Origin of the sequence: Bradyrhizobium sp. ORS 375 (assembly GCF_000239775.1) — a bacterium.
Classification (GTDB): Bacteria; Pseudomonadota; Alphaproteobacteria; order Rhizobiales; family Xanthobacteraceae; genus Bradyrhizobium.
In genome coordinates this window covers 56,088-101,970 of record NZ_CAFI01000439.1, presented here as the reverse complement: position 1 = coordinate 101,970, position 45,883 = coordinate 56,088, and the positions used below count along the sequence as shown (strand labels likewise).

Here is a 45,883-nt window from a genome sequence, read left to right as displayed (position 1 = left end):
GCCGGTTCGCTCGCGCGTTCAACTCGCCATAGCTGATCATCTCATCGCCATCGACAACAGCGATTGCATCCGGATCTGTGGCAGCCTGTGTTTCGAACTGGCGATGCAAGCAGGGCAGCTCCAAGGCAACCGCGGTCGCATTCCAGGCACCGATCAGCCGTGCACGATCCTCCGCCGGGATCACGTCCACCCGATCAAGCGGCATGCGCGGATCGGTTTCCAGCGCCGACACGAGCTGATCGAGACAGCGCTGCATCATCGCGCAGATTGGCTCCGGCGCGACCGCCGCCACGGTTTGGGCGGTGAGGCGCAACGCGTCACCGTCATCATCCACCGCGAGCATCACGGGATAGTTGGTGCGCTCCTCAGCACCGAGCCATTCGATCTGTCGTAGCGGGCTGTCCGACACTGTATCGGCCAGATGCTCGCGGCTTCGGCTATGGCGATAGTTGAGGATCGCCGAGAACAGCGGTGCCGGCGGCACCACGCCGCTGCAGCGCTGCGCCATGGCCAATGATGCATGCTCATGCAGGGTCAGCTCCGCCAACCGCGCATGGGCCACGCGCACGCTATCCTCGACCGAGGTCTCGTCGACATCGAGCCGTATCGGCAGCGTGTTGATGAAGAGGCCCAGACTGCGATCGAGCCCGGCGCCGGCCTGCATGCGGCCGAACATCACGGTACCGAACACGATCTGCTCACGTCCGCTGCTGCGTGCGAGCACCTGGGCCCAGGCGAGGTGACACAGGCTGGCAAGGCTCACGCCGAGGCGCCGGGCCTGAACACGGGCTCGCGTATCAAGCGACTCGGGGATCGCCAGCTTCGCCTCGCGAACGCCATCGCCATCGCTGTGCACATCCAACAAGCCGAACGGCGCGGTCGGCGCGTCGATATCGGCCAGCATGCTGCGGAAGAAGCGCTGCTCGGCGTTCTGCCTCGCGGCATTGCGACTTCTGGCGACGAGATTGCGGAACGGAGTCGGCGCCGGCAGGACATGCGAACGGCCTGACAGAATAACCTCGACCTCGTGATGAATCGCCTCCAAGGTCGAATGGTCTCCGATCATGTGGTGCAGCATGACGAGCAGCAGCATCCGGTCACGATGGGGATCGCGCGCAACGGCAAAGCGCAGCAGCGGTGCCTTGGACAGGTCGATCCGGGACGACCTCGGATCGAACCGTCCGGCGAGTGCCAGCTGGGCCGGCACGTCACCGTCGAGCACGAACTCGCTGACCTCGACACGCGCCTGCCGCCAGACGACCTGGGCGGGAACGGACAGGCCGTCCCAAACGACCGATGTCCGCAGCACGTCATGCCGATCGATCACCTGCTGAACCGCGGCAAGATACCGGTCGAGCATCTCACGGCCGGGAAACGCCATCTGGGCGACCAGCACGTAAGGATCGCCCTCCGTCGCCAGCAAGTGATGAAACAGGATGCCCTCCTGGAGCGGTGACAGTGCGTAGATGTCCTGGATGTTGACGACGCCCCCAGGCACCTGACCGACCAGCCGGTCGATCTCGGACTGGCTGAGCGCGATCAGCGGCAGCATGTCTGGCGTGATCGCAGTCGTTTGATCCGTGATGAGATTGGCAGGAATGGCAACCTCATCGACGCGATGCAGGCTCGCCGCAAGCTCGCGCAGCACCGGCCGCACGAATACAGTCCGCGCATCCGTCGCGAAGCCACGACGCTGCAGGCGGTCCAGCAGACGGACGATCAGCAGCGACTGACCACCGAGCTCGAAGAAATGATCGTTCCGCCCGACGCGATCGATGTCCAGAAGCTCGCTCCAGATCGCGGCGAGCTCAATCTCGGATTCTCCCTGCGGCGCTTCATAGACGCGGCGCGAGAAGGCGCCATCATCCGGCGCGGGCAATGCCTTGCGGTCGACCTTGCCGTTCGGCGTCAGCGGAAGCGCAGGCAGACATAGGATGGCCGACGGCACCATGTAGTCTGGGAGGACGGCCTGCAGCTGCGCTCGCAACTGAGCGCTCCATTGCGCGACGGCGCCGACGTCATTGGTCGGCACCACATAGGCGGCGAGCGTGGCGTCGCCGAGCGTGTTGCGCCGCGCCAGCACCGCCGAGTCGCGTACGCCATCCAGCGCTGCCAGGCGCGCTTCGATCTCGCCGAGCTCGATGCGGAAGCCACGGATCTTCACCTGATGATCGTTGCGGCCGAGGAACTCAATGGTGCCATCGGCACGATAGCGCCCAAGATCCCCGGTCCGATACATCCGCGCGACACGGCCTGATGCAAACGGATCCGCGGCAAAACGTTGCGCCGTGAGATCAACCCCGTTGAGATAGCCCCGCGCAACCCCTGCTCCACCGATCCAGATTTCGCCGACGGCACCACGCGGGACCGGCAGGCCCGACTCGTCGAGCAGATAGATGCGCGCATTGGCAATCGGACGTCCGATCGGAACGGTTGCGTCTGCAAATCCGGACGGGCGGCGCCATGCCGTGGCGCAGACGGTGGCTTCCGTCGGGCCGTAGGCGTTGAACACGGCGATGCCCTGCGGCAGCGCCGCAATGAGTTCTGGCTTCGGCAGCTCGCCGGCCAGCACCAACGTCTGCAGAACGGCGAGACGATTCAGATCATCGCGGCCCTGCAGCATGGCAGGCGGCAGCGTCGCATGCGTGATGCGATGATCAGTAATATAGTTGAAAAGCGCCGAGGCATCGCGATGCACGTCGTCGCCGATCAGGTGCAGCTCGGCCCCCGAGCACAGCGCCATGACGATGTCCCACACGCTTGCATCGAAGCTGAGGGACGCGAATTGCACGACACGGCTGTCTTGTGTGATGTCGAACAGCGCGATCTGCGCGAGGGCAAGATTCACGAGCCCGCGGTGCTCGATCATCACCCCCTTCGGCTTTCCCGTGGAGCCGGACGTGTAGATGACGTAGGCGAGATGGCGCGAGGTCAGGCGATAGTTGGCGGGCGCGACGTCGGGCAGTTCGTGCCAGTCCGAGGCATCTCGAGTCATGTTGATCACGGGATATGCGACGTCGCCGAGCTTCGCGGCGCCGTCGTCGTCGCACAGCAGCAGCACAGGTTCTGCGTCGGCCAGGATCTCCCGCAGTCGCTGTGACGGGTACACCGGATCGAGCGGCAGATAGGCGGCCCCCGCCTTGAGAACTGCGAGCAGGCTGACAATGGCATTGATGCCGCGCTGCTGACAGATCGCCACCAGGCCATCGGGACCGGCGCCATGCCCGAGCAGACACTGAGCCAGGCGGTTGGCTCTCGTATCGAGCTCGCGATAGGTCAATCGTACGCCATCATGCACCAGCGCTACGGCCGCCGGGCGTCGGCGGACCTGATCGACAATCAGGTCTTGAATGCAGCGCTCGCCCGGGGGGAACAACTCCGTCCGGTTCCAATGGTCCAGGAGCATTGACCGCTCCTCGCCGGAGAGCAGATCGATCTCCTGCACCGGCTGACCGACGTCGGTCACCATGGCCCGCAAGGCTGCGATCAGGTAGTTGCGGTGACGCAACACCGTGTCTTCATCGAACAGCGCCGTTGCGTAGTTCAGCCGTCCGGAGATGCGGCCGGCCGTCTCCCGCAGATCGAGCTCGAGATCGAACTTGATCTGCCGCTGTTCCGCAGCGAGGCACACGACGTCGATTCCGGGCAGCGCGAGCTGTCCGATGTCGTTGCTCTGCCATGCGAACACGACCTGGAAGATCGGCGTATAATCCGGATCGCGCGGCGGCTTGAGCGCCTCGACAAGGTGCTCGAACGGCAGATCCTGATTGTCTTGTGCCGCAAGCGCCACGTTCTTCACACGCTCGACCAGCTCGGCCACGCTCGGCGCTTCCGTCAGATCGAGGCGCAGCGCCAACATGTTGGCGAAGAAGCCGACCAGCCCTTCCAGCTGCGCCATCGTGCGGTTCGCGGTGGGCGTCCCCACCACGATGTCGCTCTGGCCGGCAAGCCGAGCCAGCACGATGGCCCAGGCCGACAGCACGATGACGAAGGGTGTAGCGCCGAGCGTGCGGCCGAGCTGCCGAATGGCGCTTGTGAGCTCATCGTCGATCTCTATCGGCACGGCAGCGCCGGCCGTCGATCTCGGCGCCGTTCGTGAGCGGTCCGTGGGCAGCGTCAGCACCGGGGGGGCCCCTGCGAGGGCTGCCGTCCAATGATCGATCTGACGCGTCAGCCGCTGTTGCGTCAGCGGCTGGCGCTGCCACGCGGCGAAATCGGGATATTGCAGCGTGAGCGGCGGCAGGGGATCAGCTTCGCCTGCCACGAACGCGGTGTACATCGCCGACAGCTCACGCACGATCACGCCCATCGACCAGCCATCCGAGACGATGTGGTGCAGACTGAGCAGCGCGACATGCACGTCATCATCGAGCCGGATGAGACGGCAGCGGATCAACGGCCCGCAGGCGAGATCAAACGGCACGCTTCGACATTCGTCGAGCAGCTCGCGCAAGCACAGTTCGCGGTCCGGATGGCCGCGGAGATCATGCAATGAGAGCGGCACTACCGTGTCAGGCGACAACAATCGGGCCTGCGGCTCTCCCTGCTCGGCAACGAAGATCGTGCGCAGCGCCTCATGTCGCCGAAGCAGATGATCGAGACTGCGACGCCACGCAGCCGCGTCGAGCTGCCCCCGCAACTGCAGCACGACATCCAGGTGATAGTTCGTGGCTACGCCATCAAGCTGTGAGACCAGCCACAGCTGCTGTTGCGCAAAGGACAGCGGAAGCTTGCCACCGCGATCGATGATCGGGATCGTACCGGGATTCCGCCCGCCGGCATTGCGGCTTCGCTCCCTTGCGGCAAGCGCCAGACGCTGCAGCGTCTCGGAATCGAGGTCCTTCACGTTGGGCCCGGCTGATTGTCGTCTCATCACAACTCTGCCTCGATCAGCTCTTGGACCTCACGCGCTTCGAACTCCTCCTCGATCAGTCTGATCGAGACGGTACGGGCGAATTCCGCGAGCTCTGGACGAGCGAACAGCTCGGACAGAGGCGGCGCGACGCCGAACTCCTGCGATACCCGGCTGATCAGCCGCACAGCCAGCAGGGAATGTCCGCCAAGCTCGAAGAAGCGGTCGCGGCGGCCCACACGATCGATCCCGAGCAGCTCCGCCCAGATCCGAGCAAGAGCGGCCTCGATCCCGCCGACAGGGTCCTCATGAGCGTTCCCGACGGAATCGCCTTGAAGTGGCGGCGGCAGCCTGCGTCTGTCGATCTTGCCGTTGGGCGTCATCGGCAGATGCGGTAATACGATCAGCCGCCACGGCACCATGTAGTCGGGCAGCATCGCGGCGAGCGCCGAGCGGAGGCTCGCGACGTCAAGCTCATCGTCGCCGCTGACATAGCCGACCAGTTGGGGGCTGCCGCCCGTCTGCTGCGCTACCACGACACTGTCGCGAACCCCGGGCTGCGCGCGCAGTTGGGCCTCGATCTCACCGAGCTCGATGCGGCGGCCGCGAATCTTCACCTGATGGTCGGCGCGGCCGACATAGTCGAGCACGCCGTCGGCGCGCCAGCGCACCAGATCACCCGTCCGGTAGAGCCGCGCGCCAACCGGTCCGAACGGATCGGGCAGGAAGCGCTCCGCGCTCAGCGCTGCGCGCCCCCAGTATCCGCGTGCCAGTCCCTCGCCGCCGATGAAGAGTTCGCCAGCCACGCCGATCGGCGCGAGATTGCCATTCGAGTCGAGCACGTAGAACGTGGTATTAGCGATGGCGCCCCCCAGCGCGGGCGACGGATCGCTCACTGCGAGACGGCGGCGAGCAGACCAGACCGTGGTCTCGGTCGGCCCATACAGGTTCCAGACATCGTGGCTCAGCGATGTCAGCCGCCTGGCGAGGTCCGGAGCAAGCGCCTCGCCGCCGCTCAGTATGCGGCAGCCGTCGGGAAGCCACGCATCGCTTCCTTCATGATCAAGCAGCATCCGCCAGCTCGAAGGCGTCGCCTGGATCATGGTCGCACCATGTCTGATCATCATGAGCTTCAGCGCCGCGGGATCATGCATGGCAGCACGATCGGCCAGCAAGATGCGGGCGCCGCACGTCAATGGCAGCCACAGCTCCAGCACTGCGATGTCGAACGACAGCGATGTCAGGCCCAGGACGCAATCAGCAGGCACGATCCCCGGCTGCTCTGCCATCGTGGCCAGGAAATTGGCGACCGCGCCATGACGTACCATCACGCCCTTGGGAGACCCGGTCGAACCCGAGGTGTAGATCAGATAAGCGAGATTTTCCGGATGAAGGCGGATGCCGAGATTGGTCGTCGGGCCGGGCTCCTGACCGGTCTTGTCGTCGAGCAGCCAGGCCTCGGCTTCGCCATCGGCCAACGCCGGCGCAAGACGATCCCGAAGCGACGCTTGCGTCAGCAGCAGCCTCGCGCCGCTGTCGCGCAACATGTGTACGAGACGGTCAGCTGGATAGTCGGGATCGAGCGGCAGGTACGCGCCTCCCGCCTTGAGCACCGCGAGCAATGCCACCAGCATCGTCGGCGTTCGATCTAGCGCAACGCCGACCACCACGTCAGGCCCGATCCCGTGCGCCCTCAGCCGGCGTGCCAGGCGGTTTGCTCGGGCATTCAGCTCAGCATAGTTCATCCGGCTCGCGCCGCAGACAATGGCCACTGCATCAGGCGTTCGCGCCGCCTGAGCCTCGATCTGCGTCACAAGGTTCGACGGTCCCGGGACAACGGCGACATCACCCCTTCCCCAACGCAGAACGCACGCGACGCCATCCTCACCGATCGCCTGCAGACTGCCGGTGGCGCGCGCCGCATCGGCTGTGATTTGGAGCAGCCAGTCGCGCAGCGCGCCGCTCACCAGCCGCGCCGCGCGCTCATCCAGTTGCGACCGATCATAGTTGAAGTCGAGCCGCAGAGTTTCGCTGCCCTGAAACACGGAGACGGCCATCGCGTACGCCGTCGGTGTCACATGCTCGACACGTCCGATCCGAGGCATGCCGTTCTTCCCGTCGAGCAGCGATTGATCGACCGGATAGTTCTCGAACACCATGATGCTATCGAACAGCTGCCGGCCATCAGTCTCGGCGAGATGCTGGATGTCGTGCAGCGGCATCCATTCATAGTCCCGGGCCGCAACATTGCGCGCCTGCAGCGCGCGCAGCCAATCACCGATCGCCGCTTGCGGGTGCGGGGCATCGACCAGCGGCAAGGTGTTGATGAAGAGGCCGATCATGTGCTCTGCACCGGCGAGTTCTGCCGGGCGCCCGGCGACGGTCACGCCGAAGCAGACAGTCGCCTGCCCGCACTGCTGCCGCAGCAATTGCACCCAGCCCCCCTGCAGCAGCGTATTCATGGTGACCCGCTGCTCCGCCGCGAACCGCCTGAGGCGCGAGGCGAGACCGCCGTCCAGGACCAGCGTCAACCGCCCGTGTCCGATCTCCGGGGTCGTCGTGCCTCTGCTGCGGAGCGCATCGGCGAGCAGCGTCGGCTCCGCGAGATCACCCAGAGCATTTCGCCAGAATTGGGTCGCCCTGCTGCGGTCCTGCATCTGCAGCCAGGCGATGTAGTCGCGATACCGAGCTTGCGATATAGCCGGCGTACGACCAGCCGCGCGCTTCAAGACCTCGGCAAGCAGCCGGGCCGAGCTCCAGCCGTCGACCAGGAGATGATGGTGCGTCCAGATCATCCAGAGCCGATCATCATCGAGCCGGATCAGACGCAGCCGCTGCAGGGGCGGCTGGGTGACGTCGAATGCAAGCGCACGCTCGTGCTGCCCGGCTTCGGTCAGTGCCGCGTCGAGATCGACACTCTCGCGCAGCGAGGCCGTACGGCTGCGCCAATCCTCCTCGACGACCGGAATGTCCAGCCTGCGATGGACAATCTGCTGAGCCGTTTCCGACAGCTGCCAGGCAAACCCCGTCCGCAGCACGGCATGCTGCGCACAGACCGCCTGCCATGCCGCGCGCAGCTGCGCCGGCGTGACGCCACGCAGCTCCACAGCGAGCTGGTTGACATAGGCGTCGTCCTTGCCATCGCGCAGCGCGTGAAACAGCAGCCCCTGCTGCATCGGCGACAGCGGATAGATGTCTTCGACGTTTCGGACATCGCGCGTCGCGCAGAGGCGGTCGAGCGTAACCTGATCGAGCTCCGCGAGCGGAACATCGGAGGGCGTGAGCCAACCCGCGCTTCCGGCGCAATGATCCACGAGACCGCGCAACGCGGCGCCATAGAGCTCCGCGATCCGCTCGATCGTGGCGCGCCGATAGCGGCGTCGACCATAGCGGAAGGCCAAGCGAAGCCTGCCGTCGCGCACCTGCCCATTGATGGTGAGCCAAGCCCGGAGCGGCGTATCCGCCGCCCGCATCGCGCCGGCATCTTCCTCGGCGACGCGGTATGCGGACGCCGCGCCGAGGTCGTGGTCGAACTGACCAAGGTAGTTGAAGATGATGCGCGGGCTTTTCGTTCGGGCGAGCAGCTGACGATGTTCAGGGTGGCCGAGGTGGCGAAGGATCCCGTAGCCGACACCGTGATGGGGAACAGCGCGCAGCGCTTCCTTGACTCGCTTGATGAGCGCGGCATCGGCGTCATCGCCGCCCTCCAGGTGGAACGGGAATGCGCTCGTGAGCCATCCGACCGTTCGCGTAAGGTCGGCATCGGCAAAGATGTCCTCGCGACCATGGCCCTCGAGCTCAACCGCGACGTCGCTACCGCCGCACCAGATCGCGATCGCACGAGCGAGCGCGGCGAGCAGCAGGTCGCTGATCCTGGTGCGATAGGCTGCCGGCGCGACCTCGATGAGCTGCCCGGTCAGCGCCGCATCTAGGTCTAGCACCACATCCTCAGCGTCGGCTTCGAGATCGGCGCCGCCATGGTCGACATCGCAAGGCAGATCGTTCCCTTGCGACGCCGCCAGCCAGAACGGCAACTCGGCCACGAGCCGTTCGGATGTCGCGTACGCACGCAGCCGCTCCGCCCACGATCTCGACGTGTCGCTCTTCGGCAAGCTGACGGCTGCAGCTCCGGTCGCGACCTGCTCGCAGGCCGCAGCAATGTCCTCGAGCAGGATGCGCCAGGACACGCCGTCGACAGCGAGATGATGGATCACGACCAGCAGCCGCTGGCTGCCATCGACGAGATCGACGCCGACAGCCCGCAGCAGGGTACCCGACTGCAGCGAGAGGCTTGCCTGCGCAGACGATGCGATCGCGGCAAGATCGACCGGCTCGACGCCACTTCGGATCCACAACAGATCGGAGGCTGCCGGCCCATCAGCAAGCGAAGCCTCCCAGCCGTCCGCCGCCTGGCGATAGCTCATCCGCAGCGCGTCGTGGTGCATGACGACCGCCGCGAGCGCCGCCTGGAGCACGCTCCAAATGATGCGATCGCGCGGAACAAGCATCACGGCCTGGTTGAAGTGATCGCGGTTGCCGATCGTCTCGGCAAAGAACCGCAACTGGATCGGCAGCAGCTCCACAGCGCCGGCGTTCACGACGCTGCGTGCTGCTGCCGGCGCCGCCGTGGCCGGTGCGGAGGTGGTCGCAACCACGCCGGCCAGGGCCGCGATCGTCTGCTGCGCAAAAACCTGCTTTGGGGTGAGGATCACGCCACGCTTGCGCAGCCTTGCGATGATCTGCAGGCTGAGAATGGAATCGCCGCCAAGCTCGAAGAAGTTGTCGTCGCGACCGATGCGGTCGCGGCCGAGCACCTCACGCCATACGGCGGCAATGATCTGCTCGATCTCTCCGACCGGATCGGCGCAGGCGGTTGCGCTCTCGTCGCCGGGCTGCGGAAGCGCCGCCCGATCCAGCTTGCCGTTCGCCGTCAGCGGCAGACGGTCGAGGAAGATGACTCGCGAAGGCACCATATGGTCCGGCAGCAGCGCGGCCAACTGCATACGCAGGCCGTCCGGTGACAGCTCTGCGGCCGCGTCCACGACGCAATAGGCCACCAGCTCCAGTCGCGCCTGCTCTCCGTCGATCGGGCGGGCCACGACCGCGGCATCGCTCACGCCGCTCAGTGAGCTCATCACCTGTGCAATCTCGGCCGGCTCGACGCGGTAGCCGCGCAGCTTGACTTGGTCATCGCGCCGGCCGAGGAACACCATCCGTCCGAGCTGATCGCAGCGCACGCGATCCCCGGTCCGATAGAGACGCTCACCCGGTGCTCCGAAAGGATCCGGAACGAAGCGCTCGGCGGTCTGCCCCGGCGCCGCGCGATAACCCCGCGCGACGCCCGCGCCGCCGACATAGAGCTCACCTGCGACACCGCATGGCACGGCGCCCAACGCGTCGTCGAGCACATGAGCGCGCAGGTTCGCCAGGGGCAAGCCGATTGGCACGATCGCGCCGTCGGCCGCCCCGACCCACTCGTGAGTCGCGATGCCGACCGTGGTCTCGGTTGGGCCGTAGTGATTGACAATGCGGCATTGCGGACGCAACTGACGAACATCCGCGACGAGGCGCTGATCACAAGGCTCGCCGCCGAGCACCAGCACATCCCGCGGCAGCAAGTCTTCCGAACGGCGCGCCTGAAGCAGACCGCGCAGATGGCTCGGAACGATCTTGAGGATGTCGACCGTCTCCTCGCGCATGGCCTGTGCGAAAGCGTCGGCGTCGAAGACCGCATCGGTGGGCAGCAGAGTCAGGGTGGCGCCACTGGCAAGCGCGCCGAACAGAACGGTGTGGCCGAGATCGGCGGCAACGGTCGAGACCATCGCCATATTGCCGTCCAGCTTCGGCTGCAGCCGCGCCAGCAGCGCCTGTACGTAGTTCCCCAACGCGCCGTGCGACACCGCGACGCCTTTCGGCGCGCCGGTGGAGCCGGAGGTGTAGATGACGTAGGCAGTCTGGGCCGGATGAGCCGCACGCGGCGCGAACCCCTCGGAAGGGTCTCCGTCGCGCCATCGCGCGTCGAGCACGAGACACTCCAGCCCTTGCGCCGCTGCGAGGAGATCGTCGCCTGCGATCAGCAGCCGGATCTCCCCATCTGCGAGGATACGCCGCACGCGGGCGACCGGCCACGCCGGATCGAGCGGAACATAGGCGCCGCCCGCCTTCAGCACCCCGAGCAGCGCCGCGACGAACGCCGGCGATCGCTCCATCCACAGCGCCACGGCAACCTCGCGCCCGACTCCACACGCCGCCAACCTACGCGCAATCTGATCCGACCAGCGCTGGAGCTCGGTGACTGTGACGCTGGCCTGCGCCTGCCGAAGCGCGACCTTGTCGCCGCGCCCGGCGGCGGCCGCCTCGATCAATGCCAGAATGTCCGTGAACGGAAACTTCCGATCCTCTCGCGCCACCGCCTGACGGAGGTGAGGCGCCAGAGCGAATTCGGCCAGCGGACGTTCAACACCGTCTGCGATCTGTTGCAGGAACGCGACGAACTGGGCGCCCATCCGCTCGATGGTGTGCGAATCGAACAGATCGGCTGCATAGTTGAGACTGGCTGCCATGCTGGTGGCGCCGTCGATAATGTCCAGCGCGAGATCGAAATGCGAGCCGATCAAGTCGAGAATGCGGGCCTCGGCGCGCAGCCCGTCAACCGCCGTGAACCCTGCCGGCTCCGTCATATAGTTGAACTTGACCTGAAACAGCGGATTGTGTCCGCCCAAGCGAGGCGGGTTCAGCGTCTCGACAAGCTTGTCGAACGGCAGATCCTGATGGGCGAGCGCCGCAATGACCTGTTCCCGCGCCTGCTTCAGCAGGTCGGCGAAGCTCATGTCGTCCACCACGTCGGCCCGTAGCACGAGCGTGTTGACGAAGCAGCCGATCAGGGAATCGAGCTCGGGCTGCCGGCGCCCGGCAACCGGCACCCCGACCCGAAGAACCGACTGGCCCGAGTAGCGGAACAGCAGCAGCTGATAGGCGGCGAGCAGCAGCATGAACATGCTGACGCTTCGTTCGCCGGCGAGCCTTCGCAGCTGTTGCGTCAGATCCGCGCCGATATCGAGGTGAATGGTATCCCCACGATAACTCTGAACCGGAGGACGCAGCCGATCGAGCGGGAGCGCCAATGGCTCATGCGTCTCGCCAAGCCGATCGCGCCAATAGGCGATCTGCCGATCGGCCTCAGGACTCGCCAGCCAGGTCCGCTGCCAGGCCGCGTAGTCCGCATACTGGACGACGAGCGCTGGCAAGGCCGGAGATTGCCGCACAAGCGAGCCATAGATCGCCGAAAGTTCGTTCAGCAGCACGTCGAGTGACAGGCCGTCGGCCACGATGTGATGGACCGACAGGAGCAGTTCGTGCCGATCATCGGCCAGCTGCACCAGAACGGCGCGCAGCAGTGGACCATTGACGAGATCGAACGGCTTCTCCAGCTCAGCTTGGAGTCGCGTTGCGGACTGCGCGGCACGATCGGCCGCCGAGCATCGCCGCAGATCCTCGATGGCGACGAGCACCTCCTGGACGTCATGAAGCACCTGAACCGCCCGGCCGTCCACGGACGCAAACGTGGTGCGGAGCGATTCGTGCCGCGCAACGATTTCGTTCAGCGCCCGCACCAGACGAGCCTGATCGAGTGCGCCTTCGAACCTGACCGCACAGGCGATCGTGTAAGCTGTGCTGGCCGGGTCCATGCTCCAGAGAAACCAGAGACGCTCCTGCGCAGGCGACAGCAGCGCGCGGGCGTCCGGCGCCGCGGCCGGCAGCCGCGCCAGGGTGCCAGCGACACGAACCGCCGCATCGACATGAGTGGCCAGAGCGCCGATGGTGGGCGCATCGAAGAAGCTGCGAAGATCGAGCTCGACATGCAGACGCTCGCGCATCAATCCGGCAATCTGCGCGGCCGCAATCGAATTGCCGCCGAGCATGAAGAAGTTGTCGTCGCGGCCGACCTTCGCGAGCCGAAGCACGTCCTGCCAGATCAGAGCAAGACTCTGCTCGGTCGCCGTGAGCGGATCTGCCGCCGGTCGCTCGGCGGTCTCACGTCCCCGCGCAAATACCTTGAAACTGTCGAGCGTCCCCTGCATCCAGCCCGCGCGGCAGGCTGAGCGCTGCAGCTTCCCGCTGGTGGTCAGCGGCATGCCTTGCGGATTCAGCAGCACGACGACGGCGGGATACTCCTGAGCCTGCCGCATGACTGCATCGCCGATCGCCTTGATCAGGACATCAGATGGCGTGCGCCGAAGCACTGTCCTGCCGAACTCCGCAGCGATGCCGATGCCTTCCGCGCCATCGATCTCGACCGGGAATGCCGCAACACGTCCCTTCCGGACCTGCGACACCTCGGCCTCGACAGCCTGCTCCAGGTCGAACGGATAAAGGTTCTGGCCGCGCACGATCAGCAGATCCTTCAGCCGCCCGGTCACGACCAGCTCGCCATCGCGCAGGAAGCCGAGGTCGCCCGTGCGCAGCCAGCGCGAGCCGTCTCTGGTCACGAATGTCTGCTGCGTGGCCTCTGCGTTGTTCCAATAGCCGTGCGCCACGCTCGGTCCGGCGACCCAGATCTCGCCGATCTCGTCAGCATCGGCTTCGCGGGATCCATCAGGCCTCATGATCCGCACGACGTGATCTTCCGCGACGGCGCCACACACCATCAGCGCCGTCCCCTCGGCAGCATCGACGACCCGCCCCTTGGCAAGCACATTCGGATCGAGCGTGTGGCACACGGCTTGGCTGCCGCGTTCGCCCGCCGTCACCAGCAGGGTCGCCTCAGCGAGGCCGTAGCACGGCGTCAGCGCGCACGGATCGAAACCCGCAGGACGGAAGCGCGCTGCAAAGCGTTCGAGCGTCGTACGGCGCACGAACTCGGAGCCGGAGAACGCAAACCGCCAACGGCTGAGATCGAGGCGCGCGATCGCCTCGTCGGAAACTCGATCCGCGCAAAGCGCGAAGGCGAAGTCAGGTCCGCCGCTGAGCGTGCCGCCATGCCGATCGATCGCGTCGAGCCACCGGCGCGGCTGCTCGAGAAAATTGCGCGGCGACATCAACACGGCCGAGTAGCCAGTGAACAGCGGATTCAACAACCCGCCCATCAGCCCCATGTCATGGTAAAGCGGCAGCCAGCTGACGAAGACATCGTCCGTCGTCACGGCGGCTGCGGCCCCCATCGCGATTTCGTTGGCGACAAGGTTCCGGTGGGTGACACAGACGCCTTTCGGCTGCGACGTCGATCCTGATGTGTATTGGAGGAATGCGATCGCATCGCCCTTGAGAGGGGATTCGCGCCAAGCTGTCGCCGCCTCGATCGGTATGGTGTCGACCGCAAGAACATGGGCGACGGCCCGGCCGAGCGAGGCTCCGATCTGATCGCGCAGATCCGCTGCAGTGAGAATGAAGCGCGGCGCCGCGTCGCCCAGGATGCCGACGAGACGCGTCGTATGGCGCTCCTTGCCGCTCTCGGGCGGATACGCTGGCACGGCAATGACCCCGGCGTAGAGACACCCATAGAAGGCCACGGCGTAGTCGATGCCGCTTGGCAGCAGGATGACGGCCCGCTCTCCTGCTCCACCCAAATCCTGCAGCTGGGCTGCGAGAGCCCGCACGCGTCGGTCGAGATCAGCGAAGGTCAGATCTCCAACGACGTCCTCACCTTCGATGAAGCGCAGCGCCGGCCGGTGGGCTCGCAGGGCGGCGTGCTCACGCAATCGATCGACGAGAGTTTCCGGGAACATTTGTAGATATCCGATAGCAGCGTGGCGTACGATGAGCAGGCTCGGCGACGTGGATCACTGCAGCCCGTGGGCTTGGGCCATCGCGACGATGACCCGGCGCTGCCCCTTGAAAGGCTCGCGGGCGTGTGCCGTCAGCATATTGTCGAGCATCACGACGTCGCCGGCCTGCCAGGGAAAGACGATCTTGTGCCGGTCGAGCACGCCGCGCACCGCCGCGAGCGTCTCATCCTCGATCGGCGAGCCATCGCCGTAGTAGGCGTTGCGTGGCAGTTCGAGCGGATCACCGACGATGTCGAGCAGACTTTCGCGCACCTCCGGTGCAAGGCCGGAGAGATGAAAGAGGTGCGCCTGGTTGAACCACACATCGTCCCCGGTGACGGGATGCACCGCAGTGCCCTGGCACACCTGGCGGGTGCGCAGCTCATCGCCGTCCTTCCATTCGCACTCGATGGCATGAGCTGCACAATAGGCCTCGACCTCAGCCTTTGATTCCGTGCCGAACACGTCCTGCCAGGCGACATCGAGGCCGCTGCCATAGTTGCGGACATACATGACGCCCTTCTCCGCAAACCGGCTCCGGATGGCGGCGGGCATATCGCGGTAGATGAGCCTGCTGTCGGCGACCGGGGTCTCGCCACCCTGCTGAGCTGGCTGCTCGCAATAGAACCAGATCTTCAGCGGCCAATCGCGGGTATAGGCCTGCTCATTGTGCAGCGGAATGCTTTGATGCGGCGGATACTCCGTCGACGTGTAGACCCCGGAGCTGACCAGCGTGCGCGGCGTCGAGCCGAACTCGTAGCTGAGCAAAGGGTGCCCAAAGCTTGCGGCGAAGCGTCTGAAAGCTTCGGCGCCGTCGAGGTGAAAGTCGCGAAACAGAATCCCGCCGCTCGCGAGGAGTTGCTTCTCGATCATGCCGCCCAGCTCACTGACCGCATCAATCAGTGACTGCTGCTTGCGGCTGGCGCGCAGAAGGAAGGGGAGCGACTCGTTGTCTATTTTAAGTTGCACTTTGATCATGATTCATCCTGCTCCCAACCCAGAGATTGGCATCAGCTTGTCTTCACCGCGACGATGTGGCCGGCCCGTTCCGTCGCCTACGGCCCCGCGCCGACGGCGGAATATTGGCGCGAGCTTTGACCAGCCAACAGCGCGGCGATGCGGTTCACCAGTTCGGACTGCCGCGCGTGAATGAAAAAATGATCCCCTCGAAATATATCGCAGCCGAAGGACGCCGAGGTCTCGTCACGCCATGCATCGAGGGCCTCCGGGCGCGTCTCGTCCGTATCGCCGCCGAAAACCTGGATCGGACAGCACAGCGGCTTCCGTCGCCGGGGGACGTAGTTGCCACACATCAGGAAATCGGCCCGCAGGATCGGAAGGGCATGGCTCATGATCTCCGGGCTGTCCAAGGCTTCCGGCGGCGTCCCCTTCAATCTCGTCAACTCGCCGCGAAGCGCATCATCGCCGAGCGGCTCCCGCCAACGGCTGCCGTCACGCATAGCCGGCGCCTCCGTTCCGGAGACCACCAGCATCGACGGACTCGGCGCGCCGCGCGCCCGCAATCCGTGCCCGACCTCGAAGGCAATCAATCCACCGAGACTGTGCCCGAACAGCGCGTAAGGCGTCCATGCGGTGTCGGTCAGCTCGGCCGCAAGCTGGTCTGCCAATCCGGCCAAGTCGGTGTGCAGCGGCTCAGCCAGACGCGCGCCGCGACCGGGCAACTCCAAAGGCATCACGTCGATCCAGGAGGGCAGGAGACGCCTCCAGCGCGCATAGATCATCGCGCTGCCTCCAGCGTAAGGAAAACAGATCAGCCGCATCTCAGTCAGCCTCCCCGAGGTCAGGATTGAGCTGATGCCTGAGACTCTTCCTGCATGAATTTGCGCAGCGAGAGCGGCCGCATGTCCGTCCAGACCCGCTCGATGTGATCCAGGCATTCCTTCTTGCTGCCGGTGACTCCAACGGCCGTCCACCCATTGGGAATGTCCTTGAAGGTCGGCCAGATCGAATACTGCTCTTCATGATTCACGACGACGGCGAACGTCACATCGTCTCTGTCGAAGACCATCATGTCCAGCTACTCCTACTAACGGTCAACCGCGATGAACTACGAGTAATGCAGCTGAGAATGACAGTCAAAAGGATACCGCCGTTCAAAGTTTTTAATCTCTCCAAGGTGACGCTATACTGCCAGCACAACATCAGGATGTATGGCGATTTTGAAAAGGCGCGAGCTTTGATGGCTGCACCGAAGCCGATCGCAATCGCAACGCGAAGGGGCGAATTGCGCGACAGATCAAGTTTTAACAACTAACAATTATGGCTTGTTCTTGCTTTTCGTGTGGTCACACGCATGCCAAAGCGGCCTTCCGATTAGTTTGACTTCTCGTGAGTCTACCGTCGTCCGCAACAGATTCTCTTGAGGCGCTTCCAGCTTGATGACGCCGCTCGAGCTTGGTGCCCGCCTCGACTCACGCCAATCGAGCGGACAAGACTTCGACATCGTCAGGCCGACGTTTCACCACCTCCGCGCAACGATCCATTTCGATGCCTCGCTATTCGGACTTGGCGCTTCGGGGCTCCTAACACATAGGTATTTGAGGATAGTGTCTTAACGGATAGAACCCGTCTAACGAGCGACAAATCTGCCGGCCAGATCTTCTGAAAGGATTGGCGCTACAGCGACAATTGCGTCGCTGCTAATTCTTCGAAGCGTTCCAGAAAGCGCAAGCGTCGGCCGATTGCGACTTCTTGCACCCTCGAAGCGGGGCCCCCGCAAATTAGCCATCAATTCTCAGAAACAGAAAATTTCTGAGACTGCAGGAGATGCGAGGCGCAGCATCGTCTTCCGTGACTTTCGGCACGGCGGCATCACGACGTCCGACGGGGCGTGCGATTGCTGCCGGCGGCCGCGAACGAGGCAACACACGCACGTGCCGCACAGCCCTTGCGCGACATCGCCGAATGATGAAGGATGCCGATGCTCACCGTGTGGACGGACGCGACAGGCTCGCCGACGAGGTGCCACCGGTTCGAGCCGAACGATCGACGAGAGGACCGCAAAGAGTCCCAGTTGCCATCGGGGGAGCGGCGGGGAGGATTGATGCACGTGCGAGATGGCGCCGGCGCGTTGGCCGAGCGGCTTTCGAGATTGATTGGGCCGCGTGCCAGTGTCGCGCGTGCCGTGCTCGAACAGCATGGTCGCAGTGAATCCTACCACCCGGCACTCGCGCCTGATATCGTCGTTTTCCCGGAGACCACCGCGGAGGTCGCCGAAATTGTCCGGCTGTGCGCAGCCGCCGGCATGCCGATCGTGCCTTACGGGGCCGGCACGTCGCTCGAGGGCAACGCCGCTGCTGCGGCCGGCGGCGCATGTATCGATTTCGCGCGCATGAACAAGGTGCTGGCCGTGCACGGCTCCGACATGGACGTCGTCGTGCAGCCGGGCATCACCCGCAAGCAGCTCAATGCGCAGTTGCGTGACACCGGGCTGTTCTTCCCGATCGATCCAGGCGCCGACGCCTCGATCGGCGGCATGACCTCGACGCGTGCGTCCGGCACTATGGCAGTGCGATATGGCACGATGAAGGACAACGTCCTCGCCCTCGAGGTTGTTTTGGCCGACGGCCGGGTGATCCGAACGGCCAAGCGTGCGCGCAAATCGGCCGCCGGCTACGACCTGACCCGATTGTTCGTCGGCGCGGAAGGCACCCTCGGCGTGATCACCGAGATCACGCTGAAGCTACATCCCGTGCCACCGGCGATCTCGGCTGCGACGTGCAGCTTCCCGGGCCTGCACGCCGCCGTCGACGCTGCAATCGCGCTGATCCAGTCGGCGATACCTGCGGCCCGGATCGAGCTTGTCGACGAGGTGATGATGCGCGGCATCAACGCCTATTCCGGGCTCGGCTACGCCGAGGCACCGACCCTGTTCCTGGAGTTTCACGGCACGGAGGCGGCCGTCGCCGAACAGGCGCAGATCGCGGAGGCGATCACGACCGAGCACGGCGGCCACGGCTTCGCCTGGGCGAAGGCGGCGGAGGATCGCAGCCGGCTCTGGCACGCGCGGGACAACACGCTCTACGCCGGGCTCGGGCTGCGCCCCGGCGCCCGCGCCGTCATCACCGACGTCTGCGTCCCCATCTCCCGTCTGGCCGAATGCCTGACGGAAACACGTCGCGATGCCGACAGCCACGGCTTCGTTGCACCGATCGTTGGTCATGTCGGCGATGGGAATTTTCATATGCTGATCCTGATCGACCCGGACGACGCGTCGGAGCTCGCCGGCGCGAAGGCGTTGCAGGGCCGCATGGTCGCGCGCGCCGTCGCCATGGACGGGACATGCACCGGAGAGCATGGCGTCGGGCTCGGCAAGATCGATTATCTCACCGACGAACTGGGCGAGGCCGTCGCCGTGATGCGCTCGGTCAAGGCAGCGCTCGATCCAAGCGGCCTGCTGAATCCCGGCAAGATCTTCGCCGGAGCCGACCCATGAGCGACTCTGCGGAGATCACGGCAGCACCGCCTGCGCCGCTGCTCGAACTGCGCGGCATCAGCAAGCAATTTCCCGGCGTCAAGGCGCTGGACGACGTGTCGTTTGCCGTTTACCCGGGCGAAGTGCACATGCTGCTGGGCGAGAACGGCGCCGGCAAATCCAGCCTGATGAAGATCCTGTGCGGCGCCTACAGCGCCGATGCGGGCGAGGTCTACTACAAGGGCGAGAAAGTTGACGTCTCCTCGACGGCCGAGGCTCGAAAGCTTGGCATCGCCGTCATCTTCCAGGAATTCTCGCTGGTTCCGTTCCTCGATATCGCACAGAACATCTTTCTCGGTCGCGAGCCGAAAGGCCGCTGGCCCGGCATCATCGACCGGCGCAGGATTCTTCGCGACGCCAAGCGCGTGCTTGACAGTATCGGCTTCGAGATCGATCCGTCGGTGGTCGTGGACACGCTCGGCGTTGCGCAGCAGCAGATGGTCGAGATTGCGAAGGCGATCAGCCAGGACGCGCGCATCCTGGTGATGGACGAGCCGACCGCGGCGCTGTCCGACCGCGAGGCCGACCTGTTGTTCGCGCTGATCGGGCGGTTGAAGGCGGACGGTGTCGCGATCGTCTACATCTCACATCGCATGGCCGAGGTGTTCGCCATCGGCGACCGCATCACTGTGCTGCGCGACGGCCGTCGCATCGACCAGCTTCGGCCCGCCGACGTCACGCCCGATCACCTGGTGCGCATGATGGTCGGCCGCAACGTCGACATGAGCTATCCGCGTCATTTCGCCGAACGACCGGGCGAGGTCGTGCTGCAGGTCAAGGGTCTGAGCGCGGCGACGGGAATCTCCGACATCGACATCGAGGTGCGGCGCGGCGAGATCGTGGGCCTGTGCGGCCTCGTCGGATCCGGCCGAACCGAAGTGGCGCGCGCGATCTTCGGTGCCGATCCCGTCAGCGAAGGCGAAATCATCTTCGACGGCAAGCCGATCGCCGGTGAACCTGATGTCGCCGCCCGGCGCGGCATCGCACTAATCCCCGAGAGCCGCAAGAGCGAGGGCCTCGCGCTGCTGCGCTCGGTGGGCGACAATCTCGTGGTCGCTGCGCTCAACAAGCTGTTTCCGCGCAGGCTGTATGATCCGTCCGACGCACAGCGCACGGCGGACGGGCTGATCCGGCAATTGCGCATCGCAACGCCATCCGCGCGGCAGGCTGTCGGTCTCCTTTCAGGCGGAAATCAGCAGAAGGTGGTGATCGGCAAATGGCTGGCGGCCGGCGCCAAGCTGTTCATCTTCGACGAGCCGACCCGCGGCATCGACGTCGGCGCCAAGTCGGAGATCTTTGCGCTGATCGACCGGCTCGTCGCCGAAGGGGCCGCGGCGCTGATGATCTCCTCCGAACAGATCGAGATCTGTCATGTCTGCGACCGCGCCTATGTCATGCGCGACGGCCGCATCGCCGGGCACCTGACGCGGAGCGAATTGACCGAGGAGAATATCGTGCGACTGGGGATGCATGATGAGTGATGCCGTCGTCATCGGCCCGATCCGAGCCGTACGGCGCCTGCCGGGCGTGGCGATCGTCCTTGTCCTGCTGATCGGGCTGTTCGGCACCATCGCGCCGGGCTTTCTGTCCGCTGCCAACCTTGCCAACGTGCTTGTGCAGTCGACGATCCTGATCATGCTGGCGCTGCCGATGACCCTGATCATCATGACCGAGGGGATCGACCTGTCGATGGGCGCGGTGCTCACCTTGACGTCGCTATGCGTTGCCATCGTCTCGCTCGCGACCAAATCGATGCTGCTCGGCCTTGGCGCCGCCGTGCTGGTCGGAACGCTCTTCGGCCTCGCCAATGGCTGGCTGGTGGCGATCGCAAAGATCCCGCCTTTCGTGGCGACGCTCGCCACACTCGGCATGGCGCATGGCCTGTCGCTGATCGTCAGCGACGGCCAAAGCGTGGTCGGCATTCCCCACAGCGTGCGCGACATCTACTCCGCTCAGCTCCTGGGCGTTCCCGTGCCGATCCTCATGGGCGTCGCGAGCTACTGCATCTTTCACGCCCTGCTCTACCACACCCGCTTCGGCACCTATGTTTTCGCGCTCGGCGGCAATCGCGAGGCGCTCCGCTATGCGGGCTTGTCGCCCAACCGGCTGCTGATCGCGGTCTACGCCATCGGCGGCATGATGGCCGGCGTCGCCGGCCTGTTGATGACGGCGCGGATGAATTCGGGACATCCGACCGCAGGGCTCGGACTCGAATTCGACGCGATCGCTGCGGTCGCGGTCGGCGGCACCTCGTTCGAGCGCGGCAACGGCTGGCTGCTCGGCACCGTGCTCGGCGTCCTCGCCGTGGGCGTTCTGCGCAACGGGCTCAATCTGGTCTCGCTGCCATCCTCGGTCCAGGTCGCGAGCGTCGGCCTTCTCGTGATCCTTGCGATGTTCCTCGACGGACTGCGGAGCCGGGCATGAGCGAACTTGCCAAGGACACGCCGCGGCCGCACTGGTCGTTCCTGTCGCAGAACGCGATGCAATTGTTCTATCGGCTGCTGGCCGCATTCCTGATCTGCGCCGTCCTGAGCATCCTCAGCGATTCATTCCTGAACCTTGGCAACATCCTGAACGTGCTGAGACAGGCGAGCCTGACGTTCTTCATCGCATCCGGCCTGACGCTCGTCGTGCTGACGGCCGGGCTCGATCTGTCGGTCGGCGCCAATGTCGCTTTGTCGGCGTGCCTCGCAGGCATGGTGATCCATCAGACCGGTTCGCCGACGCTCGGCATCCTCACCGGCCTGCTGGCCGGCGGCGCCGTGGGATTGATGAACGGCGTCATGGTGACCGCGATGCGCATTCCATCCTTCATCGCGACCTATGGCATGCTGTGGGTGCTGAACGGGGTGACCTACTGGTACATGGCTGGTGAGACGATCCACGGCTTCCCTGCCGGTTTCCGCCTGATCGGCAGCGGCTATTTCCTCGGCCTGCCAATCCCGGTCTATCTGCTGCTGGTGTTCCTCGCGATCGGCTCGCTGTTCGCGCATCGCACCGTCTGGGGCCAGGAGATTTATGCGATCGGTGCGAACCCCGTCGCCGCGCGTCTGTCAGGCATTCCCGTCAGCCGCCGGCTGCTGCTGGTCTACACCGTCTCGGGCACCATGGCAGGGCTGGCTTCCATCATCTTCCTGTCGCGGCTCAACTCGGCCGAGGCCGATATCGGCGAGAGCCTGACCTTGCCGGCGATCGCGGCCGTGCTGATCGGCGGCACCTCGCTGTTTGGCGGCGTCGGCACCATCTTCGGCACTTTCGTCGGCTCGCTCATCCTGACGCTGGTGCTCAATGGCATGAATCTGCTGTCGATCAATGCCAACTGGCAGCCGCTCGTCACCGGGATTATCGTCATCATCGCCGTCTGGCTGGACATGAAGACGCGCCGTCCAGCGTCGTGAGCATCCAACAAATGAGCTTGCAACAAGAACATCGCCAGGGAGGACATACCATGCAGCACCGAACATCAGTCTGTCTCGCTCTATCGCTCCTGATCGCCTCCGCCACGACGCAGGCCCGCGCTGACGGCGAGACCATCGCCGTGTTCACGAAGAACCAGACCAATCCGTTCTTCCAGACGGTGCGGGTTGGCGCAGACAACATGGCGAAGTCACTGAACGCCAAGATCCTGCACTATATTCCCACCAAACCGGACTCGATCCCCGAGCAGCTCAGCCAGATCGAGGACGTCGTCGTGAAGAAGCCGAGCGCGATCGTGTTCACACCGGTCGACTACAAGGCGATGGTGCCCGGGGTCGAGAAGATCAACGACGCCAAGATTCCCGTCGTCAACATCACCGACCGCTCTGCCGGCGGCAAGTTCGTCTCCTTCATCGGTGCCGACGATTACAGCCTCGGCCTGGAGACCGGACGCTTCCTGCTCAAGACGCTTGGCGGCAAGGGCAACGTGGTCATCATCGAAGGCGTCAAGGGATCGCTCACCAATGTCGACCGCGTACGCGGCTTCAACGATGCGCTGAAGGAAAATTCCGGCGTGAAGCTGCTGGCCTCACAGCCCGGCAACTACCAGCGCCTGCAGGCGCTGCAGGTGATGGAAAACCTGATGCAGTCCAACTCGCAGATCGACGGCGTGCTCGCCGCCAACGACGCGATGGCGGTCGGCGCCATCGAGGCGCTGGACGGCGCCAATCGCAAGGCGCTGGTGATCGGCATCAATGGCACCAAGGAGGCGATCGATGCGATCAAGTCGGGCAAGCTGCTGGCGAGCGGCGACTATAACGGCTTCGCCCAGGGCTGCCTCGGCACGATGATGGCGATCCGCACGCTGCGCGGCGAGCCGGTCATCAACGAGATCGTGCTGAAGCCGACCGTCATCACCAAGGATAACTACCAGCCGTTCGACGTATCCCTCGACCAGCGCAGCTGCCCCACCTTCGACGACGCCGGTAAGCTCGGCGCGAAGTAGGATGCCTTTGGGTCAAGGGCGAGGCGGCCTGCAGCAGCCGGCCGTCCTGCGTCAACACCGGAGAAAACCAGGATGCTGTTTGCGATTCACGCGCTGGACAAGGCCGATGCGCTGCCGGTCCGGCTTGCCAATTACGATGCGCACAAGGCCTATCTCGAGGATAGCACCCGCCTCCCGGTCACCATCGTGATGTCCGGCCCGCTCGTCTCCGACGACGGCGCGACGATGATCGGCAGCCTCTTCCTGGTCGAAGCTCCCGGTCGCGCCGAAGCGGAAGCGTTCAACCGCGCCGATCCGTTCGCCGCAGCCGGCATCTGGGAAAGGGTGACGATCACCGGGTTCTTCCGACGGAAGGGGTAGTCAGCTCCCCAGCTCGACGCCAGCCAGCGCCTCGCTCAGCTTCGCGAGCGCCGTGTGGTCCTGCCCTGGCCCGAGCAGCCCTTGCGCGCTCGCGCTGAGCTCGCGGCAGAGATTGGAGAACGGCGCGGCAACACCGTTGGCGCGCGCCACCTCGAGCGCGATCGAGAGGTCCTTCACCATCAGATCAAGGCCGAAGCCGCTGTTGAACTGGCGCGACAGCACGAACTGCTTGAACTTCTTCTGCGTCGAATTGTTCATCCCGGTCGAAGCATTGAGCACGTCGGTCATCAGACCGGGATCGATGCCGAACTGCTGCCCGATCAACAAGGCCTCGATGCCGATCAGGAAGCCGCCGGCCGAAACCAGATTGTTGAGCGCCTTCATCGCCTGGCCGGAGCCGAGGCCGCCGATGCGATGGATCGTGGTGCCCATGGCACGCAGCAGCGGCTCGACACGATCGAGCGCGGCCGCCTCGCCACCGGCCATGATCGCGAGCTCGCCGGTGACCGCGCGCGGCACGCCGCCGGAGACCGGCGCGTCGAGCATGATCACGCCGAGCGGAGCGAGTTCGGTGGCGATCGCCTGCGTCGCCGCTGGCGCGCCGGAGCTCATGTCGATGACGATGTGACCCTGCTTCAGTCCGGCGCGCAGCGCCGCAACGACATCAGCCACATGCTTGCTGGTGGGCAGCATGGTGATCACGACATCGGCCTGCGCCGCGGCGGCTGCGAGATCCTCCGCGGCGATGCCGCCGACCTTCTGCACAAACTCGGCGCTGCGGCCTGGCACGGCATCGTTGACGGCGACCGCGAAGCCGGCGCCGAGCAGGCGCGCGGCCATCGGCCAGCCCATGTTGCCGACACCGACGAACAGGACCGTCTTCGGCGCGTTCATGCGCCCTCCTTCTTGGCGATGGCGCCTTCTGCGACCAGCACCTCATGCGCTGCCTTGAATGCCTCGAGGCCTGCGGGGATGCCGCAATAGACGGTCGCGTGCAGCAGGATCTCCTTGATCTCGTCGACCGTGACGCCGTTCGTCAGCGCGCCCTTGACATGCAGCTTCAATTCGCTCGGTTTGCTGAGCGCGGTCAGCATCGCCAGGTTGACGATGCTGCGCGTCCGGCGATCGAGGCCCGGCCGGGTCCAGGCATAGCCCCAGCACATCTCGGTGGTGATGTGCTGGAACGCCATCATGAAGTCGTCGGCCTTGGCCAGGCTGCCATCGACATAGGCTGCGCCGAGCACCTCGCGGCGCACCTTCAGGCCCTTCTCGAACAGCTCATTCTCATCGCTCATCCGGTCGTCTCCTTCACTGCAAAGCCCGACGTTTTTAACGCTTCAGCCCGCGCAGTGACAACAGCGCCGCGACGCGCTGTCGACCGCGTCCGCGCGGCGGAATTGAGCGGGGCTTCGAGGCAGCTAGCCGTGCTTGACGATCAGCGTCTTCATCGCGCCGAACTCATAGAGCGCCTCGAAACCCTTCTCGCGACCGTGGCCCGACTTCTTCATGCCGCCGAACGGCAGCTCGATTCCGCCGCCCGCGCCGTAGCCGTTGACGAACATCTGGCCGACCTTGACCTTGCGCGCGACGCGCATCGCGCGCGAGCCGTCGCCCGACCACACGCCGGCGACCAGGCCGAAATCGGTGGCGTTGGCGAGCCTGATGGCATCGGCCTCGTCGTCGAATGGCATCGCCGCCAGCACCGGTCCGAACACCTCCTCGCGCGCCAGCTCGGAATCGCGGGCGACATGCTGATAGAGCGCCGGCGCGACGTAGAAGCCCTCGCCCGGCACGCCGTCGGCGATCCTGCCAGTGGCGACACGCGCAGCGCCGCCACTCTCGGCACGCGCCAGCATGCCCTCGATGCGCTTCTTCTGCACCGCGCTGATGACCGGACCAAGATCGAGATCCATCTCCGGCGTACCGGCGGTGATCTTCTCGAACCGCAGCTTCAACTCGGACAGAAAGCGGTCCCAGATTGAACGCTCGACCAGCACCCGCGAGCCGGCCGAGCAGGTCTGGCCGGCATTCTGCACGATCGCGGCCGCCACCGAGGTCAGGGCCGCATCGAGATCGGCATCGGCGAACACAATCTGCGGCGACTTTCCGCCGAGCTCGAGCGTGCAACCAATATGGTTCTTCGCCGCCGCGATCTGCACCAATGTGCCGACCTCGGGGCTGCCGGTGAAGGAGATGAAATCGATGCCGTCATGCGCCGACAGCGCCGCCCCCGCTTCCTCGCCGAGGCCGGGCACGACATTGATCGCGCCAGCAGGGAAGCCTGCCTCGGCAGCGAGCTCGGCGAGCCGCAGCGGCACCAGACAGGCCTCCTCTGCCGGCTTGATCACGGTCGCATTGCCCATCGCGAGTGCCGGTGCGACGGTGCGGCCGAACATCTGGCCGGGATAGTTCCAGGGAATGATGTGAGCGGTGACGCCGAGCGGCTCGTACACGGTGGTGACGAAGAAGCCGTCGAGGAACGGGATGGTGTCGCCATGCACCTTGTCGGCTGCGCCGCCGTAATATTCAAAGTAGCGCGCGACCGCAACAACGTCGGCCTTGGCCTGCTTCATCGGCTTGCCGTTATCGGCGGCCTCGAGCTTCGCCAGCTCCTCGGCATGGTCCTCGACCAGACGGCCGAGCCTCGACAGCAGCCGCCCGCGCTCGACCGCCGCGAGGCGCCCCCAGGAACCTTCGAGTGCACGACGCGCCGCGGCGACGGCCAGGTCGATATCGGGCTTGTCGCCGGCGGCAATGGACGCGATCACCTGTCCGGTCGCCGGCGCCAGCATCGCGATGGTCCGGCCCGACTGCGCGGGCTGCCACTTGTTGTCGATGAAGACGCCCTTGGCGGCGGGCAGCTTGACGTTGGCGTTCATGACGACCCTCTACTCTCTCTCGCTATCCAGCTGCAGCAGCCACGCGCCCCCAGAGAAACTCCGATGGGAAGCGGCTGGGACGCTGCTCTCGTTCAAATATACCTTCTGCGTCCCAGTCATCCGATCACTGCACCGGTCATGCTCGGCGCGTGTAGCATCATAAGCGGCGGATTGCACACGATCGCCATGCCGATCACCAGCATTTGCAGTTGCAAGCCCGACAGCAGTCCTGCCGTGCGGCCGGCCGAGCTATGAGAAGCAGACGATGATCGCGCTGCACGCTCTCGCCAACAAGGACCAACTTGCCTGATTGCAGGACAATCCGGCCGTGGTCCGAAACGACATCAGGGTCCGGCCCTCGCATGCTGCGCATGTCCAGGCCGCGGGCCGCTCGCCGGGAGGCACCTGTCGCCCGGTTTGCCGAGATCGATCAGCTCTTCGTCGACGCGAGCGCGAACACGATCGCGTCGGACAACTGGCCGAGACGAAACGGCTTGGCGAGGAGCTTGGTGGTGGCGCGGAAGTCCTCGGGCACGAGCGAGGGATCGGCGAAACCGGACATGAAAAGGATGGGGAGATCGGGCCACCTGCGGCGCACGAGCCGCGCGAGATCGATTCCGGTCATGTCGCCGGGCAGGACGATATCCGTCAGAAGCAGCGAGACCGGCCCCCGCCGCTCCAGCTCGGCGATGGCAAGCGCAGCATTGATGACCACGACAGGATCGTATCCCATTGCGGACAGCATGGTGGAAGCCATGGCGCCGACCAGGACATTGTCCTCCACGACAAGAATCCGCTCGCCCGTCTCGGGTCGCGACAGGCGCGACGCTCCGGCATTCGGCCGCTCGACCACCGCGGGCCCGGCGCTCGGCAGATACAGCGTGACGCGAGTGCCCTCCCCCACCTGGCTCGAGATCACGACCGTGCCTCCAGACTGCCTGGCAAAGCCGTAGACCATGCTCAGCCCGAGCCCGCTGCCCTTGCCGAACTCCTTGGTGGTGAAGAACGGCTCGAAGGCGCGGCGTGCGATGTCGGGCGGCATGCCGCCGCCCATATCCGATACCGCAATCGTCACGTAGTCGCCGGGATCGATGCGCTCGTCACCGTCGTCGAGCGGCCGCTCGAGCACCGCATTCGCGGTCGTGATCGTCAGCCGTCCGCCGCTGGGCATCGCATCGCGCGCGTTGAGGGCGAGATTGAGCAGCGCATTCTGCAGTTGCGTGGGATCGATCAGGCAGTGCCACAGGCCCGGATCCTGCGCCAGCTCGATCTCGATGGTCTCGCCGAGCGTCCGCTGCAGAATGGTGGTCATACCGCCGACCAGCTGATTGACGTCGGTGATCTGCGGCTGCAGCGTCTGCTTGCGCGCAAAGGCGAGCAAGCGCCGATTGAGGTCGGCGACCCGCTCGGCCGCCTCGATCGCGCGCTCGGCCATGCCGCGGCAGTCGGCCTCGCCGGGCGACAACGTGTCGAGCAGAAGATCGAGATTGCCAAGCGTCGCAGCCAGCATGTTGTTGGAGTCGTGCGCGATGCCTCCGGCCAGCTGACCGATAGCGTCCATCTTCTGGGCCTGGCGCAGCTCGTCCTCGATGCGCTTGCGCTCGGTGATGTCGACGGACAGCACGACATAGCCGCGAACGATGCCGTCCTGGCCGCGATCGGGCACCCGGATGGTCTCGCACCAGCGTTCGCGGCCGTCGGGAAACGTCACCTTTTCCTCACCGCGAGTGGTGCGCCCAGATAGCGCCGTCTCGATCTTTAGCCGCGCCTCTCCGGCGCGCAGCGGATCGATGAAACTGTCGATCCTGCGGCTGCGGATGGCCTCGGCCGGGGCCTGGGCATACCACTCGCGCGCGACGCGGTTGGCGAAACGGATGCTGCCATCGGCGCCGACGCGGACGATCAGCGCGGGGACGTTCTCGGTCACCAGCTGATACTGCTCCAGATTGTCCCGTACCGCCTGCTCGGAGGCCGCGCGCAGCTGCCATTGCCGGGCCAGGCTGAAGCCGAAGCCGGCAATCAGCAGATTGAGCCCGGCGGCGACGGCGCTGTAGTACAGCGCGTTGTTCTTCCAGCCCGCCAGATACTCCACGGGGTGACGCGCCACGGTCACCACCAGCGGCAAACCGGCGACCCGCCGATAGCTGATGCTGCGGGAGATTCCGTCGGTGACGCCGCTTCCCTCGAAGCTTCCGTGCGGTGCTTGCGGAAGGTACTGCGTGAACAGGCGATTGGATCGAACGTTGCGACCCGCGAACGCGTCAGCGTTCGGCGTCCGCAGCAGGATCGTGCCGTCGTCGCGGTACAGCGTCACGGTGCCGCGCTGTCCCACATTGAGCGACAAGAAGAACTGCCGGAGATTCTCGTAATCGACCGGCACGAACACGACTCCGGCGAAGCTGCCGTCCGGCATCGTGAAGGCGCGGCTGACCGCGATGAAGAAGCCGGTGTTGACGCGCGCGGCCACCGGCACGTCGATGAAGAGGCCGTGCTCCGGATCGTCCCGCTGGACCTTGAAATAGGCCCGATCGGCGAAATTGTTCTCGCGCCCGGGGCTGCCGTTACCCTCGCTGTCGCCCAGCAGGTTGCCCTCTGCATCGAGAACGACGATGCCGCCGGCGACGGGATATGGCGCCACCCTGCGCTTCAACTCGCTGATCAGCGCGGGATTGCCGCGGGTGAGCAGTGACGGATTGCGCTGGAGGCTGTCGATCGTCGTGCTCAGCAGAACCTCGACGCCCTGGATGTTGCGCAGCATGTATTCTTCGAGCGCGCGGGCAAGATCGCCATTAGCGGCCTCGGTCGTCCGATACGTCTCCCGATAGTTGACGAACAGCATGTGGGCGACGAAGGCGTCGCACAACAGGGCCACGACCAAGCCGCTCAGCACGATGATCCGCGGCGTCCAGCGGCGGTTCATCCCGAACCGCGGAGCGCCGCGGACCAGGGCGCCGATCAGGCCTGGCCGCCGCGAGCCGCGCCGATCGTCGACTGTCGTTGTGGTTGAGTCCAACATGGCGCAGAACTTCAGGAGAGCGTCGAGCCGGTCCACCGGAGAAGGATCGCCGCAGGAGTCTCAGCCGAACTCCCGTCAGCCTCCGGACATTTTGCCGAGCCCGACGTCCCGGGCCAGCGCCTCGCGAGCAATCGCTGTGCCTGGATAGCATGGTTTGCGCGCAGATGTCATCTTGGTGGTATTCGATTGCGCGACGCCCCCGGCGTTCGCCGGCGCGCCGCGCATCCGAGATCAGCAGAGGGAGCCGACGCCGGCCTGTGCCGAGACGGCGCGTCTCCGTTAGGCGTGCCGACGGGCGGCCGGCGTGTGCATGGCCTCCTGCTCCCGGCGCAGCCGCACCGCGGGCAGGGTCTCGTCGATGGCGACGTCCGACCAAGTGATGCACGCGTCCTTGGCCACGGGGCGAACCAGCCGCACCTGATGCGCGAGCCCCAGCGGAAGATAGCCATGGGCCAGCGAGTTATCCGCCGGCGTCAGCCTGCCGAACACGGTATAGCCGCCTTCACCGTCGAGCACATCGCCGGGCTTCAGATCGCGCTTGGCGGCCGCGGCGACATCGGCATTGAAGCAGGTCGCGACGCCGGTCGGCTCGCCGCGCAGGACGATCGAGGCCACGGAGATGCCGAGCTCGAGACCGATCAGGTGCCATTTCTTGTAGGAGCTCATGTAGCGGCCGCTGGGATCGGTGACGACCTTGTACTCCTCGAAGCAGTTGCGGACGTAGTCGCTGTCACCCTCGAAGCAGACCCAGACGCCCTTGCGGATGTCGTTGGCGATCGGGCGCCCGTCCGTGGTGAGACAGGACACGACCTCGACCTGCCCCTTGGCCTCCAGCACGCCGCCTTCCGCACGCGGCCTCATCAGCGTCGGAATGTCGTCGACCGAGCCGGGCGGAAACGCGAGGCCCTCCGACGGAGCCTCGAGCCCGGTGGCATTGGCGATCGCGGCCGATTCGATCGCGGGCTTGGAGCCGTCGAGAAAGGCGTTGAACATCTTCGGGTTCATGCCGCCACGCGCGGCCTGCTCCGCGGTGAGGCCCCAATGCTCCCACACGGTCTCCGGCGTCGACTCGCGATAGTGCGGCAGCCATTTGTGCCCGCGCCCCGCCGCCACGACGGGGAAGCCGCAGGCGCGGGCCCAATCGACGAGATCGCAAGCGAGCGCCGGCTGGTCGCCATAGGCGAGGCTATAGACGACGCCGGCCTGCTTGGCCTTGTGCGCCAGGATGGGCCCGCAGAATGCATCGGCTTCCACCGTCACGTTGACGATCGGCTTGCCCGCGGCGAAGGCCGCGAGGCAATGTTCGACCGCAGCGATCGGGTTGCCCGTGCATTCGGCGATCACGTCGATCGGCTCGCACGCGATCAGCGCCTGCCAATCGTCGGTCACGAACGTGGTGCCTTGACGCAGGGCCTCATCGAGCGAGGTCGCCGCGTATCGCTCCGCGGCCCAGCCCACGCGTGCGAGGTTCTCGATGGCGCGCGCGGGCGACAGATCGGCAATACCGACGAGATGGATGCCGGGCGTGCGCAGCACCTGATGCAGATACATCGCACCGAATTTGCCGGCGCCGATCAATCCCACCTTGATGGGCCGGCGCGCTACCGCGCGCTGCATGAGCTTGGCATAGAGGTTCACAGACGAATCTCCGTTGTCGCTCCGCGATCATCACCCAGCGAAGATGAAATGAGAACGGCGGAATCGCGTGCCTCGGGCGGTTGGTCGGTCCTGTTGCGCCGGGAAAGGTGGGCAAATCATGCTGGTGCCGAGGCGGACCGGCGATCTCGTTGTCGCCTTGCCTGTCCTCCGACATGGCATCAGGCTCTGAAGAGGCGCGCGTTGAGATCGGAGCGGAGGAAAGCTGTCGGCGTTAGTCGGACGGTCTATTCGCGGAGGCCGACAGGGATCGTAACTGAGCAGGTCGCGTCGAGAGCTCGGCTATTGGCCACGCTGCCGACCGAGCGCACGCTCCAACACGGACCCGAATGTGCACGCCTGTGACGCGCTGCCACGATCTGGTCCGGGCGGATCAGCGCAAGATCCGCCTCGTAGAGATCACGCAGAGATCTCGGCACGGTGACGATCTTGAGATCCACGCCGATTGCGATGGCCAGTTCGCGCATGGACTCCGCCCCAGAGAGCACGTTGGCAAACTGCAGCAGCGTTGCTGCACACGCAGCGATGGGTCCTTGCCCGATTTCACACCATCGCCTGGCGCACGTCCGGGTCGGCCAGGGTCTGGTCGAGCGTCCGTGCGGTCCGCTCGATGATGGCATCGATGTCGGCGTCCGTGCAGCACAGCGGAGGCGCGTAGCCGAGCACCCCCGTGGGGAAGGCGCGAATGACGAGGCCGTTGGCCCAGGCCCGATCGAAGATGCGGCGCGACGGCTCGGCGCTCGCCGGCAGCGGCGTCTTCCTCTCCTTGTCGGTCACGAGCTCGATCGCCGCCAGGAGGCCGCGGCCGCGGACCTCGCCGACCAGCGGATGATCTTGCAACGCACGAAGGCCAGCCATCAGTCGGGCACCGGCGCGCCGGCCATTCTCCAGCAGACCGTTCTCATAGAGATCGAGCACGGCAAGTCCGACGGCAGCGCTCACCGGATGCGCCGAATAGGTGTAGCCATGCCCCACAGCCGAGACCCCTGCTCCGTCGGCGATCACGCCATAGACATGATCGGACATCAGCACCGCGCCCATTGGGACATAGCCCGAGGTCAGGCCCTTGGCCACCGTCATGAAGTCCGGAACGATCTCGTCGTCAGTACAGGCGAACAGCGGGCCGGTGCGGCCGAAGCCCGTGATCACCTCGTCGGCGACGAACAGGATGCCGTGCTGCCGGCAGCGCTCGCGCATCGCCTTCATCCAGCCGTCCGGCGGCACCAGCACGCCGCCCGAGCCCTGGATTGGTTCGGCATAGAACGCCGCCACCCGCCCGGGACCGCCGACCTCGGCAATCTTGGCCTCGAGCGCGGCGAGCGATGCCGCGATGATCGCACCGGGATCGCCGCCGACCGGATTGCGATAGGCATAATGCGACGGAATCTTGTGCTGCCAATGCAGCGGCACGCCGAAATTGGCGTGGAAGCCGGGCAGCGCGGTCAGGCCCGCGCCGACCGTCGAGGAGCCGTGATAGCCCTGCTGCAGCGTGATGAACTGATCGCGCTGCGGCTGCCCCTTCGCGTGCCAATAGTAATGGATGAAGCGCACGGTGCTGTCGATCGCGTCCGAGCCGCCGAGCGTGAAGTAGACATGGTCGAGATCACCTGGGGCGCGCTCGGCCAATGCCGCGGCGAGCAGGATGGCCGACTCCGAGGCGAGACTGAAATAGCCGGTGGCATAAGGCAGCTCGCGCATCTGCCGCGCCGCCGCCTCCACGATGCTGTCATGGCCATAGCCGGCGTTGACGCACCACAGGCCGGCGAAGCCGTCGACCAACTGATGGCCGGAGGCATCGGTGACAACGGCCCCTTTGGCCGATTTCAGAACCCGCGCGCCCGCGGCCTCATGTCCGCGATAGGACGCAACCGGATGCACCAGATGGGCACGATCGAGTTCGATGAGCGAGTTGCTGAGCATGATTGATCTCCGGTTCAGCCGAACGCCTGGCTGGCCAATACAAATGATGTCGGGGAGTGCGCCTCGTGCTGTCGGCGGCCGGCCGACGCATGACGCTGCCACCGCCCGGCCTGGTAAGACAGCCGCACCGTGGCAGCTAGGTAATCCCTGCTGAAAGCGACCAAGCTTGCCGTGTCGGACATCATGCCATGCACTCCCATTTCCACCGGGAGTCTGAGGGAGCGGCCCCCGGCAGATCATCTGAAGGAGCTGATGCGGACAACATCTTCCGCCGCAGAACCGGGGCAAAGCCGCATCTTATGCTGACGGACCTGCCTATCATCGGACGCCGAAATCATCGCCCGCATGAGGACCCATGAGCAGCTTTCGCCCGAAATACGTGACCTTCGACTGCCACGGCACGCTGATCAACTTCGAGATGGCCGAGGCCGCCCGGGATCTCTACAGTGCAACTCTCTCCGAACCGGCGATGACCGAGTTCGTCAGCGTCTTCTCGGCCTACCGCCTCGACGAGGTCCTCGGTGCCTGGAAGCCCTATGCCGAGGTCGTCAGCAATGCGCTGGCGCGCAGCTGCCGCAGGATCGGAATCCCCTTCAAGCCTGAAGATGCCGAGACGGTGTATCGGCGCGTGCCGACCTGGGGTCCGCATCCGGACGTACCGGCGGGGCTCGCCAAGGTGGCGAGAGAAATTCCTCTGGTCATTCTCTCCAACGCGATGAACGTGCAGATCCCTTCGAACGTCGCCAAGCTCGGCGCGCCCTTCCATGCCGTGTTCACCGCCGAACAGGCGCACGCCTACAAGCCACGGATGCGGGCCTTCGAGTACATGTTCGACATGCTCGGCTGCGGCCCGGAGGACATCACTCACTGCTCCTCCTCGTTCCGCTACGATCTGATGACCGCGCATGATCTGGGCATCAAGAGCAAGGTCTGGGTCAACCGCGGCCACGAGCCGGCCAATCCGTATTACGGCTACGTCGAGATCAAGGACATCTCCGGCCTGCCCGGCGTCTTCGGTCTGTGAGCAGAGTGCCCGTGATGAAATGCGTCTCCTACTGGCGCGACACCGCGACCGCATTGGCCGACGATCACACCGGGCCCGTGGAGGGGCACCACGACGTCGCCGTGATCGGCGGCAGCTTCACCGGCCTCGGTGCCGGGCTGCAGCTTGCCAAGGCCGCGCCATGGTCGTCCTGATCGAAGCGGATCAGGTCGGCCCGGGCGCGTCGGGGCGCAATGGCGGTGATCTCAACAACGGGCTCGCGCACAGCTTTCTCGCTGCAAAGGCGGAGTTCGGCCGGATGCCGGCTGGCCGGTGCACCCCGGCCATTTCGGCGAGCCGTGGTTCCTGCCGCTGGTCGGCGCGTACGACAAGACGTTGGATTGAATTCGCTGAGTACGACGCCGGGGCTGTTCACCCATCCGCAATTCGTGGCGGAGCCGGTCGTCAATAGCCGAGGCTGCGGTCGACGAGACCGATCGGATCGAGCCCGGCGCGATGCCGCTTGATGTTCTCGGCCACGGCCAGCGCCGCCGAGTCCGGCTGCGTGACGCTCGCGACATGCGGCGTGATCAGGACGCGCGGATGCCGCCACAGCGGATGATCGGACGGCAGCGGCTCGGGATCCGTGACGTCCAACACGGCGCCAGACAGATGCCCGCGATCGAGCGCAGCAAGCAGCGCCGCCTGGTCGAGCTGCGCGCCGCGGCCGGTCTGCACCAGCGCGGCTCCTGGCGGCAGCTTGGCGAACAGCCCGGCATTCAGCAGCCCGCGCGTCCCGTCTGTCAGCGGTAGCAGGCAGATCAGGATGTCGGTGGTCGCCAGCAGCCTGTCCAGGCCATCGGCGCCATGATACGTCGTCACGCCGTCGATCATACGCGGACTACGGCTCCAGCCGGAAAGGGCAAAGCCGAACGGCTTCAGGCGCTCCAGCGTTGCCTGCCCAAGCATTCCCAGACCCAGCACGCCGATCCGCCGTTCCTGCGCCTGAGGCTGCGGGACGGCGCGCCAAAGCTGCTGCCGCTGCTGATCGAGATAGACGGGCCAGTTCCGATGCAGCGCCAGCACGGCCAGCGTGACGTATTCCTGCATCATCCTGATGATGCCGTCCTCCACCATTCGGACAATCTTGACCGATGCGGGCACCGAGGCGGCGTTGAACTGGTCGATGCCGGCACCGATCGAGAACAAGAGCTCGAGATTGCGATAGACGCCGAGGTCCGGCGGCACCGGCCAGGTGATCATGTAGCGGACGGCTGCGGGATCGACGCCGGTCAGGCCGATCGCAAACGGCAGATCCGGCAGCTCGCGGCCGAGCACCTCGCGGAAAATCCCGCCACGTTTGGCATCGGAATTGAACAGGAACGTCATGCGCTATCCGAACGGTGGATCGGGCTGGTTACGCGCCGCTTCGCGCGCCTGCCTCCCGACCATAGCGGCGACGGCCCGCGGTCTGTGCTGAATGAAGGATAGGATTGAGAAGAATGTTGCGAAGATTCGTCGCAGAAGCGTCAATATGCCGGCGTGACGGTCCCATGCTTCCCTTGCGCCTCATTGGGGTCCAACGAGGCGGGGGCCGGCGGAACGAGCAGCCGACGAGGAAAGCAGGTTGGCACAATCCGGACGTCGAGTCGTCGCGCTTGACGAGATCGGTCGCGCCTTGGGGGCGGCGAGGTGATTCTCCTACAGCGGCGCAACGCTGAACCGGGTCACTGGCAACGTGCCTTCGGTCGGTGGAAAAATCACGACCAAGTGGGGGCGGCGACCCTTGGTAGCGGGGGAGCGCTACCGCCTCTCTCTACACCAGCCAATTCTGCGATATCTCATCCACTCCGACGCATGAGGGGATTGACGAGGGCGGGGACAGGAAGGTCAGCTGTTGAACGTGCCTACTGTAGCGGAAAGCCGCAGCTGAGTAGATGCCGCTCACTCGTTGCAGCCCGCCGGGCGACGCCACACCTTTGCGTGGGGAGTGCTTTCGGTTGCGTTGTGCGACTCGACTCGCGAGCAGTCTTTTTGAAGCGCTGCACGGCCCGTGGCACCGTCACTCGTCAGGCACGGTGGCCCGCCTTCACTCGCCCGGCTTTTGCGGACCTGGCGTCCATCGTATCGAAAACAAGCGCCAGTTTGTCCGAGCCTGAATGCTGCCCCAGATGCCGTTCGGGGCGAGCAGCATGACAATCATCGCGGTGGCCCCCTGGAAGATCAGATACAAGTCGCCGGCATCTCGAAATAGCTCGCGCAGGCCGAAATAGATCAGCGTGCCGAGCACCGGTCCCTCGAGCGTGCCCGCGCCTCCAACCATCACGATGAACAGGATCTTGATCTGCCAGTCGATGTCAAAGCCTCCGGAGGGGTCCACATACAGCACAGACAGATAATAGAGGCCGCCAGCTAGCCCGCAGATGGCCGCGGAGATCACGAAGGCCGCCAGGCGATTTCGCGCGACCGCGATACCGACGCTGGCCGCGCCGTTCTCATTGTCCCGGATCGCCATCAGGGCAAGTCCGATGCGGCTTCTCAGCAGCACGTAGGTCCCGATCTGTGTCGTCAGCGCCAATGCCAGCGCAAGCCAGAAGACGTTGTCGGCGAAAGCCGCGGGATCGATGGCGGAGGCGTCGAGCACCACGCCGCGGGATGAGCCGGCCCATTCCCACTGGCCAAACAGCAGACGCAGGCTGTCCGCCAGGACCCAGATCCCGATCGAGAAATACGCGTCGCGCATGCGGTGCAGCAGCAGCACCATGACGAGCGCCACCAGAACGCAGACAAGCGCGCTCGCGCCGAGGCTGAGATAGGGTGATATTCCAAGCGCGTTGACGGTCAGGATAAGTGCATAGGCGCCAAGCCCCACGAAGGCGTGATGTCCGAAAGACAGCAGCCCGGTGTATCCGCACAGCAGATTCCAGCCCTGCGCCATGGCGAAGACCAACAGCATCTCCATGGCCAGACGCCGGTCGATCGGCAGAACCAGCGCGCCCGCCGAGAGCCCGACCGCAATCGCGACGACTGGCAGAATGGCTCTGGGGTCCACCATCATCTGTCCCCGGCTGAGTTTCATGCTCGCCTCCATGCCGGGCGAAAGGAGAAGTTCATCTGCTTCACCAGCAGGACGACGAAGAATGCCAAATGGCCGAACAGCGGTCCGGCATTTGGATTCAGCCGCAATGCGACCACCTGAACCACACCGAGGAACAGTCCGCCCAAGAAGCAGCCGCGCAGCGAACCAAGCCCGCCGATGATCACCACCTCGAAGGCGATCAGCAGCCGCTCCGCGCCGGAGAACGGCGAGAACGAGCTGCGCATTGCGAGCAGCAGCCCGGCGAGCGCCGACAGCGTCACGGCCAATCCCATGGCCGCGCTGTAGATCTTGCGGCGGTCGAAGCCGAGCGTCTCGAGGATCTCGAAGTCGTCGGCGGCGGCGCGGAAGGCGCGTCCGATTGTCGTTCGTGTCAGCAGGAAATTCGTCGCCACGAACAGGACGATGGCGGCGGAGAAGATCAGGAGTGGAAGCACGCCGATCGACATGCCGAAAAAGCTCAATCCCCGGTCCTGCAGTGCACCGACCTCGATCGAACGGATGTTGGAGCCGTAGATCTTGACGAGCGCGTTGCGCAGCATGATCGACAGTCCCATGGTGATGACCATTCCAGGAATCGGATTGGGCCCGAGCACCCGGTTCAGGATCGTGGCCTGCAGCAGCCAGCCAAGCGCAAAGGCCGCCATCGCGACGCAGATCACGACGAGGGGCAGCGGCAATGGCGTCAGCGTCAGCAGCGAGACGCCGAGATAGGCCGCGAGCACGATGAACTCGCCGTGCGCGATATTGACGACGCGCATGATGCCGAAGGCCAGGGCGAGGCCCAGCCCGAACAGGCCGTAGAGGCCGCCAACCATCAGGCCGTTGAGGATGGCCTCGACAATGCTCATGAGCCGTGATCCCCGAAATAGGCGTGCTTGATTTCCTCCAGCGTCACGTCCGCTGCGGGCCTCTCCAGCGTGACCCGGCCTTTCAGCAGGCAGTAGATGCGGTTCGATGAGTTGCGCGCGCGCATCGTATCCTGCTCCACCAGCACGATCGAAATGCCGCTGCCGCGGATGTCGGCAAAACAGGCGTAGATTTCATTGATGACCTTCGGCGCCAGCCCAAGCGACAGCTCGTCGCACAGCAACAGCCGAGGATTGGTGAGCAGCGCACGGGCGATCGCAACCATCTGCTGCTGCCCGCCGGAGATGTCCGAGGCAGGAGCATGGCGCAGGTCGCGCATGGCCGGGAACAGATCGTAGACCGCCGGGAGCGTCCATGGACCGGGCCGGGCCCGCGCCATACCCATCAGCAGATTTTCCTCCACCGTCAGCGAATGAAACAAGCGACGGCCCTCGGGGACGAGCGCAATGCCCCGTCGCGCGACGATGTTGCAGCGCTGATGTGTGATATCCTCTCCGGCGAAGCGGATGCTGCCGCGACCGGTCGGCGTCAGGCCGATGATCGCCCGCAGCAGCGTGGACTTTCCCGCGCCGTTGGCGCCGATGACGGCGATGGTCTCGCCCTCGTCGACATGGAGCGTCACGCCGAAGGTGGCCTGGAGATCGTTGTAGAAGACGTCGAGGTTCTCAACGGTCAGCAGCGACATCGACCGAAATCCCAAGGTAGACTTCCTGCACGATGGCAGACGCCATCACGTCGGCGGGTGGCCCCTCGACCAGCTTGGCGCCGAAATGCAGCACCATGATCCGGTCAGCCGCCGCCATCAGCGCGTGGGCGATATGCTCGATCCAGATGACGGCGTGATCGCGCTTCAGCGCATTCACGATGTCGACCAGCTGGTGCACTTCGTGCTCCGTGAGGCCGCCGGCGACTTCGTCAAGCAGCAGGAGCCGGGTCCCGACACTCATCGCCTTGGCGAGTTCCAGGCGTTTGCGATCGAGCAGGGGCAATCCGCCAGCCAGGAGGTCGCGCTTGTGAGCAAGCCCGACAGCTTCGAGGATCTCGATGGCGCGCCGCTGCGGGGCCGTCGAGCGGTCAGCGCCATGCACCACGCCCGCGAGCACGTTCTCGAAAACAGTCAGCCCCGCGAACGGGCGCGGAATCTGAAAAGCGCGGCCGATGCCGCGTCTGGCGCGCCGATACTGCGGCAGATGCGTGATATCGACATCGTCGAGCATGACCCTGCCGGCATTCGGGGCCACGCACCCGTCGAGAAGGTTGAAAAGAGTGGTCTTGCCGGCGCCGTTCGGCCCGATAATGCCAAGGCACTCGCCGGCAGCAGCCGTGAAGCTGACCTGGTCGACGACGGTCTTCACACCATAGCGCTTCTCGAGGCGCTCAACCGCCAGAACTGGCTTCATCCTCTTTCCCCGGAGAAACAGCAGACGGGAGACTGCCCAAGCAGCAGTCCCCGTCCGCATCGTGCGTCAGCTCAGCTCCGACAGAAGCTTGAATTCGTCCTGCACTTCAAATCCGCTGGTTGATCCCTTGTAGGTCACGCGCAGATCGTATTTGTACTTCCCGGTCTTCGTCCGCCGCCACTGTCCCGCAACCAGCGGAGTCTTAGCAATGCCCTGAACAGGTCCCGAGGCGAAGTCGACGGTGCCGACCACCGTGTCGAGCTTGGTCTTAGCAAAGGCGGCGCGGACCGCCTCCTTGTTCTTCGGATCGCCGGAGGTCTTGAGCGCGTTCACCGCGACTTCCCAGAGGGCATGAGTATAGCCGAGCACGGGGGTCCACTGCGCGCCCTGCTTGTCCTCCCAGGCGGCCGCCAGCGCCTTCGCGCTCTCACCCGTCAGACTCGACGCATAGGGCAGCTGCGGCGACCACCAGATCTCGGTGGACAGGCCGTCGCCGCGATCGCCGAGCGCATCGATGCCGCCCGGAAACATAAAGGCTCCGGCAATGGTCACGATCTCCGGCCTGTAGCCGGCTTGCGCCGCGCCGCGCCAGAACGAGGCGAAATGGTTGGCGAACATGAAGCCCGTGAGCATCTGGGCATCCGCGCTCTTGAAGGTCGAGACCTGATTCGAGAAGTCGTCGGTTTCGATCTTGAACATGCCGCCTTCGACATTGCTGTAACCACCGGATTTGAGCGCCGCAGGCAGGCCGCGCTCCGGATCGGCAAATCCGCGCGCGGCGGGCTGGTCGACGTAGAACGTGCCGACCTTCTGGTTGAGGCGCTTTCGCACCGGCTCCCACATGCCGAGATAAGCGGCCGTAATGTCGGGCGTCTCGAACAGAAAATGGAAGGCCCACGGCGTGCCGTTGTTGCTGTAGGCCTGCGGCCCGCCGCGCATCGCGACCATGGCATCGGACGGAAACAGCGTGGAGATCATCGGCGTGCGATTGATCGTCGCCATCTGTCCGCCACCGACGGCGGCGAGCCCCTCGGGCGCGACGATCAGGTCGACCTTCTGCCGGGTGATCAGCTCGGTGACCGCCTGGGTCGCGGTATTGATCGAGCTTTGACTGTCACGCAGCAGGATTTCGACCGAATAGCGCTTGCCGCCGATCTCGAGGCCGCCGGCGAAGATCTTCTCCATCTGCGCCTTCACGAACGGCACGGCCTCGCCGAACAGCGCGCCTGGACCGGACACTGCGGCGATCCAGCCGATGCGGATCGTTCCGGCCTCGGCCGCCCGCACGGCAGGAAAATAGAGGCTGATGGCCGATGCGCCGGCCGCCGCCGCCCCGGTCAGCAAGCGGCGTCGCGATACGCCCGCATCTGGTGCGGGCACGATTCTGCTTGAAGTCGTCATCCGTGTTTCCTCCTCGCCCGGTCAAGATCGTCTTTTTCAATCAATTGACCAAATCATATGATTGGATTAGCGTTGAGTCAATCAACTGATTTGGTCAAATGACTTAGGTGCAGACCGTGGCTTCGACCGCCGCGCTCGCCCATGCGGAGGACAAACATGAAGGGCGAGATCTGGAGCTGGGACGCGTCAACGACGGCGGCTGCAATCCGCGCGGGCAAGATCTCCAGCCGTCAGGCGATCGAGGCCGCGCTCGGCAGGCTCCGCGAGGTCAACCCTGCCATCAACGCCGTGGTCGAGACGCTGGAGGAGGAAGCGTTGGCCGCTGCCGACCGCGCGGACAGGACCGCCAACCTCGAAGCCGCTGGGCCGTTGCACGGCGTGCCGGTGACCACCAAGATCAATGTCGATCTGGCCGGTCATGCCACCACCAACGGTCTGGTGGCGATGAAGGACGCTCTCGCCGGGGAGGACAGTGCGCCGGTCGCCGCGCTACGTCGCGCCGGTGCCATCATCATCGGCCGGACCAACGTCCCCGCATTCTCCTATCGGTGGTTCACCGGCAACGATCTGCACGGCACGACAAAGAATCCCTGGAATCCGAAATTGTCGCCGGGCGGCTCGAGCGGCGGCGCGGCGGCAGCAACCGCGGTCGGAATCGGCGCGTTCGGCCACGGCAATGATGTGGCGGGATCGCTGCGATTACCGGCGAGCGCGTGCGGCATCTATGGCATGCGCCCCACGGTGGGGCGACTGCCGAGCTACAATCCCTCGCAGCGGATGGAGCCTTCGCTCTGCCTGCAGATCGGCGCAACCGAGGGACTGCTCGCGCGATCGGTGCGCGACCTGCGCATCGGACTTGCAGCGCTCGAGGCGCGGGATCACCGCGATCCATGGCAGACGCCGGCGCCGATGCCTCGCGAAGCGGATCGCCTGCCCTGCAAGGTGGCGCTGTTCACAGGCGAGCAGGAGTTCGGCACGGCGCCTGAAATCGTCAGCCTCGTTCGCAAGGCCGCAGGCTGGCTGGAGCAAGCAGGCTACCTGGTCGAAGAGGTGCGGCTGCCGCCACTGGCCGACATCGCCGAATTGTGGATGGCCATGCTGTACGCGGAATGCAGCGGTCCGGTGCGAGAGGCGATGTTCGAGCTTGGCGGCGACGCATTCCGCCGATCCTTCATCGACAGCGCTGCGAACTTTCCGGTGCTGGACGCTTCGAGCCTGTACCGCGCGTGGGAGCGCCGGCTGTCGATCCAGCGCGAATGGGCAGTGTTCCTGAGCGAATATCCCATCGTGCTGATGCCGACATCGCTGCAGCCCACCTTCCCGATTGACCATGATCTGGCCGGGCCGGACGCGCTCGCGGCCATCTGCAAGGCATTCACTCCGTTGTCGTCCATCGCCGGGTTGGCGTTGCCCGCGATCTCGGTGCCTGCTGGGTCTGCCGCCGGAGCGCCGGCGGGCGTGCAGATCATCTCCGGGCGATTCATGGAGGATCGCTGCCTCGCTGCGGCGGCCGTCATGGAGGAACACATCGGAAAATTGCGGCCGATAGATCCGAAAGTCGCTTGATTTGGTGCCGATGCGCGGCAACATGAATCCCATGAACCAGCCTGTCACCAGAACGAGCTCCGCGCGTCCCAATAGCGACGGCCGGCGCGAGCAGATCATCGACGCGGCGCTCAAGGTGATGATCGCGGAGGGCGTCTACCGCGCCACGACCCGCAAGATTGCCGAGGCTGCCGGCGTCAACGTCGCAACGCTGCACTATCACTTTCATGACAAGGAGGAGATCCTCTTCAAGGTCATGGAGCTCCTCGTCGCCAACTACCGCGCCACCCTGGCGAACCAATTCGCGGCTCCGCAGAAGCTCCATGACCGCATCGCCGATCTCCTGCGCTTCATCTGGAGCGAGATCGAAAAGGCCCCCGGCGAGCAGCTGGCACTGCAGGAAATGACGCTCTACGTGCTTCGACATCCCCATGCCGAGCACATGGCTCGCGAGAAGGACCGCGAGTTTTTGTCGCTCTACGCCGACTCGCTGCGCATGGCGACGGATGTCCGCCCCGAGGACGAGCCGCAGATCATGGAGCTCGCCAACTTCATCTACACGAGCTTCGTCGGCATGCTCAACCAGTGGCTGGCGCTGCGGGATGCAGATCTGTTCACGCAGGCGATGAACAATCTGATCCGGGCGGCCCAGGAACTGGCTGGGAGCATGCTATCGAGCAGGCCGCGCAGGCGAGGCCAAGGGTGATATGTGAGAGGCCGATGGCTTGAACTGGTGCAATCGCAGCAGATCCAATGTAAAATCCTGCGGATGACATGCCGGTGGTCGAATGTTCCCCAAAGCCGCTTATCAGCTCGCAGCTCCCATCACTGACAGACGGACCGATATACTTTTCTGACACTAGTCCCTTTGGTCGAGCAGCTTGGCGACGCGACGCAAGCCGAGCAGATACCCCTGAGTGCCGAATCCTGCGATCACCCCATCAGCTCGCTTGGAGACAAACGAGTGGTGGCGAAACTCCTCGCGCTTGTGAACGTTTGAAATATGTACCTCGATCACCGTCCCTTCGAACGTGTTCAGGGCATCCAGAATGGCGACCGAGGTATGGGTGAAAGCCGCGGGGTTCATCACGATGCCAGCGGCCGTCTCCCGCGCCTCATGGATCCAATCGATGATCTCGTATTCTCTGTTGGATTGGTGAAAGCGGATCTCCAGCCCGATCGCCTTGGCCAGCACCTGACAATCCCGCTCCACATCCGCAAGCGTCTCATGACCGTAGATGTGGGGCTGACGCTTGCCGAGCAGATTGAGATTTGGCCCGTTCAAGACGTAGACAAGACGGCTCATGGACGTACTCCGTTCAGTGATGAGCGAGAATCTCACCAAGGAACTGCTTGGTGCGGGCGTGCTGAGGATTGCGGAAGAAAGCATCGGGTGCGCCTTCTTCGATGATCTGTCCGTCAGCCATGAAGATGATGCGATCGGCAACTTGGCGGGCAAAGCCCATCTCGTGGGTGACGCAGATCATGGTCATGCCGTCGTTGGCGAGGCCGATCATCGTATCGAGCACTTCCTTGACCATCTCGGGGTCGAGGGCGGACGTCGGCTCGTCAAACAGCATCACCTTGGGCTGCATGCAGAGCGCGCGCGCGATCGCGACGCGCTGTTGCTGGCCGCCCGATAGCTGAGCCGGATACTTCTCGGCCTGGTCGCCGATGCGCACCCGCTCAAGATATTTTCGCGCGGTCGCCTCCGCCTCTGTCTTGCTGATGCGGCGCGCGCGAATCGGCGCGAGCATGCAGTTCTGCAACACCGTCAAATGCGGAAACAGATTGAAGCTCTGAAACACCATCCCGACGTCCTGACGCACGACGTCGATCGCCTTGATGCTGTCGTCCAGCGCATGACCGTTGACGGCAATGCTGCCCTGCTGAATCGCCTCCAGGCGGTTGATGCAGCGGATCAGCGTCGACTTGCCCGAACCGGACGGACCGCACAGCACGATCTTTTCACCTCTGCGCACGGTGAGATCAACGTTGCGGAGGGCTTGATATCTGCCGTACCACTTCTGCACGCCCTTCATTTCGATCAGGATCTGGTCCTGCATGCTCGTCTCCGCTGTCGAGCGGCGGCCGACGCAGGTCGCGCCGGCCGCTTGCGTGGCTACTGGACGGTGAACGGAACGCCGGGGACGGAGTCGGGGAAGGTCGGCACGGGCACCTTCATCCATTTGGCGTAGAAGGCGGCCAGCCTGCCGTCCGACTTGATCTGATCGATGAACTTGTTGACCGTCTCGTTCCACTCCTTCTCACCCAGGCGGGTGCATGCGCCGTTGTACAGCGCGGTGAAGTGGAGCTTGGGCTCGAATCCGAGATCAGGCTTTGCGGCGTTGAGACGTTGCGGGTAGAACAAGTTCGCACCGACGGCCTGGACCTGGCCCGAGAGCAGCGCTTGGATCGTGGCCGCATCATCGTCGAACCGGCGGATCTCGGTGCCCGACGGCGCATTGTTGGTGACCTGGGTGTCTTGCGTCGAGGAGCGCGGGACGCCGATGACGTATTTTCCCATGTCAGCATTGCTGCTGATCGGCATCGCCTTGGCTGCGACCAGCGTGATCTCGTTGGCGACATAGGGCTTGGAATACTGCACCGCTTTGGCGCGATCCGGCAGCATGGCCATGGTCGCGAACAGGATGTCCACACGGCCCGTGGTCAGTGCCGGGATACGATTGGCCACGGCCAGCGGGGTGAATTCGGCCTTTACGCCGAGGTATTCAGCGAAGGCGCGCCCCATGTCGGCATCGATGCCATCCTGCTTTCCTGAGCTGTCAACATAGCCCCAGGGAGGATTATCGCCCTGAATGCCGATGACGACGACACCCTTCTTCTTGACGTCCTCCAACGTGCCGGCACTTGCTTTGCCCGGCGTGGCGACAGCCGCCATTGCGAGAAGCGCAACGCCGAGCTGGCGGCGAGTGATGGAAAGTAGCATTTTGTGTTTCCTCCGTTGTTGCTGGCTGTGTTTTTGATTGAGCAGGTGCGCCGTTCCTACCTTTGACCGGCCAAGGCGAGCCTGGCCTCCATCCGGCTGCCCCACCACGAGAGTGGCCAGCAGAGGACGAAATACATTGCGCCGACCACGCCGAAGACGAGCAACGGCTGGAAGGTCTGGTTCGATACGATCTGACCGGCGCGGGCGAGCTCGATGAAGCCGACAATGGCGGCGAGCGATGTGCCTTTGATGAGCTGCACGAGATAGCCGATG

General features: G+C 64.9%; 31 protein-coding genes and 1 pseudogene (1 of these 32 running past the window's edge). 10 read left to right on the top strand and 22 right to left on the bottom strand.

Annotated elements, in window-relative coordinates; genetic code table 11:
* The 5 genes from BRAO375_RS29265 to BRAO375_RS29245 form a co-directional block, all read right to left on the bottom strand.
* Nucleotides 1-4,873 (bottom strand): non-ribosomal peptide synthetase (locus tag BRAO375_RS29265; RefSeq protein WP_035642931.1); only part of this gene is annotated, 4,873 nt, incomplete at its 3' end.
* Nucleotides 4,873-14,577, bottom strand: a complete 9,705-nt coding sequence (locus tag BRAO375_RS29260) for a non-ribosomal peptide synthetase (protein WP_009031048.1) — start codon at nucleotides 14,575-14,577, stop codon at nucleotides 4,873-4,875. The genes BRAO375_RS29265 and BRAO375_RS29260, both read right to left, overlap by 1 nt.
* A gap of 54 nt (nucleotides 14,578-14,631) precedes the next feature.
* Nucleotides 14,632-15,594 carry a TauD/TfdA family dioxygenase gene (locus tag BRAO375_RS29255; protein ID WP_009031047.1) on the bottom strand — a complete coding sequence of 321 codons (963 nt, stop codon included), beginning with the start codon at nucleotides 15,592-15,594 and terminating at the stop codon, nucleotides 14,632-14,634.
* Nucleotides 15,595-15,671: 77 nt separating this feature from the next.
* Nucleotides 15,672-16,397: a thioesterase II family protein gene (locus BRAO375_RS29250; protein WP_083842568.1), complete on the bottom strand. Its 726-nt coding sequence runs from the start codon at nucleotides 16,395-16,397 to the stop codon at nucleotides 15,672-15,674.
* 20 nt (nucleotides 16,398-16,417) lie between these two features.
* Entirely contained in the window at nucleotides 16,418-16,648 is a 231-nt protein-coding gene (locus BRAO375_RS29245) for an MbtH family protein (protein ID WP_009031045.1), read from the bottom strand.
* A 1,032-nt stretch (nucleotides 16,649-17,680) separates the two neighbouring features.
* On the opposite strand from BRAO375_RS29245, the gene BRAO375_RS29240 reads away from it, so the two are divergent.
* The 6 genes from BRAO375_RS29240 to BRAO375_RS29215 all read left to right on the top strand — a co-directional run bounded on the left by BRAO375_RS29240 (nucleotide 17,681) and on the right by BRAO375_RS29215 (nucleotide 23,894).
* Nucleotides 17,681-19,072, top strand: coding sequence for an FAD-linked oxidase C-terminal domain-containing protein (locus tag BRAO375_RS29240; RefSeq protein ID WP_009031043.1), 1,392 nt, complete (start codon nucleotides 17,681-17,683; stop codon nucleotides 19,070-19,072).
* Entirely contained in the window at nucleotides 19,069-20,592 is a 1,524-nt protein-coding gene (locus tag BRAO375_RS29235) for a sugar ABC transporter ATP-binding protein (protein WP_009031042.1), read from the top strand. The genes BRAO375_RS29240 and BRAO375_RS29235 overlap by 4 nt, the downstream gene beginning before the upstream one ends.
* Entirely contained in the window at nucleotides 20,582-21,535 is a 954-nt protein-coding gene (locus BRAO375_RS29230) for an ABC transporter permease (protein ID WP_009031041.1), read from the top strand. The genes BRAO375_RS29235 and BRAO375_RS29230 overlap by 11 nt, the downstream gene beginning before the upstream one ends.
* Nucleotides 21,532-22,509, top strand: coding sequence for an ABC transporter permease (locus BRAO375_RS29225; RefSeq protein WP_009031040.1), 978 nt, complete (start codon nucleotides 21,532-21,534; stop codon nucleotides 22,507-22,509). The genes BRAO375_RS29230 and BRAO375_RS29225 overlap by 4 nt, the downstream gene beginning before the upstream one ends.
* Nucleotides 22,510-22,559: 50 nt before the next feature.
* Nucleotides 22,560-23,534 (top strand): sugar ABC transporter substrate-binding protein, encoded by a 975-nt coding sequence (locus BRAO375_RS29220; RefSeq protein WP_009031039.1) that lies wholly within the window; start codon nucleotides 22,560-22,562, stop codon nucleotides 23,532-23,534.
* 72 nt (nucleotides 23,535-23,606) lie between these two features.
* Nucleotides 23,607-23,894: a YciI family protein gene (locus tag BRAO375_RS29215; RefSeq protein WP_009031038.1), complete on the top strand. Its 288-nt coding sequence runs from the start codon at nucleotides 23,607-23,609 to the stop codon at nucleotides 23,892-23,894.
* Here BRAO375_RS29215 and BRAO375_RS29210 read toward each other — a convergent pair whose 3' ends face one another.
* The 7 genes from BRAO375_RS29210 to BRAO375_RS29180 all read right to left on the bottom strand — a co-directional run bounded on the left by BRAO375_RS29210 (nucleotide 23,895) and on the right by BRAO375_RS29180 (nucleotide 33,365).
* Complete coding sequence (locus tag BRAO375_RS29210) at nucleotides 23,895-24,788, bottom strand: NAD(P)-dependent oxidoreductase (RefSeq protein ID WP_009031037.1); 894 nt, start codon at nucleotides 24,786-24,788, stop codon at nucleotides 23,895-23,897.
* The gene (locus tag BRAO375_RS29205; RefSeq protein WP_009031036.1) at nucleotides 24,785-25,189 is read right to left on the bottom strand and encodes a carboxymuconolactone decarboxylase family protein; all 405 of its coding nucleotides are present in this window, start codon (nucleotides 25,187-25,189) and stop codon (nucleotides 24,785-24,787) included. The genes BRAO375_RS29210 and BRAO375_RS29205 overlap by 4 nt, the downstream gene beginning before the upstream one ends.
* Nucleotides 25,190-25,312: 123 nt before the next feature.
* Nucleotides 25,313-26,773 (bottom strand): aldehyde dehydrogenase family protein, encoded by a 1,461-nt coding sequence (locus BRAO375_RS29200; protein ID WP_009031035.1) that lies wholly within the window; start codon nucleotides 26,771-26,773, stop codon nucleotides 25,313-25,315.
* A gap of 430 nt (nucleotides 26,774-27,203) precedes the next feature.
* The gene (locus BRAO375_RS29195; protein WP_009031034.1) at nucleotides 27,204-29,789 is read right to left on the bottom strand and encodes an ATP-binding protein; all 2,586 of its coding nucleotides are present in this window, start codon (nucleotides 29,787-29,789) and stop codon (nucleotides 27,204-27,206) included.
* Nucleotides 29,790-30,068: 279 nt separating this feature from the next.
* Nucleotides 30,069-31,427 (bottom strand): NAD(P)H-dependent oxidoreductase, encoded by a 1,359-nt coding sequence (locus tag BRAO375_RS29190; RefSeq protein ID WP_009031033.1) that lies wholly within the window; start codon nucleotides 31,425-31,427, stop codon nucleotides 30,069-30,071.
* A 245-nt stretch (nucleotides 31,428-31,672) separates the two neighbouring features.
* Complete coding sequence (locus tag BRAO375_RS29185) at nucleotides 31,673-31,912, bottom strand: hypothetical protein (RefSeq protein ID WP_009031032.1); 240 nt, start codon at nucleotides 31,910-31,912, stop codon at nucleotides 31,673-31,675.
* Between the two features lie 76 nt (nucleotides 31,913-31,988).
* Nucleotides 31,989-33,365, bottom strand: a complete 1,377-nt coding sequence (locus BRAO375_RS29180; protein WP_009031031.1) for an aspartate aminotransferase family protein — start codon at nucleotides 33,363-33,365, stop codon at nucleotides 31,989-31,991.
* Nucleotides 33,366-33,720: 355 nt separating this feature from the next.
* Here BRAO375_RS29180 and BRAO375_RS29175 point away from each other — a divergent pair, with 355 nt between their 5' ends.
* Both BRAO375_RS29175 and BRAO375_RS36680 read left to right on the top strand, forming a co-directional pair.
* Nucleotides 33,721-34,389: a haloacid dehalogenase type II gene (locus BRAO375_RS29175; RefSeq protein ID WP_009031030.1), complete on the top strand. Its 669-nt coding sequence runs from the start codon at nucleotides 33,721-33,723 to the stop codon at nucleotides 34,387-34,389.
* A 14-nt stretch (nucleotides 34,390-34,403) separates the two neighbouring features.
* Nucleotides 34,404-34,666 (top strand): annotated as a pseudogene (locus tag BRAO375_RS36680) (FAD-dependent oxidoreductase); the annotation flags it as partial.
* A gap of 146 nt (nucleotides 34,667-34,812) precedes the next feature.
* On the opposite strand, the gene BRAO375_RS29170 reads toward BRAO375_RS36680, so the two are convergent.
* From BRAO375_RS29170 to BRAO375_RS29145, 6 genes are all read right to left on the bottom strand, one after another.
* Nucleotides 34,813-35,736, bottom strand: coding sequence for a 2-hydroxyacid dehydrogenase (locus BRAO375_RS29170; RefSeq protein ID WP_009031028.1), 924 nt, complete (start codon nucleotides 35,734-35,736; stop codon nucleotides 34,813-34,815).
* A gap of 700 nt (nucleotides 35,737-36,436) precedes the next feature.
* Nucleotides 36,437-37,426: a branched-chain amino acid ABC transporter permease gene (locus BRAO375_RS29165; RefSeq protein ID WP_175345392.1), complete on the bottom strand. Its 990-nt coding sequence runs from the start codon at nucleotides 37,424-37,426 to the stop codon at nucleotides 36,437-36,439.
* Entirely contained in the window at nucleotides 37,423-38,295 is an 873-nt protein-coding gene (locus BRAO375_RS29160; RefSeq protein ID WP_009031026.1) for a branched-chain amino acid ABC transporter permease, read from the bottom strand. The genes BRAO375_RS29165 and BRAO375_RS29160 overlap by 4 nt, the downstream gene beginning before the upstream one ends.
* Nucleotides 38,292-38,999: an ABC transporter ATP-binding protein gene (locus BRAO375_RS29155; RefSeq protein WP_035642884.1), complete on the bottom strand. Its 708-nt coding sequence runs from the start codon at nucleotides 38,997-38,999 to the stop codon at nucleotides 38,292-38,294. Before BRAO375_RS29155 ends, BRAO375_RS29160 begins: the two co-directional genes overlap by 4 nt.
* Nucleotides 38,980-39,714 carry an ABC transporter ATP-binding protein gene (locus BRAO375_RS29150; protein WP_009031024.1) on the bottom strand — a complete coding sequence of 245 codons (735 nt, stop codon included), beginning with the start codon at nucleotides 39,712-39,714 and terminating at the stop codon, nucleotides 38,980-38,982. Before BRAO375_RS29150 ends, BRAO375_RS29155 begins: the two co-directional genes overlap by 20 nt.
* 66 nt (nucleotides 39,715-39,780) lie before the next feature.
* A complete protein-coding gene (locus BRAO375_RS29145; RefSeq protein WP_009031023.1) occupies nucleotides 39,781-41,115 on the bottom strand; it encodes an ABC transporter substrate-binding protein in 1,335 nt (444 codons plus the stop codon).
* Nucleotides 41,116-41,256: 141 nt separating this feature from the next.
* On the opposite strand from BRAO375_RS29145, the gene BRAO375_RS29140 reads away from it, so the two are divergent.
* Together BRAO375_RS29140 and BRAO375_RS29135 are read left to right on the top strand one after the other, a co-directional pair.
* The gene (locus BRAO375_RS29140; RefSeq protein WP_349546088.1) at nucleotides 41,257-42,681 is read left to right on the top strand and encodes an amidase; all 1,425 of its coding nucleotides are present in this window, start codon (nucleotides 41,257-41,259) and stop codon (nucleotides 42,679-42,681) included.
* Between the two features lie 31 nt (nucleotides 42,682-42,712).
* A complete protein-coding gene (locus BRAO375_RS29135; protein WP_175345391.1) occupies nucleotides 42,713-43,366 on the top strand; it encodes a TetR/AcrR family transcriptional regulator in 654 nt (217 codons plus the stop codon).
* Nucleotides 43,367-43,519: 153 nt separating this feature from the next.
* On the opposite strand, the gene aroQ is transcribed toward BRAO375_RS29135, so the two are convergent.
* The 4 genes in view from aroQ to BRAO375_RS29115 are tightly spaced (at most 56 nt apart) and all read right to left on the bottom strand, a layout consistent with a single transcriptional unit that may run on beyond the window.
* Nucleotides 43,520-43,966 (bottom strand): type II 3-dehydroquinate dehydratase, encoded by a 447-nt coding sequence (aroQ, locus tag BRAO375_RS29130; protein WP_035642877.1) that lies wholly within the window; start codon nucleotides 43,964-43,966, stop codon nucleotides 43,520-43,522.
* Nucleotides 43,967-43,979: 13 nt separating this feature from the next.
* Complete coding sequence (locus tag BRAO375_RS29125) at nucleotides 43,980-44,726, bottom strand: amino acid ABC transporter ATP-binding protein (RefSeq protein ID WP_009031019.1); 747 nt, start codon at nucleotides 44,724-44,726, stop codon at nucleotides 43,980-43,982.
* 56 nt (nucleotides 44,727-44,782) lie between these two features.
* Nucleotides 44,783-45,610 (bottom strand): transporter substrate-binding domain-containing protein, encoded by an 828-nt coding sequence (locus BRAO375_RS29120; protein WP_009031018.1) that lies wholly within the window; start codon nucleotides 45,608-45,610, stop codon nucleotides 44,783-44,785.
* Between the two features lie 56 nt (nucleotides 45,611-45,666).
* Nucleotides 45,667-45,883: the end of an amino acid ABC transporter permease gene (locus BRAO375_RS29115; protein WP_009031017.1), read on the bottom strand. 440 nt of this gene lie beyond the right edge of the window; 217 of the gene's 657 nt are visible here — the last part of the coding sequence; its start codon lies beyond the right edge, outside the window — the gene reads right to left on this strand; it ends in the stop codon at nucleotides 45,667-45,669.

Coding starts and splice junctions, on each gene's coding strand:
- BRAO375_RS29260 (WP_009031048.1), bottom strand. CDS start 14,577: ATGTTCCCGGAAACTCTCGTCGATCGATTGCGTGAGCACGCCGCCCTG.
- BRAO375_RS29255 (WP_009031047.1), bottom strand. CDS start 15,594: ATGATCAAAGTGCAACTTAAAATAGACAACGAGTCGCTCCCCTTCCTT.
- BRAO375_RS29250 (WP_083842568.1), bottom strand. CDS start 16,397: ATGCGGCTGATCTGTTTTCCTTACGCTGGAGGCAGCGCGATGATCTAT.
- BRAO375_RS29245 (WP_009031045.1), bottom strand. CDS start 16,648: ATGATGGTCTTCGACAGAGACGATGTGACGTTCGCCGTCGTCGTGAAT.
- BRAO375_RS29240 (WP_009031043.1), top strand. CDS start 17,681: ATGCACGTGCGAGATGGCGCCGGCGCGTTGGCCGAGCGGCTTTCGAGA.
- BRAO375_RS29235 (WP_009031042.1), top strand. CDS start 19,069: ATGAGCGACTCTGCGGAGATCACGGCAGCACCGCCTGCGCCGCTGCTC.
- BRAO375_RS29230 (WP_009031041.1), top strand. CDS start 20,582: ATGATGAGTGATGCCGTCGTCATCGGCCCGATCCGAGCCGTACGGCGC.
- BRAO375_RS29225 (WP_009031040.1), top strand. CDS start 21,532: ATGAGCGAACTTGCCAAGGACACGCCGCGGCCGCACTGGTCGTTCCTG.
- BRAO375_RS29220 (WP_009031039.1), top strand. CDS start 22,560: ATGCAGCACCGAACATCAGTCTGTCTCGCTCTATCGCTCCTGATCGCC.
- BRAO375_RS29215 (WP_009031038.1), top strand. CDS start 23,607: ATGCTGTTTGCGATTCACGCGCTGGACAAGGCCGATGCGCTGCCGGTC.
- BRAO375_RS29210 (WP_009031037.1), bottom strand. CDS start 24,788: ATGAACGCGCCGAAGACGGTCCTGTTCGTCGGTGTCGGCAACATGGGC.
- BRAO375_RS29205 (WP_009031036.1), bottom strand. CDS start 25,189: ATGAGCGATGAGAATGAGCTGTTCGAGAAGGGCCTGAAGGTGCGCCGC.
- BRAO375_RS29200 (WP_009031035.1), bottom strand. CDS start 26,773: ATGAACGCCAACGTCAAGCTGCCCGCCGCCAAGGGCGTCTTCATCGAC.
- BRAO375_RS29195 (WP_009031034.1), bottom strand. CDS start 29,789: ATGTTGGACTCAACCACAACGACAGTCGACGATCGGCGCGGCTCGCGG.
- BRAO375_RS29185 (WP_009031032.1), bottom strand. CDS start 31,912: ATGCGCGAACTGGCCATCGCAATCGGCGTGGATCTCAAGATCGTCACC.
- BRAO375_RS29180 (WP_009031031.1), bottom strand. CDS start 33,365: ATGCTCAGCAACTCGCTCATCGAACTCGATCGTGCCCATCTGGTGCAT.
- BRAO375_RS29175 (WP_009031030.1), top strand. CDS start 33,721: ATGAGCAGCTTTCGCCCGAAATACGTGACCTTCGACTGCCACGGCACG.
- BRAO375_RS29170 (WP_009031028.1), bottom strand. CDS start 35,736: ATGACGTTCCTGTTCAATTCCGATGCCAAACGTGGCGGGATTTTCCGC.
- BRAO375_RS29165 (WP_175345392.1), bottom strand. CDS start 37,426: ATGAAACTCAGCCGGGGACAGATGATGGTGGACCCCAGAGCCATTCTG.
- BRAO375_RS29160 (WP_009031026.1), bottom strand. CDS start 38,295: ATGAGCATTGTCGAGGCCATCCTCAACGGCCTGATGGTTGGCGGCCTC.
- BRAO375_RS29155 (WP_035642884.1), bottom strand. CDS start 38,999: ATGTCGCTGCTGACCGTTGAGAACCTCGACGTCTTCTACAACGATCTC.
- BRAO375_RS29150 (WP_009031024.1), bottom strand. CDS start 39,714: ATGAAGCCAGTTCTGGCGGTTGAGCGCCTCGAGAAGCGCTATGGTGTG.
- BRAO375_RS29145 (WP_009031023.1), bottom strand. CDS start 41,115: ATGACGACTTCAAGCAGAATCGTGCCCGCACCAGATGCGGGCGTATCG.
- BRAO375_RS29140 (WP_349546088.1), top strand. CDS start 41,257: ATGCGGAGGACAAACATGAAGGGCGAGATCTGGAGCTGGGACGCGTCA.
- BRAO375_RS29135 (WP_175345391.1), top strand. CDS start 42,713: ATGAACCAGCCTGTCACCAGAACGAGCTCCGCGCGTCCCAATAGCGAC.
- aroQ (WP_035642877.1), bottom strand. CDS start 43,966: ATGAGCCGTCTTGTCTACGTCTTGAACGGGCCAAATCTCAATCTGCTC.
- BRAO375_RS29125 (WP_009031019.1), bottom strand. CDS start 44,726: ATGCAGGACCAGATCCTGATCGAAATGAAGGGCGTGCAGAAGTGGTAC.
- BRAO375_RS29120 (WP_009031018.1), bottom strand. CDS start 45,610: ATGCTACTTTCCATCACTCGCCGCCAGCTCGGCGTTGCGCTTCTCGCA.